Consider the following 57,671-nt stretch of genomic DNA (forward strand, 5'->3'; position numbering starts at 1 on the left):
CTTTCTGAATGCCTTATAAAAAATGAAAAGTATCTCTCAAAAATTATGGTTCCAACAACATACATCCAGGGAAAAAAAGACATCCTTGTTCCATATCAAACATTAAATTATTACAAAAGACATCACAAAGACATTAATACCATATTACTTGATGACCTCAATCATTTCGTACCATGGTCGAAACCAGAATTAATAATTGATGTGATAAATAAAATAGGTAAGTATCAACAATAGAAAACAAACAAAAACAACATGAAAAGAATATTAATATTAACAGGTTTATTTATATTTACTTATCTCCATTTAAATGCACAAAAAGCCATGACAAAAGATAAGTACAATAAGCTAACTGAAGCTGAAAAAAGAGTAATTATACACAAAGGAACAGAATATCCGGGCACTGGAAAGCATCTGCATAACAAAGCTAAAGGCATTTATACATGTAAGCAGTGTAATGCTGCCCTTTATAAATCATCCGATAAGTTTGATTCGCATTGTGGTTGGCCTAGTTTCGATGATGAAATAGAAGGCGCTGTAAAAAGAATTCCAGATGCCGATGGAAGAAGAACAGAAATTGTTTGTGCAAACTGTGATGGTCATTTGGGACACGTATTTTTAGGAGAAGGCTTTACCAAAAAGAACACCAGACATTGCGTTAATAGTATTTCCTTGAATTTTATTCCGGAAGAAGAGTTAAATGATAAATAAGAATATCGTTTAGATAGAAGAGTTTTCGTTTGAAAACTCTTTCTTTATATCCGAGAATTGTAAAAAAAATATATCTTCGCCTAACAATTATTATTTCACAACACAATCGAATTTGTATAATTTTTAACAAGCATACGTAAATTACAGGTAATTCACTTAGGCAACTTATCAATTAAAATAATCGAAGCTTACTGTTAACGTTTTGTTATAAATCCAATAAAACTCTATTGCAATGAATCTAAATTTCCTTGAGATTGTTTCCGCTTCTATGGTACTTTTCGCTGTTATTGATATTATCGGATCTATCCCAATTATATTAGATTTAAAGAAAAAGGGCGGACAAATTGAAGCTTTAAAAGCAAGTCTGGTAGCTTTATCTGTATTAATAATCTTTACATTTCTGGGTGAAAAACTATTAGGCATCTTTGGCGTAGATATATCTAGTTTTGCCATAGCTGGTTCTATCATTCTATTTATTATGGGTGCAGAAATGGTTATGGGAATCGAAATTATAAAATACGATGGACCAAGCGGAGTTTCCATAGTCCCCATTGCTTTTCCCTTAATTGCAGGTGCAGGCTCCTTTACCACAGTATTGGCTTTACGAGCTGAATATGCCGTAGAAAATATTGTTGTTGCGATCTTTTTAAACCTTGCATTTGTTTACTTGGTTTTAAAATCGACCAATTGGGTTGAGAAAATTTTAGGCGATGGCGGTATACACATACTTCGAAAAGTATTTGGCATTATTCTATTGGCTATTTCTGTTAAATTATTTATGAGCAACGTAGCCATACAGATTCATTCTTTATTCCCCTTTTTAAAAGAAGCCTTACAGCATTCGTAGTAACAATTAAAAGTTGGATGGATTTTTTTGTATTCAGATCACTTATTCAAGAATTTTAATCGAGCTCTGGTTAATCGCATTGGCATAAAAGAAATGCTGCATAGCTTATAAAAATTATAAACCAGAATCTGGTCTTGCACAAAATCTTATATCAAAACCAGATTAAGTTGCAGCATTAAGTCAAATTAGAACATACAGTTATAGCAATTACATTTGGCTACATTTCAAACTCCTCAACATCAACACCATTTTGTGAACTACGACCACGCTTTTGCTTGTAGTTGTTGATCTTATAACTTAGGTTGATTCTGAAAACAGGCGAATTCATTTCAAACTTGTTAAAGTTGTAGAATCCTTCACCCATGTACTTTGTTTCGTGCTTAAATGTTCCCAATACATCTCTCAATTGGAAAGTTGCGGATAGTTTTCTTTTAAAGAATTCTCTCTTTAATGCTAATGAGGTTGTTAAATATCCGGCACGTTCTCCTTGCGCCCAATCAGTTGGCGATTGATAGTTGATATTCATTTGCAAGCGTGTTCTCTTGTCGAAAATAATAGTAGAGTTATTCCGAAGACTCCAATTAAAGCTTTCAGTTGAATAGTCCTGAGTTACGTTTTCACCAAATGCATTTTCTGTTTCAAAATTTCCTTCCGATTTGTAATGATACACATTACCAATCAAATCATTTTTAAACCATTTAGCAAAAGTTAAATTCAAAGTGGCTTCAATACCCAAAGAATAATCTTTACCAACATTGGCTACACTACTCAACATTACATTTTCATCATAAACCGTTCTAATTCTCTCTACTTTATTGCGGGTAAGCTTATAGTATGACTCTACAGATATGGCCTGATCGCCAAACCTTTTCATATAGCCCAACTCATAGGAGTCGATATATTCAGGATCTAAATCAGGATTACCTTGGCGCACATTATAAGCATCAGTCCAAGTAATAAAAGGTTCTAAATAATAACCCCGCGGTCTGTCGATTCTTCTTGTATAACTTGCCATCAACTGATTTCTAGAACCTAAATCCAATTGAGTATGAATGGTTGGAAAGAAATCCCATCGGTTGATTTTAAACTTTTCAGTCTCACCACTATAATCAACTTCTCTATTGGTATTTTCTGTTCTAAATCCTACTTGATAAACTATAATTCCAAGCTTATCAGCAAAGGTTGCATATAAACCATGAACCTGACGATCGTAGTTCACATTATTACTGTATAAATCCTGATATTCATAATCAGCTGTTGATGTATTGTATTCAAATCTTTTGGTATCTACTTCACTTGAACGAATTTGGCCTTGATACCCAAATTCCAATTTTCTTTCCTCGCCCAAAGGAAGAGTATAGTCAGAACGAATTTCAATTCTTTGTCCAGGCCCTTCCTCCGTGGATCTTTGCCCTGCTGTTTGCACGCCCTTGTCATCAATTAAGGCATTTATCGATTCCTCATCACCACTGGTTCTTCTTGAAAGGCTAAACTGCGTAAACCACTGATGGTCTTTACCGCTAAACTTTTTAGTATAAGACAAACTCGAATTGATAAAATTCATTTCTCTTTTCCAGCGATCTCTGCTATCATAGAATACCGAGGGCTCGCTTTCGGTATATTCTTCGTAATCAAGAAAAGACTTCCGTTCCATATCCCGTGTTCCATATCTAAAAGCAAAAGAAATTTGATTTTTATCATTAATATCGTAGTCAAATCCCGTTTTAAAACCATATCCATCACGGTATCGCTCTGTATCTCCACCCGACAACAAGAAGTTTGTTAGACCCTGCACTTCTGTTCTGTTTTCAGACTCTGAGCTTCCTTTAAACCCTCTTTTACTGTAATCTAATCCGAAATTAAAATTCCACTTCTTCTTCCTGAGGTTTAAAAGAAAATCGGCACTATTGTTTTCATGACTACCTGTATTAAGATTGATAACTCCCGTTAATCCTGATTGTTTATTTTTCTTGGTTACCACGTTAATAATACCGGCTGTTCCCTCAGGATCGTACTTGGCAGAAGGGTTGGTAATGATTTCGATATTCTCAATCATACTGGCAGGCATTTGCTCCAGGATATCAGCAGCGTCGAGTATAGAAGGTTTTCCGTCTACCAGCACAGTAAAATTAGAACTTCCCCTTAGGCTAACATTTCCTTCAATATCAACATTAACAGAAGGTACATTTTCCAATACATCAACAGCATTACCACTAGCCGCAGTAATTTGTCTGCTTACTGGTATAATTTTCTTATCAATTTGATATTTCACAGGCAAACGCTCGCTCGTTACTGTAACCTCGTTAAGCGATTCACTTGCCTGACGCAGACTTATCGTTTTAAGGTCGATGTGCTTTCGTTTTTTACTAATCGGAATATTTGTAACTACTGCTCTATTATAACCTATAAACGAAACTTCGACAAAATAGCTTCCCGTTTTCAGCTTTTTTATTTCAAATGCTCCCTTACTGTCAGTTATGGTGCCGTCAATTAATGTAGAATCGGACATGGTATAGATGGATACCGTTGCATACTCTACCGGCAATTCCAAGGCCTGATCTTTTACCACACCTTTGATCACTCCTCCATGAATTTCTGGTTTTATGATAGGTTCTACTGCTTTTGAAAATAAGGCAAGGCATATGAAGCCAAGTAATAGTGCTAATTTGTTCATTTGTAAGTTGGTTAGTTTTCTTTTGCTCCAATAAACTTACTATTCCTTATTAGACAAAGACCTAAAGATCTATGTTTTTAGACATTTATTAACATTTACCCGATGAAAAGAAACTTATTCGACTTGTTACAGAAGAATTGACAAGTAAAGTAAGAAAAGGTTTAAGCCAAAATCTAAATATTAACAAATATTTAAGAACTGATTTTAATTTGTTTTGAGATTTTTAAGTTTTGTCAGGTCAAAAAAATTGATGCATAGCCATATGCTACGGCTATAATTTTTTTGGAAAAATAAAATCAAACGGACAAAAGAATGAGACTTGTATTGTGGTAATACTGTTATAATATCCCTTCGCATGTTAATAAGCGACAACCAAAATCTACCACTTTTTAATGGCTTCCAATCCTTGCACTTTTCCCAAAAGATAATCTTTATTTAAGACATCTATATTGGTAGTAAATCGCTTGGTTGCAAAAGAATCTGCCGGGCAAATATCAATAATTTCGACCCCTTTGGGAGGATTTTTTATCAATTCTATACTTTGATTGTAGATATCTGGACGCATTTGGATTGCCTTTGCTAAGCCAGGATGTTTTCTGAATAAAAATCGAGACAACATATTTTCACCACCATTTTTCATTCTGAAATCTGCTTTTCGCGAACGGATTACCATTATTTTTGTAGCCCCTCTCTTAATGGCTCGATCAACAGGAATTGGTGCAGACACACCACCATCTGCTACGGTTTCGCCATCAACTTTAAGAAAATTTCTGTAGAACAATGGAACAGAACAACTGGCCTTCATCACATCACTCAAATTCCCTGGAATAGCTTTAATGAACTTAGAGCTACCATCTTTATTCAGGGTAATTCCAATCTCAAAATCGATGTTTTTTGAAAAAAGAAGATCAAGATCAATAGGCAATTCTCGTCCAGTAATCTCCCAAGACCAATCCAAATCCATTAAATGGCCACCTTTCAGGAATTTCTTCCAACTGATATACTCTGGTCTTAAGGAGTAATCGGTAAAAACCTTATAGTTTCTCCCTTTCTGATTTGCCAGATATGCAGCAGCATTTATCGACCCGGCAGATACACCAATAAGCATATCGAACGGAAGAAAAGCTTTCTGCATGAAAGAATCGAGGACACCGGCAGCAAAAATACCTCGCATGGCACCTCCTTCAACCACCAAAGCTGTTTTGCCAGATTGATTTCGCATATCACAATTGGTTTAGCTTCTCACGAATTTGCTTTTCTGCCAAATCAGTAATTTCAATGGCTGATTTTCCATCTGGCTCAATAGGATCAAGAATGCTATATTTCACCCTCTGACCAATACACAAAGGAAACATTCCTTTACGTTCAATTTTGTAGTTTCCATCAACGGCAAAAGGAACAATTAAAGCATTAGGTGCAGCATCAAGCAAAGTTTCAATTCCACCTGATTTAAACTTTCTCATCTTACCAGTTCTGCTTCTGGTGCCTTCAGGAAATATGCAAGCAGCGTAATTATTTTTAGCAATCAGTTTTCCTAGTTTATGGATTTCGGGAATAGCTTGCGACCTGTTTTTTCTATCGATTAAAGCAGCTCCACTATGTCGTAAATTATAGGAAACACTTGGAATGTTTTTAGCCAATTCCATTTTTGAGATAAACTTTGGGTGATACTTTCTAAAAATCCAGACAATAGGCGGAATATCATAAGTCCCCTGATGATTCGACACAATAACAAGTGGACGATCGGAAGGTAAATCCACATCTTTTTCGTAGGTAATTCTGATACCAAGAATGCCAACCAAGCGCATCAGGAAAAAATTAAGAACATCAACAGAATTCTTGTGTGCTTTGTATCCAAAAATCTTAAAGCAGATTACCTGAATTGGATGAAATAGTACTAGTAGTAAAAAGAATAAAAGATAGAAAAGAATGGTTAAGAAATATGATACAATCTTTGTCATTATTATATTGATGATTAATATTCTTCACAAAAGAACAAAAAAATCGCTTAGTGAAGAAATATTAAAACAAACAAAAAACCATGGAAGACAAGGCGCGCAGAGTCCTCCACTCCCTGCTTGCTTTAAGCCTAATCCATGGTTTACTATTTTAGTACAAGTCCATTTACAATATTTTAAAACGCAAATGCACCGAATATTCCAATTTAATTTTTTGGAAATCTAATTTTGGCACATACATTTTTGCCAATGAAGATGAACCTCTAATTTTAAAAGCTGTGTTGGCGTAATCATTTCTAACATGGGATGAATTTTCATTAATGTAAATTGCCTTACCAATTTTCTCACCAATGGCTTCGGTCAATGCTTCCGCCTTTTCTTTTCCAGCCTTTATTGCATTTATTTTAACCTGTTTGCGATACTTCTCAATCTCGGAATGATCAACTCTTAAAATGTTAACATTAGAGATTCTAATCTTCTCTAATTCGATATATACCTTAGCCAGGGTATGAGAATCATTTACTAAAAGTTCAAACTTCTTGGATTTTAGAACATTGGAGCCTTTAAAAAAATGATATTTTAAATTACTACTGAAATCGGAAACTGAAAGTTGTTTTTCTATATCAATTCCTGCTCTTTCCAAAGCCGCAAACATTTTTTGTTCCAGTTGCTCTATGCTCTCTTTGTTCTTGGTATCCTTTTCATCCAAAACGATATTTACGTATATCTCATTGGGTACAACTTCCAATTCGGCTACACCTTTTACTTCAATGTAGTTTTGGTCGATAAAGTTTTTTTGGTTTTGCGCACTAAGATTCAGGCCTATAAACATGACCAACAGAATTACGATACTTCTTTTCATGGTTTTATATTTATGTAGTTTTTGATTTTTCAATAAAACATACATAACATAAATTGTGCCAGAAGTATTTAATTTCTGGGCATAAAAAAAGAGACTCTCCAAAAAGGAATTTATCCGCATACTCAACGACTTTTACCCCTCCGCTGCCGCACGAATTCATTCTTTCCAGAATTCCTATTTCTTCTATGTATTTCCTCATAATTCTTTACTGTTGGTGTTCAGGTTAAGTAATTAATCTATAAAGCCACACGAAAGGATCCTAAATTCCGCAGGTCATGTATCAAGTGTAGTTTCTGAATTTGTTATTGATAATTTGTAACGTTTTGCAAGCTATTTTGACTCAAAAATGGCAATAAATTTGCTTTACCTGCTTGATTTGGTTTTAAGCCTAAAGGGTGTATCATTTCTATTAAGGCGTCACCTGTTATTTTTTGTTATTTAAAATTTGCTCTGTTCATGTAAAAATAATTTAAGTTTTAAATGCCACTGAACCATACAGTCGTAACTTTCTTATTCTACCAAAATATACCCATTTGGCAGGTATACATATGAAACGAAAGATGAATTCTTTGATTCTAAAATGAGGCAATAAGTTTTTAATAAAACCCGAAAATTTCTCGATCATATGCATACAAGTTTTTGCACATAGCTAAAACCTTTATAAATACTGACCCCGATAAAGATTTGACTCGCCATTGGGGAATTTTTCAGCCCCCCTTAAGTCGGGAAGTATCTCAATTTCATTTTTTACCTATCCCCTCGCTCAAATTTCGAGCTCAATTTGAAAAAAGCACCCAATAATTGGCCTTGGAATGCATCCCCTGAGTTCATTTTCTATCTCAATCGAAAAAAGTACAATCTCAATTTATTGTTTTACCATCCCCATTGAAAAAAGTACGATCTCAATTCGATTTTTTATGCCAATAACTGATCAAATAGATATTCCACTTGGTATTTTCTCTATCTCAATTGATTATTTTATGGTCTCAATTACTGCCCCACATTACAATATGCAAAAAAGGAGCAAGCCCCCTTACCTGCTTGCTCCTAACTAATCAAATGAAATACCCTCCTAAGCCCAAATATTAAGAAAAATCCCACCTAAGCTAAATCTTTTAAAATCATTGTTGCCCGGTAAACCGGAATATTATTAATTATTCATATTCAAAACGCTTATGTTCAATGTCAGCATTTTTGTTTTTCAAAAGTAAGCCCCCTAAATATCGGGAAATAGCGAGTTTTGGTATTTGTGCTTGTCTTCTTTTATTACTAAGAGCCAACTCTTCTCTGGATTTTCGAGAAATAAGTATAGGTTGATATAATTCATCAGCTGTTGCCTTATGATGGACACCAGGTTTGAAAATGCCCAGCTACGTTTAACTTTACTCTTTACTAGGGTAAAGAATGCTAATTCCCCGAACTAATTTTTTGACCTATTTTCCTTTCTACTGCGTTAAGCTTTTTCGTCGTAGCTACGGCTATGCCTGTAAACCTTGCCTTGTAAAAAGAAAAATATTTTCAAAAACTTTAATTCGTTTTATTAACACTCTTCACACTAGTGATCCTGATTAAATTCTCTAAGACTAATTGATACAGGTAAAACTAATATGCACTTAGACTACTAATCTTTGCAAAATCCCTACAAATAGTGATTGTATGTAAGTTGCAAGTGCATTAGTTTTAACTGCGTTTAAATCATAGATTTTTACTTTGGCAAAAATAGATACCCAAAGGCATTTAAAACTTGCATAATCGGAAGAGAAACTTATAAAATCAGGATAATCAGAAAGGAATTAGTTAAGCGAAATTAAATCATACGATGAAACTAACAGGATCAAAACAATTATCCCATTAGTTTATTTGGGCACACAGGAAATTGTTTGCTTAAATTTTACCACTTCCTTACACGAATTATCTTGAAGACAAATGTAATAAATTAGTAACAGATGAAATATTCCTACAGCATACATAATGATAACATCAATGATGTAGGAGCTGAAGCCGAAGTACTCTTAAAGTCTGATAAGAACCTCAACAACCAAATATCGAACCATATGAAAAACAAATTGGCATGTATGACTAGCAGGTATCGCTATTTAGGTAATTTTTTATTGGCTGAATGGGACGGAATATACACTGACAACCTTTTTATTAAAGGAACTCCTATTTCTGAAACCGTTTTTGGTTTGAATTTTATTTTGGAGGGATCATGGGGAATGAATATAGGCAAGGCCAGTAATGTCTGCAAAGCAGGAACTAACTTTTTTTTATGGAGCTGAGCAGGAATCAAACAATTGTATTTGCGTTAAAAAAGCAGTAATTTCTCCTCAATAAATGTTGTTTTTCAGAATCACTATTTAGAAACTTTATCAGACAGATACCCAAAATGTTTTAGTGATGTCTGTAAAAGATTTGCCAATGGCGAAACAACAGACTTTATTGAAAAAAACAGGCAAACAACACCTGAAATGATTCAAATATTATCACAAATTAAAAATGCCTACCTTCTGGGTAATGCAAGCGATGTATATACCGAGGCTAAAATAATGGAAATATTAGCTTTACAATTACAGCAAAATACTTATTATCAGGAAATCTTTAAATGTTCCCAATTAAAAAACATTAACGAAGTTGAAAAAAAACGTGAAGCAAAAAGTGTGTTAATTGCCGACTTAAAACAATCGCCAACCATACCCGAACTTTCAAAACATGTTGGAATAAATGAGAGCAAGTTAAAGTACGGTTTTAAGGAAGTTTATAACACAACTATACATCAATACTTGTTTGAGTATAAAATGGATTTAGCCCGAAAACTTTTAATTGATACTAATTTTGCCATTTTTGAAATTGCTCATCAATGTGGTTACGATGAACCAGCATATTTTTCCAATGCTTTTAAGCGCAAGTTTGGCATGTATCCAAGAGAGTTCAGGAGTCGAAATTAATACCTTGTTCTTTGCCCCAAATAAGCTTATGGTGTAAATTCAACAATAAAATACCTGATTTTATTAATACTTATAATATTCTTGATGTAACTTCTTATTTTTAATTAACATTGTACATCTCTATTTTCACTACATGCAAACAATAAAGTATCCTGCCATAGAGCACCCTGATGATTGGCTGAAATGTATTGCAAAAGAATTTTCTAAAAGCATACATAATAATTGTTTAGAAATACCTAAGCACCTGGGAAAAGGAGAATTTAGACAATATTATCCTTGCGAATGGTTAACCGTTTCCTATCTGAAAATTTCGTTAAATGAAGCAATTGAATTCCAACGCATAGGTATGCCCAACAGACCTTACATACCCGTTGTGTTCTATTTGGCGGATGCAAAGCAGGTTGTTGATAATAAACAATACCAAGTTGGAATGCACAAGCCCAATGGTATTTTTATGCCATCTCCTGATATTGAATCCAAATGGGTTATCCCCGCAAACGAATCAATTACAAATTTAACCTTGGCTTTTAAGAAGGAGTGGCTTTTAAGTCAAATACAAGACTCTGGCGCTTATATATCTCAACTCATCAACAACAAAGATTCCTTCTATGTATTTGAAAGTATTACACCAACTCTTTTAAGAACAATTGAAAAAATTGAAAATGAAATAGAATCTAATCAACTTTGTAAGCTTAGCATTTACAGTAGCACCATTCAACTTTTTACTCAGTTTACTAAACAGCTAAACAACAGGGAAAAACTAAATGCAAAAAGTAATATTACATCCTATGATGTAAAGAAATTATTTGAAATTAGGCAATTAATTCTTGATAATATTACAGATGTACCCCTAATAGAAACTCTAGCCTCCAAAGTCGCAATGAGTTCCTCAAAACTGCAAAAATCATTTAAACTGGTATTTGGAAAAAGTATTACTCAATACGCATTAAGAGAAAAAATGAGAATGGCAAAAGATATGTTATCCACTCAAAGCTATTCGGTTAGCGATGTTGCTTATAAATTGGGTTATTCGAATGTAAGCCATTTCGCAAAAGCTTTTAACAAGTGTTATCAAATCAATCCCGGAGCCTATCTCGAATCATTAGCTTGTTTATAGAACTTTTCCATCTTACCACAAATACTTTTCTTGAGTATTCAAATCCCTTTTAGGGGTATCACTCCTTTTACACTTGGATATATTTTTGTTGCAAAATATAAATGGTGTAAAAATGATATTTCCAATAGTAAACAGATTCGTTATATTCAATAAATATATTTCACGTATCTTTTGCTGTGCTTTTTTAATGTTGATTCAAATTTCAATAACCACAGCTAATATAATAACAGTAAGAGTTACAGAATCAGAAACCGGCAAAATTCTAGAGTTTGCAACTGTTAGTTGGACCGAATGCTCAATGCCAAATAAAATTATAGGTGGCGATATAACAAATTCTTTGGGAATAGCAAAACTTGATATTGGTAGTCGAAAAAAAGTTATTGTAACTGCTGGTTTTATGGGCTTCCAAAACGTAAGTCAAACAGTTGATGTTTCATCTTCAACATTCATAGATATAAAACTCCCCCCTCAAGCTAAATCAATTGATGAAATAACTGTCATTGCCAAATCCAAGGAACAGCTTATACGAGAATCACCAGAGGCAGTTTCGGTAATAGGAGCAAAAGAACTTCAAGGCAGAGCCGTTACCATAGAATCGTTCTTGAACCGGAATACTGGTATAAAAATAAGACAAACAGGAGGGCTTGGTAGTAGTTCACGTATCATGATACACGGTTTGGAAGGAAACCGCGTGAAAGTATTGGTTAATGGTACACCCATTGATATGTTCGACGGAATGTTCAGCATTGATGATATACCTATAAATACTATTGATCGTATTGAGGTGTACAAAAGTATTATTCCTGCACGATTTGGAGTTGATGGCCTTGGAGGTGCTATAAATATCGTAACCAAAGAGTTTGATACAGATTATTTTGACCTCTCTTATGAAATAGGATCGTTCAATACTCATAAAGTAAGCAACATGTTTCGTAAAAACTTACCTGAAAAGGGAATGCTTATAGGTGGTGGTGGGTTTTATAATTACTCGCTCAACAACTACGATTTTCATGTACCAAAACGAGAGCATCTAAAAGTTGAACAAGATCATGCCAAATTTGAATCATATATGTTAAAGGGGGTGGTTAAATTCACAAAACTTTGGTTCGATCAAATTTCTCTTGAGCTTGGATATTATAATCGGTTCAGCCAAATGCAGGGTGTAACTGATAATATTCAACATGCACACACCAAACAACAAATGTACTCGATAGAAAACAAGTTTGAAAAAGAGGGTTTTATTAGCAGAAAGCTCAACTTCACAATGCATAATAATTTTGGTCATACGTGTAATAATTTTATTGATACATCTGCATATCGCTACGATTTTGAAGGCAATAGATGGTTAAGTCAAAGCATTTATGGTGAAACTGGTGATGTACCCCACAATTCAAATGATAAAGGAGTAAGCCTTAATAGCCGTATAAATCTTGACTTTTTGGCATCTAGAAATCATTCTATCAACCTAAACAGTGCTTTTTCCTATTCCAAACGCAATCCACAAGACGAATTGGCAAATCAATATGCCAATTACGCCATCAGTGGATATCCTAACAAATTAACTAGTCTCATTTCAAGCTTAACCTGGGAAGCAAAATTTGCTTCGAAAAAAATCATTAATATGCTTTCGGCCAAACATTTTTACATCAATACTAAAGTTGAAGAGTTGGGCTCTCATGTACAGCAAAACACCTCTACAGTAAAGCAAAACACGTCCAACAATATTGGATTTGTAGAGGCTATAAAGTGGCAATTTATACCTGATTTTCACTTAAAAGCATCGTACCAGCGGGCAATTCGTCTGCCTGCAACCAACGAATTGTTTGGAGATGGAGTATTAATAATTCCAGCAGCTAATCTAAAACCCGAACAAAGCCATAATGTGAATTTTGGACTTTTAACTGATAAAAGTGGTGTACTCTGCACAAAACGTTTACAATTTGAAACTGGCTTGTTTTATATGAACATCAAAGATATGATTGCCTTTGTAGAACAATATAGGGTAGCTGGCTATGCCAATATCGAGCAGGTTGAAATTAAAGGAGTTGAGGCCGAATTAAAACTTGATATTAATAAACACTTTTACACCTACGCAAATATTACATATCAGGATGCAAGGAATATTCTTAAGTATGACCCAATAAGTAATTCACCCAATCCTAAATATGGTCTTCGAATGCCAAACATGCCTTACCTTTTTTCCAATTTCGGGCTTGAATACCATAACGGTGAATTGTTTAATGAAAACTGGTTTATAAAACTATTTTGGGATGGACGTTTTACTGAGAAGTATTATTATTCATGGAAATTAAGCTCAAACCAATCACGAACCATACCCTCCTGTTTTATTAACGATATCGGTGTATCAGCCGAGTTAAAAAAACGATTTACAATATCAGCCGAATGCCACAATATACACAATTCAGAAGAGTGGAATCTATACCAAACCCCCTTGCCAGGCAGATCATTTCATGTGAAGCTACGATACACTTTTTTAAAATCACGTGATTATCAATAATTAAAATTAACAAATATGAAAATCAAATTTTTTACCATTTCTGCATGCTTAGTATTACTGTTTGTTGCATGTGACAAGGATGATAATAACAGTGTTCCACAAGAGGATACACGGAACTTCTTTTTTATCAATTCTGTTGATTTAAGTGCATATGCTGGCACATTCAGCGACATGTCGAAACCTTCAATAGATAACAGTGATGCTTATGAATATCCATTTGGCATTTATCCATTTGTTCATGGAAATACCATCTTACTTCCCGAAGGAACAAAAGGTGATATTATTCACAAGCTTATTCGCAATAACGAGGGTAAAATTACCCAGTCTGGTTCTTTAAGCTTTGAACAAGGTGCGCGTCCAGGCGAAATAACTTTTCTGGACAAAAATACTGCTTATGCTTCTTTAAACGGACGAGGCAAAATGGCTATTTTCGATCCTGAAACCTTGCAAAAAAAGGGGGAAATAGATCTAAAAGAAACCGCTGCTGTAGACAATAACCCCGATCCCGGCTGTAATGTTATTCGCAAGGGTAAAATGTTCGTAGCTTTAAATCAGCTGCAAACGGTTCATACCTCTGTTCCGGGAACTGGAGCTGAAGTGGCGGTAATCGATCTAACCTCAAATACTCTCGAAAAAGTAATTAAAGATGATCGAACCTGTGTTGTAGGTTTATTTCGCCATTCTGATGCAATTGTTGATGAAAAAAATGACATTTACTTTTACAGCCAAGGAATAGATGGAATGAATCCACTAAAAGATGGATTTCTACGAATAAAAAATAATGAAACCCAATGGGATACCGATTACTATTTTAAACCTTCGGAGACTAAAGTAAGTGGACTTAACGAATCGGCAACATATGGTTTATCGTTTTACTATGCAGGTAATGGAATTGCTTATTCAACATTAATGTTGCCTTCAAAATCCAGTTATCCTCCAGATTATTTAAGCGACAAAAATTTTCAGGCTGTTAAAATTAATTTATGGGATAAGACCATTGAAAAAATAGACTTACCACTTTCTACCAGCATGGGTGCATTTGGAATAACCGAATATAACGGAAAAATAGTTTTTGGATTGGTAGCAGAACCAGGCTCAGGATATTACACTTACGACCCACAAACAGGTGATTGTTCTAAAACTCCCATAACAACTGTGGCCGGTATTCCATCGGATATTATTGCTTTCGAATAAAACAGTGGAATACTAGATTACTGGCAAGACAGGTCAGAAACCCGGATATCTTTTTCTTCCGGTTTCTGACCTTTCCTTATTTTTTTCGGAGAGTATAATGCGAAAAGATATACATCATTTAATTGTTTCACAGATCTTTTGCCGGAAATATTATGAATAAACCCGCTGATTCTTACTCAAATCATACTCCTGCTAACGTTTTACCTTAGTTAGTAAGATTTTTACCCTATTGAGTAACTGAGACTATTGATTGACTTACATTTCCCCTAATATGAGTTAACTAAAACGCCAGTATTTATAAGTATGATGGGGAATGTAGTTAGTCGATTTAAGCACTTAATAATTTAAAGCACAAACAAAACACACAGAAAAAACAAAGCCTTAAAAGCTTCTGAATTCAATTACCTTTAAGGCCTTAATCTTGTTTCTTACAAATATTACTTAATTGTGCAACGGTTACTTTTGTTAGGCAACGTTTTTCCTTTCCTAAATAATTATCCCAGATTTTATCAATTCTCCAAGAATTATCAAAAGTATACTTGATACAATTCCTTTTATTAAGGTCAGTTTATGAAGGATTAATCTTATTCCTATAAATATTCCCAAAAGTCCAAGAACTGAATTTAGAATCAGTGTCCATTCTCGATACATAAACATCCAAAGTAATCCTGAATAATTATACTGGTACAGTAAATATAAATTGTCCCAAATCCAGTAAGCATTGATTAGAATTATTATCAGCCCAGTAATTAAATGCTTGTCTATTATTTTTCTATTCACTGATTTTGTAGTTATTAAATTGTCTTACTTTCTTTCTTTGTTCACTTTCAACTACGGAATAAACCATAAATGGGACAATAATTATTCCTACCAATCCTGCAATCATATAGATGTAAGTGAATTGAAAAAGATAGTCCCAAATCCATATTAACACCAAAGGAGTTCCAGCAAGGAATATTGTCAGTCCGATGATTTGTGTAATCTTACTTTCAGTTGCATTTATTCTATTTAAGTGATAAAAGTCTTTATGTCCACATATTCTACAAGTAAGTTCGATTTTATTACCTATTGATTTTGATAATTCACCTCTATCAGACTCCCAACGTGAAAATCTAATCTCCTTATTACAATTATGACAATTTGTGTAAAGTCTCATATCAAATGTTGCCTAACGTTCCGGGTATGGTTTCGTTGGCGTTTTCAAAGCTCAAATTTATCAGTTTGCAAGATAAGAAGTATTGAAAAACCAATGCTCGCACCACTATCCCGCCAATGAACTATACCCATTGTGTGTGCCCTGCATGAGCAAGAGTACACTTATCTGTAAGCTCTTGAAAAAGTTTAAATATGCAAATATTTGATCAAACGAGCTAACAATAAGTATGTTAATTTTCCAGAGGGTGCAAGTCCCTTATGTGCCGAGGTGACTCTCGGAAGCATTAGTAAGTCGCAAGGTGGTTTACCGTGAGGTATGCACTGAAGGAAGCGAGACTACAAAATCTGGTACTGACGAACAGGAACCTGATATGAGGCTATGAGCTTGGATAAGGCAGCACATCATGTCGACGTCCTAACTCTTTTTTAGAGAAACACCAAAGTAGTAGATCAGGCAGGAATTGGAGGAAGGAAAATGCTCTTACCAGGGGAGATCTTGTCAACCACGAGTTGGTTATGGCAAGAAGTCAGCAGAAGCCATAGTAGTTAGGGGAAATGAGCCACAAATAGAAACTGTGGAGGTCTCACAAAGTAGCGAAGGGCTGAACCTTAGGTTGTCTTAAATTCAATAAGGAAGCTCTCATTTATTTGAGTCTAGCCTTATTCTAAAATCGGGCAAAGGTTGTTGTTGGTGTAAAGAGCGATGACACTGATACCTAACGAACCGCCGTATACGAGACCCGTACGTACGGTGGTGTGAGAGGTGTACCAGTGGGCTGTTAGCTCTCTGGCCATCTACTCGATTGTGTGCAGTTTTTATTGTCCTTATTTTTCAATTAAAGGTATTATATGTTTTCTTATAAATTCAATCCTGTCTTTGGCTCTTGGTAAAAATCGTGAAGTAATAGAAACTACAATTTTTCTTGTTGAATCCACATAGATTATATTTCCTCCATCACCTATTGCCGCAAAACAATTGCTATCCAAATCATTCATTATCCACCATAAATAGCCATAGGTCAAATCACCCCATTTGCTGTGAACCATGGTACTTTTCTCAATCCACTCTTGAGATATTATCTGTATGTTATCCCATTTACCTTTATTCAGGTATAATTGTCCAACTTTTGCCAAGTCTTTGGTCGTTAATGTCAGTCCCCAACCTGCCGTATTTGTTCCTTTGGGGTCGATTACCCAACCACTTACAAATTTATCTTTTAGAAATGAAGTGTGCTCATCCCTACTATCTATCTTTATATTTTTTGGGGGATTAATATCAAGTGGCTCAAACAGATATTCAGTTGCAAAATCAATTACAGTTTTCCCTGATGCTTTCTCAATTACACCTGATAACACCTGTAATCCAATCGTTGTGTATTTAAAATCACCGCTTAAAGTTTTACCTCCCAATAAATCCAAAACCGACTTAGTCCAGTTATCACTCGAATATACTTTTGTGTATGGTTCATATTTGTATTTATATGGAGCAGTCATTGTCAATAAATGCCAAATAGTAATCTTCTGAATTGTCTTTTCACCTCTCTTTGTTTTATAATCTGGGTAAAAATCTAATACAAACTGCTCTACTCCTAAAATCAGTCCTTTATCTATGGCTATACCGATTAGTATAGATATGATGCTTTTTGTGACTGAAGCTATATGAATCTTGTCCTTAACATCATATCCTTGAAAATAACTCTCATATATTGTTTCTTTATCATCTTGAACAACAATACCTGCAATATTATGATATTCATTTTCAACTAGGCTAATCAAGTCATTAGGAAGTGTTTTTGTCATCTTATTGGTTAGTTTTATTGGTCATACTATCATTCGTTCCTGTAACGCCAAATTGCACCCAACGGCTACGTATATGAAACGTTTGGCATTTCGGAGAGCAAACCTGTCAAACCGCTACAATTTTTAATAAATGTAACAGCCTTAAAATTAGCACTATCTGCCAAATGTTTTATATACTTTGTGTGTGCCCTGCATGAGCAAGAGCACACTTATCTGTAAGCTCTTGAAAAAGTTTAAATATGCAAATATTTGATCAAACGAGCTAACAATAAGTATGTTAATTTTCCAGAGGATGCAAGTCCCTTATGTGCCGAGGTGACTCTCGGAAGCATTAGTAAGTCGCAAGGTGGTTTACCGTGAGGTATGCACTGAAGGAAGCGAGACTACAAAATCCGGTACTGACGAACAGGAACCTGATATGAGGCTATGAGCTTGGATAAGGCAGCACATCATGTCGACGTCCTAACTCTTTTTTAGAGAAACACCAAAGTAGTAGATCAGGCAGGAATTGGAGGAAGGAAAATGCTCTTACCGGGGGAGATCTTGTCAACCACGAGTTGGTTATGGCAAGAAGTCAGCAGAAGCCATAGTAGTTACGGGAAATGAGCCACAAATAGAAACTGTGGAGGTCTCACAATGTAGCGAAGGGCTGAACGTTAGGTTGTCTTAAATTCAATAAGGAAGCTCTCATTTATTTGAGTCTAGCCTTATTCTAAAATCGGGCAAAGGTGTTGTTGGTGTAAAGAGCGATGACACTGATACCTAACGAACCGCCGTATAAGAGACCCGTACGTACGGTGGTGTGAGAGGTGTACCAGTGGGCTGTTAGCTCACTGGCCATCTACTCGATTGGGGTTAGTTATTCTACCTTCAATCCAGTCGATATATTGCAAATCAACTATTTTAATTTTTAGGTTCTTAGTAACTTTCTCATTTGAAATCAAGTAGAGATTCAAGTTTAAATCTTTATCAAGTCCGAAATGTTTACTTTTTGAGTCAGAAATGACACAATAATCAAATGAGTCATTCTCCTTATCCGTCAGCTGAGAATTGAGTTTAATTAAAAAAGATTTTTTTTCATTCTCCAAAGTGAATTGTTCAATAATTTTTCCAGCAAATGCGATTGATTCAAATTCATTATTTTCTCGAAATCGAATCGCTTCAAATTGTTTTCCTCTATAAGAACTCAGTCTAAGAGTTTGATAAAAAACTAAATATAAAAATGGCACTAAATTTAACTCCAATTTATGACCTGCATTATTAATGTCAAAAGATTGTCCAATTTGAAGTTCAAAAAATTGCTTTGCTTTATAAATGGATTTCCAATATTTAACGCCTTCGGCATTTATTAAATATTCGGAAAATTCAACGAATTGAACTAAAATCCAAGTTAGAATAAGATACCTAAAAAAATCTATTTTCTTAAAATAAAGTGCAACACCTATCAATCCGATAAATGAAGTAAGAATACTTAAATATTTACTGAACTCATTAATGCTGTATTCAAAAATTAATACGTCAAACAATCCAAGTGTTGACATTCCCAGAATTATCCATATAAAGATTCTGCTCGTTACTTTTTTCATATGTTCGTTCGTCTTTTTTTTAATTAACCCCAACGTTGGCTAGATGAAGCGTATGGCGATTTAACGAACCAAACCTTCCAAACTCCACTGAGCCAAATCTTTTATTTGTTCTTATCTTTCATTTCTAAAGCCAAATCAAAGATTTGGCGGTGTTTAATTTCCAAACCACACTTCCAGAATGCCACGAACGCCATATGCTTTATACTAGCGTGTTATAGGCTGGCGTTTTTATATTTTAATTCTTTCAAGTGAATAACATGTTTTACTTGTCTTCATTTTAAATAAATCAATTGACATATTCTCACAGTATTCCTTTATCTTTTCTTCATTTTCTGGACTTGTCCTACAACCTAAAACAATACTGTCAATTGCTTCCATATTAATCTTAAACAGATGTAAATCTTCCTTTGGAGTAAGAGGTTTTACCGTATCCGATTTCTCAAGTTTATTGACTTGTCTCCATTCATTTTCATAAGCCCAATCTTTACTTTTAGTATATAAAAAAGATTCAGACCATTTATGTGTACGTTCTTTGCGACTTTCTTCAAGTTCGAATAAATTGATTTGCGGCCTGTTATTAGTATACCTTACTTTCTTCGGTTTATTTAATATTTGGTCACTTTGGGTTATAAAAGAGTTAGAGTCAAAACCTATTAAAAATCCCTTATGGTCATTGGCATAATGAGACCACATTGTCAGATTATCATTTTCTTCAGACAAACTCAAAATTCCTAATTGCTTATTCCAGTGAGATTTCATGAATTTAGAAAAGTCATTTACTTTTGTTCCACGAAATGCTTCATACATTTCTTTTATTGACTTGTCTCCATTACTAAAAATCTTCTTAAGTCTTTCAATTGACGCTTTAGAGTCTTCCGAAACATTTTCAGTTAACCATTTATAGGTCGAATCATTTAACACACTCATAAATAAAGTATCTACAAGTTCCTTAGAAAAAGCTCCCATAACATTCGGCAATGATTCGAAAGGGTCATTAAAAAACTCTGGTGGAGTGAACCTAAGTAAACCATCTTCGAATACATTAATGATTCTTTCATCTGATAGATACTTGTATAATATCATATTTTCCAATTCTAGTGCGTATTCGCTTGCCTATAACGGTTGGCGGTATGAAACGTTGCGCATTTCGAAGCTCGTACCTATCAAACCGCTAAGCCGTTTATTAAATGTTATGTTGTTCAAATTTTGCACTATCTGCGCAATGTTTTATGACCGCGTGTGTGTGCCCTGCATGAGCAAGAGCACACTTATTTGTAAGCTCTTGAAAAAGTTTAAATATGCAAATATTTGATCAAACGAGCTAACAATAAGTATGTTAATTTTCCAGAGGGTGCAAGTCCCTTATGTGCCGAGGTGACTCTCGGAAGCATTAGTAAGTCGCAAGGTGGTTTACCGTGAGGTATGCACTGAAGGAAGCGAGACTACAAAATCCGGTACTGACGAACAGGAACCTGATATGAGGCTATGAGGTTGGATAAGGCAGCACATCATGTCGACGTCCTAACTCTTTTTTAGAGAAACACCAAAGTAGTAGATCAGGCAGGAATTGGAGGAAGGAAAGTGCTCTTACCAGGGGATATCTCAGGAACTACGGGTTAGTTGTACTGAGAAGTCAGCAGATACCATATTAGCTATTGGTAACGAGCCATGAATAGAAACCATGGAGGTCTCACAAAATAGTGAAGGGTTGAACGTTAAGTTGTTCCAAATGTTGCAAGGAAGCTTTCTTATGATTCTAGCCTTGCATTAAGCGGAACAGGGAAAAAGTAATTAAAATGATTGAGCAAATACTAACAGGCAAGAACTTATTACGAGCCATGTACGGGGTTCAAAAGAACCACGGTTCTGCAGGTGTTGATCATATGCCTGTAACCAAACTTACAGACCTCATGTCGATTAATCGGGATGAGCTGACTGAAAAGGTTCGTACAGGAAAGTATTTGCCCCATGCAATTTTAGGTGTGGAGATTCCAAAAGGGAACGGAAAGATGCGCTTATTGGGTATTCCGACCGTAACCGATCGTTTGCTTCAGCAAGCGGTATTGCAGATAATCACGGCAAAATTCGAGTTTGAATTCTCAGACAATAGTTTTGGATTTCGACCAAAGCGAAGTCTGCATCAGGCAGTCATGAAAGCACAGGGATATATTAACGATGGCTTTCAGCATATTGTAGATATCGACCTGCAAACTTTCTTTGATGAAGTGGATCACTGCTACCTATTGCAGTTACTTTATCGAAAGATAAAATGCAGAGAAACAATGCGCCTGATTCGTAAATGGCTGCGAGCCCCGATTTTAATTGAAGGCAAACTGGTCAAACGAAGAAAAGGAGTACCACAAGGTAGTCCACTAAGTCCTCTTTTGTCCAATATCATGTTGCATGAACTGGACAGAGAACTGGAACGCCAGAACTTACGCTTTGTACGCTATGCGGATGATTTTAGCATTTATTTTAAAACAAAATCGCAAGCCCGACAAGTTGGGAATTCGATTTACAAGTTTTTAAGAGACAAGCTAAAATTAAAAATCAACAGGGAAAAGAGTGGAATTCGCCGACCAGTTCACTTCACCCTTTTAGGGTTTGGCTTTGTACCAACCTACAAGAAAGGGGAACGAGGCAAATATCAATTGGTAGTTTCCAAAAAGAGTTGGAAAAACTTAAAGCAAAAGTAACCGTTGCACAACCAAGTAATATTTCTAAAAAATAAGATAAAAGCCATAAAAGTATGCGGATTTGCAAGCTTTTAAGGCTTTGTTTTTTCTGTGTTTTTTGCTTGTGCTTTAAATTATTAAGTGCTTAAATTAACTCTAATTAAGCCAATACACTTCTTCAGGGAATGAAACAGAACAATGGCCTGATTTGTCATTGTTTCAGCTGTTTTATTCATAAATTTCATTAGTTTTTTAAGGTTATAGGCTGTTGCAGACATGTGCATTACCTTATTGGCCTGGGCAATTCCTATAGTGTTGATTTTTCGAAGTCCCATAAATTGTGTTAAGGTTCCGAATACAGGCTCGACTGTAGATTGCCGTTTGCCTTTCATGTATCTGCCGAACTTGCTCTTCACCCTTTTGTTGTTGCGTTTATACTGTTCTACATACACAGTTATTGCGATGCGTTTTTCGTGACTTTTGCCCAGGCATTTCTTCTTGATAGGACAGTTTTTGCAATCGCTTCGTTTGGTCAGATAATGATTCTGAAGAGAGTTGGTTACCATTTTTGTTTTTCGAAAAGTAACTTTCTTTCCCATGGGACAAATCCAGTAGTTTTCCTCTTTACAGAAAGTAAATCCTTCGGGACCGCCCTTGTAAGTTCCGTGTGGAGGTATGTAGCTGATAATGTTTTCCTTTTCCAGAAAAGCATAGTTTTCTCCGCTACTGTAACCGGCATCGGCAAGAAGGGTTGTCCACAACAAACCTTGATTTTTAAGTCTTCGCTTTAAACGCTTTGTGGCATCCTGCAAGTATTGATTGTCTTTTTTATCAGCATGGTAGGCTTTTACATCGGTGATCACATGATTGGCAGTATCAACACTGATATTATTTAGATAATTCAGCTTTCTGGCTTTGCCAGGTTTTACGCTGATTCTTGCATCGGGATCGGTTGGGCTGTAATGGGTTTTGTTACTGGTATACTTGGCTCCTTTGTTGGCAGCTCCCGGACGTTGATCCTGATTCTTTTGCCAATTACGATTGCGGGATTTTATTTCCTGCAATTCTCTTTTATCGGCTGTAATGATTTGCTGATTGCGAGAAGCCTTATTCTTTTTAGGCTTCCTGTCTTCTCTACTCTGGTAGCGAGCTTTTTGAAGATAAGCCTCCAGCTGTTCTTCAGGAACTTTCAGTTCCAAACTATCCATGCTGGCATTGGCTTTTATTGGTGCTGAATCCATGGCCTGAGTATGACCTGCAACCATTCCCTTGTCTACACACATGCTTAAAATATGAGTAAAAACCTCTTCAAATATCTTTTCGGGAAACAGTTGTCTTGTTCTGCTTAAAGTACTGTGCCATGGCAATTGCTCATCGATATCAAATCCTAAGAAAAATAGGATATCCAATCGCATGGAGCAGTGTTCAATTAACTGTCTGTCACTTATGATATTTTCTAAATACCCAACTAAACAGAGTTTATAAAAAACAACAGGATCAATGCTCTTCTGTCCACATTTCCCGTAGTAAGCTTGAGTCTTTTTGTATAAAAAGGATAAATCTAAAACGGATCTTAATCTTCGATAGAAATTATTTTCAGGAACTCTTCCGGAGAGTTGAAAGCTGGAAAATAACTTCTCTTGGTAAAGTTTCTTTCCTTGCATTTTTATTTACAAGTTAAGCTATTATCATTGCTAAGTAAAGTTATTATTGTTAGTTTTATTAACAAGTTATCAAGAGTTGTGCAACAGGCACAAAAGCTAAAAACCATCACCCGAAAAACGACTCCTATGAGTTTTGAAGAACGTATTCAAAAACTTGCTGAGGTTCAAAGAGGTTGGGTAAACAACTTCCGAATGGCTAGTATGCTGGTTAAACTTCAAGATGTTGATGGATGGATTCGTAACAGGCTCAGATATTGTATCTGGCATCATTGGAAAAAGCTTGAACGAAAAAGGAAAAACCTGATTCGTTTAGGAGTAGAACAGGGTCAAGCCTATGCATGGTCTCGTTCTCGAATGGGAGGTTGGGCAATTGCTCAAAGTCCAATACTTGGAACTACAATAACTCTTGACCGATTGAAGAAGCGAGGCTACGAATCAATGCTTGACATTTACAAGAAAATTTCCCCACAACTTAACGAACCGCTGTATACGAGACCCGTACGTACAGTGGTGTGAGAGGTTCTCCGCTAGGCTAATGGCCTAGCGGCTGCCTACTCGATTATGGGCATGGGTTTTCTTCTTGGAGTTTTCCATAAATAGTTCCGTCAATATCGAATTGGCTTTTTCCGTATTCAAGTCGTATGATTTTTCCGCAGTTCACTTGAATTACGAAAGCAAAGTTCTCCATTGAGGCGGACATATTACCTGAACCATTCTCAATGTGGTCTAAATATCCTGGCAAAGCTCTTTTCAATGGCTCAATTTCGTCTCCAACCTTGTATTTCGGAATTGTCTTAGCCACAATTTCCTGCCTGATTTCATCAGTCATAAAACGATAAACCAAGCTTGGGGCAAGAAGAGGTAAAAGCCAAAGGAAAAAACCTAGAATTATTGCTGGTGATAGAATGAATATTGTTTTTGTTAATGGTCTTCGATTAAGCAATTCGATTAGATTTTGGTTCCTTATCAAAAGTGAATAGGCTAGTCCGAAGAAAAATCCGACTAGAATTGCTTGTAGCAAAAACATTGTCACTAATTCAAAGCTTCTAAAAATTCCACCTACAATTATTGAATATGTCAATGCTCCATAAACTGTAGATACTGGTATAAATATTTGTGGTTTAAATAGTTTTTTTGAATGGTCAAGTCGACTTATTGGCCAAATAATGAAAACAGCCCAAGCAATTGTTATGAAAAGTCCTGACCAAAAAATAATTACTCCACTGTCGTCTGCTTTTCCATCTTCCGAGACAAGGTAAATTGAATTGAGAATGTTCATCAATGTCCAAGCTATGGTCATTGAGAAAAATCCAATTGTTTGTTTAACGTTATTTACTTTCTGTGTCGTCATTTTTCACCTTGCCCATAACGTCTCGTATATGAAACGTTTGGCGTTTATTGCACTATCTTTCAAAATACCTAAAAATATTTTTACTTGTAATAGCTTCAAATATAGCACTTTCTGCCAAATGTTTTATATACATTGTTGGCGGTTCGTTCTTTTTCCTTTCTTTGTTAATCATTTCGTTATATATTTGTAACCATTGTATAAGGTTTAATAAGGTGGTTATGAGCGAATATTTATCTCTTTCAGAAACAGCAGAATTAGTCGGAAAATGTAAAGAAACCCTTAGAAGGTGGGATAACGAAGGTATTCTTAATGCTGTTCGTGAACCTGTTTCGAATTATCGTGTTTACAAAAAAACTGATGTCCATGCGTTATTAGGAAATCTATTTGATGATATAAAAGAGGAAGAGGTTTCTAACTATGTGAAGCCTAATCATAACTATTCAGTCCTTGAACTTTTTGCAGGTGCTGGTGGACTTGCTGTTGGACTTGAAAAATCAGGTCTAAAATGTATTGCTTTAAATGAAATAGATAAATGGGCTTGTAATACTTTAAGAAAAAACCGACCTCATTGGAATGTTCTCGAAGGAGATATTAAGGATTTTGACTTCTCGAAATATAAAAACCAAGTTGATGTTGTTACTGGCGGTTTTCCTTGTCAAGCTTTTAGTTATGCAGGAAAAAAGCTAGGTCTCAAAGATGCACGAGGTACTTTATTTTATGAATTTGCTCGTGTTGTTCAAGAAGTATCTCCTGCAATCTGTATCGGTGAAAATGTCCGTGGTCTACTGAGCCACGAAAAAGGCAAAACATTACAAGGCATGATTTCAATTCTTGACGAAATCGGCTATAATGTTGTTCCTGTTCAAGTTTTAAAAGCTATTAACTATAAAGTTCCACAAAAAAGAGAACGTTTAATCCTAGTAGGTATTCGAAAAGATATTGATATAAAATATGAATATCCAAAGCCTCATAAAAGAATATACAATCTGTCAGATGCCCTTAAAAAAGGGGAATTATTCGATAAAAATGTTCCAAAATCAGATGGAGCAAAATATCCTCAATCAAAGAAAGATGTCCTTGATTTAGTTCCTCCTAAAGGTTATTGGCGCGACTTACCGTTAGATATTCAAAAAGAATATATGGGCGGTAGTTTTTATCTAGGTGGCGGAAAAACTGGAATGGCTCGCCGAATCGGTTGGGATGAGCCAAGTCTAACTTTAACTTGTAGTCCAGCACAAAAGCAAACTGAACGTTGTCATCCCGATGAAACTCGTCCGTTTACAGTCCGTGAATATGCTAGAATTCAAACATTTCCTGACGAATGGAAATTTGATGGTTCAATTGCTCAGCAGTACAAACAAATTGGAAATGCTGTTCCTGTAAATTTAGGTAGAGAATTAGGATATTCAATTGTTGGTTTTCTTAATAAATATTACACAATTAAAAATCAAAAAGGGGAGAATTCTTAATTTCCTCCTCTAAATCAACACATCCCTGATTTATTAAATCTTTTGTGTCAATGGTAAGAATACTCTTGTGCAATTCATCTACTAATCCATCGTAGAAATTTGGAAACCCAGTTAGTCTATGCCAAAATTCTTTACCAATTATCACAGGAAATTGCTGGTCTATTCTTTTATAATGCTGACTTAATTGGTTTTCTTCTCCATACAGAACACCTAAAATCAAATCTGAGTTATTCAGATTCATTGAATTAGTTCGTGCCAAATTAGTAACTGTTGTAAATTTCTTTATCAATGGATTTACGTCTTCAGAGTTTATTGTATTTGGACCAGATTTCAATTGACACCATTTTTGTCGATTATCAATTTTATCAGTAAACTCAATATCCATTCCCTTAATCAAAGAACCTTGTGCCAATCCAAGTTCAACAAACATATTCTGTATGCGTGTTCCAAATGAAGTATTTATTGAGGTTCCTAATACTCTTGGGTAATATAAAGCTTTAGCAACTCCTTTAGCTGTGTAATCTCCTTCAAGTACTTTCGATAAATACTTTACAACAATCGGGTTGATGTTGTATGATTTTAATTTAGCATTATTCTTTAATGAAGCTTCAATATGATTTTTGAATATTTTCGTTTCAAAATACTCTACAATTTTTGCAATTAACTCTTTCTCTGTCATAATAATCCTTGATAAAAAATCAAAGATAACAAATTCATGTTATTATTCGCATTTCGCTCCTTGAATGAACGCCAACGTTTGCGGCTATAAAGCGTGGCAAGCTGCGTGTCACTTCCTTGTCAATTACTGCTAAGTTTGAGCGGCAAAATGCAGATCGATTACCTAGTTACCTTGCCATGATTCATAGCCGCTGTTAGCGGTAGATTTTTTATATCTAAGTTTTACATTTTTATCTAATCTCCGATATTTTTCTATTATCAAAGACTCCTCATTAAGTTCAATAATCTTAATATAATCATCACTGTTTGTTGGCCATTTTTCTGGATTATAAATAATTTGCCCTGACCTATCAATTTTCCATAATTCAATATTTTGGCTTTTTCCTACTGATTTAATTAATGTGTCTTGTTTAAATTCCAGTTTTTCTTTTAATCTTTTTTTCCCAGGCGGGGAAGGAGGAAGTATATAATTACAAGAATCAACTAGCTCAATTAAATCCCAGTTGCCAATTAATAAATCACTATTGTTTAAATATGTTGTATGAGATTTGGTAAGCTTTATGTAATAATCATTCTTCCCATATGCTTTCAATTTAAGTTCTTGTTCATTAAAACCAATTACCTGAAAAGGTGGCCAAAACAACGTGATATCAAATATAAAAAACAGTTCACCTAGGACATTTTGTAATTCCCAATTATGATTTGCTGTTAATAAACCTAATGTATCTGTATTTTTTACTTCTATATATCTATGATTTGAAAAAAATTGGAATTCTATTGTGTTTTTAATTATTGAATCCTCATAAGTAAAATTATTGCTAATTAGGAAATTGCTTAATTCATTTTTTGATTTTCCTAAATTAAAGCGTTCAATTTGTTTAAAGTAGGATTTAAAATTATTATCAGTGAGTTCATAAGTATTTTTAAATTTCTTTGATTTTATTAATCCCTCATTCTCAAGTTCATATTTTTTGATTGGTTCTGTAGGTTCTCTTAACTGATTGTCAAAATCGTAAATTTTTAAATCATTTAAATCGATTAACTTAGAACAATTACTCAGATTTAAAACACTATCGCCTTGTATTTTAAATGATTCAATTAAAATTTGATTCTTTTCATCAGCTTGGCAGCTTGTAAAAAGAGAAAGAACCAATATTTTATATATGAAATTGTTCATCGCTAATTTACCGCTAACTATTAATTTGTGCACTGGTGCACTTATTTTTCTTATCTCAGAGTAAAAAGGTGCACAATACACGCCAATACAGCATGTATTGTGCACCTTTTAAAAATCATCTTACGAATCTACAAAACAATAAAATACACACAAAGAAATCCTATAATAAATTTATAGGTCATAATGATTTTAAATCTCTTTACCTATCATCGAGAGATCATTCTAGTGTGAAGAGTGTTAATAAAACGAATTAAAGTTTTTGAAAATATTTTTCTTTTTACAAGGCAAGGTTTACAGGCATAGCCGTAGCTACGGCGAAAAAGCTTAACGCAGTAGAAAGGAAAATAGGTCAAAAAATTAGTTCGGGGAATTAGCATTCTTTACACTAGACTCAAATTTAAGTTCATACAACTGCGAGAGATCATTTTTACCCCGAAAAATCCATTGCAAATGGCCAGAGCAATTCTTTAAGTAAAACACTTATTCAGCCATAAAAGAATGCCAACAATAAAAGACTTATTTATCTTTTATTTAAAATTTTGTAACTTATCAAGTATGCTAAAGCAAATATCCACCAATTGTATTCGACATGAAAAAGGCAATCATTGTTTTCTTGTGTTTTGTAGCAAGCAATTTCGCTTATGGACAAAACAAAAAAATATTTCTTGAGATGGTAAATGGGATTAGTATGCCCAATGGCAATTTTAAGGATTTTGTTGAAGATGGATTCAACAACGAATTAACATTAAGCATGAATTTTTGCGATCATCTCTCGCTGGGAATAGGCCTTAAGCACTCCTCCTTTAATGTAAGAGAAGAATTTGGGCAGGTACAAGGCAGTCGCCAGCAATTTAGAAGTATAGGCTTCGATGTAGGGCCACAGTTTAGTATTGGGTCTGATAAAATATCAGTAAAAATATACGGACGAACTGGTTTAGCAGTAAATAGCACTCCTGAATTGATGATGCTACATCCTATTACTGATATCACGACAAGTAGTTTAAAACAGCAAAGCATAATGGCTTTAAGTGCACGTGTTGGAGCTAAAATTAACACTGAGCTCTGCCAAGGAATACATTTATTCCTGAGTAGTGAATATGCTGCATCAATTCATGGGGATGCCAGCTTTTACTCTAAGAACATATCGAAAGCCGTTGGTGCCGATGGCAGAATTGATCCTGATTTGGCTGGCGAAATTCCAACAACGAGCAGCAGTTTTAATTTTAATAGCTTAAATGTAAATTTTGGTGTTAGCATTCTTATGGGAAGAATGGGAAATCATCCAAACCGTAGAAATTCCAATCCGCTGTATCAAGCTAATCAGAATACAGGTGAAAACCCACTCTACCAGCAAGGCATAAGTGGTGATGCCGGACAAACACCGGGTAGTAAAGCACAAGATTACAATTCGAGCCGTAGTAACAATGCAAATAGTATTTCTAAGCCTAAGGATTCGGAAAATCATACAGGTGTAAAAGCGCAAGATTACAATTCGAGCCGTAGCAATACAACTGCTGCCATTGAGTTGGAGGAAGACAAAGACATAGTTGACAAGAGCAACTTAAAAGCTCAGGATTACAACTCAAGCAGAAGCAACAACTCTAGTGGTATCGAAAAAGACACCGATAATGGCAACATCCAAGGAGCCACAAAAGCGCAAGATTACAATTCGAGCCGAAGCAATACAACTGCTGCCATTGAGTTGGAGGAAGACAAAGACATAATTGACAAGAGCAACTTAAAAGCTCAGGATTACAACTCAAGCAGAAGCAACAACTCCAGTGGTATCGAAAAAGATACCGATAATGGCAACATCCAAGGAGCCACTAAAGCGCAAGATTACAATTCGAGCCGTAGCAATACAACTGCTGCCATTGAGTTGGAGGAAGACAAAGACATAATTGACAAGAGCAACTTAAAAGCTCAGGATTACAACTCAAGCAGAAGCAACAACTCCAGTGGTATCGAAAAAGATACCGATAATGGCAACACCCAAGGAGCCACTAAAGCGCAAGATTACAATTCGAGCCGTAGCAATACAACTGCTGCCATTGAGTTGGAGGAAGACAAAGACATAGTTGACAAGAGCAACTTAAAAGCTCAGGATTACAACTCAAGCAGAAGCAACAACTCCAGTGGTATCGAAAAAGATACCGATAATGGCAACACCCAAGGAGCCACTAAAGCGCAAGATTACAATTCGAGCCGTAGCAATACAACTGCTGCCATTGATACTGGTGATGATATTCGAGAATCGATGACTGCCAGGGAGAAAAGAAAAATCAAGCGAAAGCTAAAAAAAGAGGAACGAAAAAGATTAAAGGAAGAAAAAAAACGCAGAAAACTTCGAGCTACGAAAGTGTATTAAGCTTCGTTCAATTAAAACTATTCGCCACAGGAAATCCCATTTATTCAAGATTTGCTGTAGTAATCCAAAAGAATATCGGAATATTCTGAAAAGTTTTTAAAGTAAAGATTGGGTGAAGATGACTCTTTTATGAATGTAATTGCTTTGGGCATAAATATTCTCAAATTACCGAAGCAATATTGTGATGTTTCGAGGGGATTTTAGGAAATCTTCACTCAAAACCAGTGCAAGCTGTGACATTATTTTTAGTCGAACTCAAGCTTATTGGTGTAAGAAAGCAAGTTATGCCTATACTGAACCCAGCATGCTTAAAGACAAATGCTAATGATTATTTTGACCTTACAACTTCCACCTCCCAAGTCGACGAAAATTCGAAACCGATGAATCAAAGATATGATTTACCGATAAATCTGCTTCCAAAATTTTTTTTTGATCGGATTTACCGGTAAATCTGCTTCCCAGATTTTCTTTTGATTGGATTTACCGATAAATCTGCTTCCCAGATTTTTTTTTGATTGGATTTACCGGTAAATCTGCTTCCCAGATTTTTTTTTGATCGGATTTACCGGTAAATCTGCTTCCCAAATTTTTTTTTGATCGCATTTACCGATAAATCTGCTTCCTAATTTTTTTTTTGATCGGATTTACCGGTAAATCTGCTTCCCAAATTTTTTTTTGATTGGATTTACCGGTAAATCTGCTTCCCAAATTTTTTTTTGATCGGATTTACCGGTAAATCTGCTTCCCAGATTTTTTTTTGATCGGATTTACCGGTAAATCTGCTTCCCAGATTTTTTTTTGATTGGATTTACCGATAAATCTGCTTCCTAAATTTTCTTTTGATTGGATTTATATCAAAACAATTGTAAACCTATTCCTGAAAATATCAAATTGATAAATAACGTGAGCTCAACGTAAAATATACCCGCATATGCATCGCAGCTTAATCCCTGCGAAAGAATTTGGGGCTATTTTAAAGCATTTTTAAAAACATTTTTTTTGATGATATGGAAGATGTAACAGATTGGATTAAAGAATTTATTAACAATTCTACTCAAAATCAGTGCAAACTGTAACAATATTTTTAGTCGAACTCGGTCTGTTCGCTTAAAGCTTAGCTTGATTAATATTTATTTCTTCGTTTTTTCCAGTATTGGATGTAGTGCTCTTGCGATATCAAACCAATAGAACCTGTGTAAATCCCACCTCCTTTCATGGCATCGTAAACACGAACTACAATTGTATTTTTGGTATTGGCTTTAAGCAGATTTACGGGCAAATAATAAGCTCTTACCTGTTGCCACGAATCCGATCTTTCTCTAACTGTTTTAGGGACAAATGCACCCGATTGTCCAACCAGTACTCCATTCACAAACACCTGATCTATGTCGTCAATCTTGCCTAATGCCAATACCATTCTATCTTTAAGAAACTTTTGTTCTAAATTAAATTCGAGAACATAACAAGCATATCCGTCGTAATCTTTATATCCCTGATTTTCCCAATTTCCGGGAACTACAATACTATCCCAATCGTTAATTTTGCTAATATCCTCGTGAGCATAAGCACCCAATTTAAATTTCCAGGTTCCACTTAGGTCAACTTCAACCGGAATAGCATCTCGATCCATAAATAAAGAAATATCGCCATGAGTAATTCCACCCTCGCCTACATCGTCGTATACACGAACTGCAATGGTATTGGTTTCCTGAATTAAACTGGCCGGAACATGGTAAGCCCGATGTGCATTATAGGCAGTGGCATACTTGGGTGGAAAGTTTCCGGTTTTCCCGATTCTTTTGCCATTAAAAAACACCTCGTCAACATCGTCGATATTGCCTAATTGCAAGTACAAAGACTGATTATTGGGAAGCTGCCTTTTATGGAAAGTTTTTCGATACCATGCATAGCCATCGTAGCCATGAAATCCTTGATTCTCCCATGCCGAAGGAACATCAATCCATTCCCAATCCGAATCGTCGAAGTCCGGATTGGCCCATTCTTGGCTATCACCTATTGTAAACTTCCATCTTTCGTTTAGATCCATTACCTTATTCAGGTTTTGAGCCAAACCATAGTGATTAATTACAATAAGCAGAGAAAGAACCAAACTTAATTTGTTTAATAGATGTGATATTTTTGAAATATGAATCATTCTGTTGGTGTTTTATTAATCGAACCAGTAATCCAAAAACTTTTGGAAAGGACTCCTGGAATCTTTAATTGATTTATTTCGAATTTTTTGTGCGCTTTCTTTGCCGATAATTCCAATAGGCCCATTGTAAATTCCTCCTGGCCCTCCATGATCTCTCACAATAATTTCAATATAGTTTTCGTGACCCTTAATCAATAGTTTATCCGGAATTTCGTATGCCCTAAGAATATAATTTGCCGAAATGTGGGAATAACTTCTTCTTTTTCTTTTCAAATCGAGAATTCCACCAATTTTTTCACCATTCAGATAAACTTCATCAATATCATCGATATAACCTGCAAACAAAACTTGATTTTGAGTACTTAAATGAATGGGATACACGAATCGTTTCGAATAAATGGCTTTTCCATCAAGAAAACTATAACCCCTTGCCTCCCAAAAGCCTGGAACAAATATCTTACCTTCTTTCTGTGTAATTACCTTTTTATGATTTTCGCTTATTTCCTTGCTTGTTTCAAAATCCCAGTAACCACTTAGGTCAACATTCATTTTGTGCTGATCGGCATCGAATGTAATATTGATATTGCCACCAACAATACCACCATCGCGATAATCGTCGTACACCCGAACGGCAATTAAATTCTCACCTTCCTGATTCAAAATCTCCTTAGGAACAGGATACATTCTTGGAATGTTATAAGCTGTTTGCGAGACCGGTCCCATAACACCCGAGGCACCAAGCAACTTTCCATTCACATACACCTCATCGGCATCATCGATGTAACCAATATTTAAGTATACATATGATACCGATTTTGGAATGGTAATACTAAAATTCTTTCTATACCATGCATATCCATTGTAATTGCTAAACCCGTTTCCCTCCCATGATTTGGGAACAAACACCTTTTCCCATTCAGAGTCGTTGTATTGCGGAGAAGCCCAGTTTGGGTCATCCCCTATGGTAAACTTCCAATATCCTTTAAGGTTCACCAAGGATTTAAGTTCTTTCGCAAATGCATTACCAACTGATGTAACAATCAATAATGTGATTAGAGATATCCTAAACAATGCCAGTATATTTTTTCTATTATTCACCTTAAGTCTTATTTAACGTCGAACTCACGTTATTTAATATTACCTTTAGTAGATTTCAAATTTTAAACGCAAAGCCAACTCTTCTCCTCTAAGTGCAGCCGTTGTTTTAATCTTTTTTCGTTCCATGCTTCTGCGTATAGCTTTCTTAAGCTCTTCGTCAAAGCCAATTAACTTGCTTACCACCACCTCATTATTTTCATTTACTGTGCAACGCAATACGATTGATTCCGATTCGCCTTCTTCCATGAAATCGCAAAAACAAGTCTGACTAGCGAGTCTTTGAATTTTCTTTAATACCGCAATCTTTTCTTTATCAATTTTAGTTTTTTCGGGCGTAATTGCCATTGATATATTTACAGTTAGCAAACAAGCTACAACTATCATCAATCCTTTTATCCTTTTCATGACCCTATTTTTATAGTTTACAATTCAGTTGGAAATTTTAGAAGATCGGAATCGCGCGCCTTCCGTTCTTTTCTAATCTTAAATTTCTATTGTAAAATTAGGGCGAGTTTGCATCATATGTGTCATCACAAAATCAGCAATTGTCATAAGTTGTCATCAACAACAAAACATACACAGTAAACCAATTTACTACAGCTCAAGATTGCAGTGCAAACTGATAAGTGATCATTGCTAACTGCAAATTAATTTGTATCCTACTCCATGCACCGTTAATATAATTTTAGCATGATTTGGATCATCTTCAATTTTCTGCCTCAGTTTCAGAATAAAATTATCAATCGTTCTTGATGTTGGTTGATATTCCATTCCCCAAACATTGTCAAGCAAATCATCCCGGCTTACAGTTTTATTCTTGTTGTCCCATAAATAATTTAGAACTTCAACTTCTTTATGCGACATCTTTACCTCTTTGCCATCAACAAATCCTTCGAAAGAATTAAAGTCAATCTTCAACCTTCCTACTTGTATCTTCTTGTTCTGGTTTGTTTCCATTACAGATTGAGTTCTTCGCAGCACAGCTCGAATTCTTGCCAAAAGTTCTCGTAAACCAAAAGGCTTTGTAATGTAATCATCCGCTCCAAGTTCCAGACCTAAAACTTTATCAATTTCCTCCCCTTTTGCAGTAAGCAAAATAATGGGTGTTTGAATGCCTTGTGCCCTTGCTTTTTTACAGATATCAAAACCAGATATTTTGGGTAGCATCACATCTAGTAAAACCAAACTGTACTTGTTGGTCAGAATTTTATTTAAACCTAATTCACCATCATCGGCCGTATCAACCAGGTAGGATTCAAATTCAAGATTATCTTTCAGGCCCATTAACATGCTGGGCTCATCTTCTACAATTAAAATGGGATACATCTTATTATTTGTTTGTGTAAATTCATTTATTTAAGAGGAAAAAATAGAGTAAAACATGATCCTTTACCCATAATACTATCCAATTCAACTTTTCCATTATGTGCTTCCATAATGTGCTTAACAATGCTTAAACCTATTCCCGATCCTTTAGCTTTGTGGGCTAAATTTCCCGAGGTAACTCTATAAAACTTATCGAACACAAAGGGCTGATCTTTCTTTTCTATGCCTATACCAAAGTCTTTCACTTGTATTCGCACATAAGCAGATTCTATGCTCGAACCAATAGCCAGTTTCTTTACATCAGCACTATATTTCATACCATTATCAATTAAATTGATAATGGCTTCGGCTACAGCCTCCTTATCCAAATTTAGCTCGGGCATTTTATCTGCAAGCTTCAGTTCTATTTCAAAGCCATTCTGATCGAAATGTTGCTTGTAATTTTCAAGAATTGTTTCAATCTCGTTATTTAAATTGCAAATGGAAAAATGATATTCTCTCTTCCCTCTCTCAATTCTACTAAAATTAAGAATCTTGTTCACCATTTTCGATAAGCGATTGGCTTCTATGTTGATCACTTTATAGTATTCCTTTTTCTTTTCTTCGGAAGGAATCCGTCCCATTTCAAGAGTTTCGGAATACATGTTAATCAATGCCAAAGGTGTTCTTATTTCGTGCGATACATTGGAAATAAATTCTGTTTTAAGCTGATTTAGTTTGATCTGTTTCCGGATGTTTTTGAAAACAAACCATGCTCCTAACAATAAAATGATATCCATTACAATCAAAAGAATAATATTGGTACGTGTTCGCTCCCGCACCAAATCTTCTATGGTATTTCCACGCATCTGAATGCCAAGTTCATAGCCCGGCAGTAGCCAAATCGCTTTCTTTTGCTTTATATTCTTATCCTCAACACCTTGATTTATATTCGCAAAAACTTCTAAGGAGCCATTTTCTTTGTATACAGAAATATAAAAACGATCCTGAGCAACCATCTGAATTTTTGGACCAAGATTTTCACGAATAAACTTATCGGTATCAAGCAAGAGCAGAACCGTGCTCACCTGCACAGAATCCTGCTTTGCAGCAAAGGCAAATAAGCTTTTATGGGGAAAAGAATTGCTTAATGCTTCAATTTTTCGATAGCCATTATTCACATACCTCCGAAGCAATTCGATTTTTTTTAGATTCGAAGCAAAATCAATTTCTAGTTGATTGATTAAACTATTGATACTATCATCAGGAATTTTCTTTTTGGCGAACAATTCCAAACCCGAAACCCCTTTAATTCCAATGGCATCAATCGAATAGTTTTTTGTTATGATTGTTTCAATGTCATCAGTTTCTCGCTCCAATTGATTGGCCCAACCACTTAATACATCATCAGAATACTGATTTAATGAAAATAACACAGATTCTAGTTGCCCTGTATAAATGGAGTCGATAACCGCCTCGTTTTTACTTAAATTACTGATTTCGTATGCAGAAAAGAATAAGGAAGGCAGAACCAATATTAGGGTTAAAACAATACCGATTTTTAATCCGGATTTTATCATTGAATTTGCTTTTGTTTACCCAAATATACGTAAAAAGCCATGACTCAAACTGAATCATGGCTCGGAATTTAAGAACTTAAAATTACCTGTGCCTGAAAGCAAACACAGTTAACTTTTAGAGTCGGCAGCGCACTTTACATCAAGTTTGCCACCAAAATATTTTTCTTTAAATCGTAAGGCAACATTTACCAAAGCAATTAATACAGGCACCTCGACCAATGGACCAATAACTGCTGCAAAAGCCACTCCCGAATTGATACCAAATACTGCAATGGCTACTGCAATGGCCAATTCAAAATTGTTACTTGCTGCTGTAAACGAAAGGCTTGTAGTCTTTGAATAGCCTGCCTTAACTTTTAATCCCATAAAAAATGAGATCAGGAACATGATTACAAAATAAATTACCAAAGGAATTGCAATACGAACCACATCGAATGGCAACTGTACGATGTGTTCTCCTTTTAATGAGAACATCACAAATATTGTAAATAGCAATGCAATTAGTGTAAGCGGACTAATTTTCGGAATAAATTTCTTCTGATACCAATCTTTGCCTTTGGCTTTAATTCCAAAGTAACGAGTAAGCATGCCTGCGAAAAATGGAATTCCAAGATAAATTAATACACTCTCGGCAATATCTCCCATGCTTACATCTACTACCGAGCCCTGAAGACCAAAATACTCTGGCAATAAGGTAATAAACACATAGGCATAAACCGAAAAGAACAGTACTTGGAAAATACTATTGAATGCAACCAAACCTGCAGCATATTCCGGATCGCCTTTTGCCAAATCGTTCCATACAATTACCATGGCAATACATCGTGCCAAGCCAATTAAAATCAATCCTGTCATGTATTCAGGATAATCTTGCAAGAAAACAATGGCCAAAGCAAACATTAAGCTTGGCCCCAATAGCCAGTTTTGCACCAATGACAAGATTAAGATCTTACGATTCTTAAATACATCCTTCAGCTCCTCATATTTTACTTTCGCCAAAGGAGGGTACATCATAATTACCAAACCAATTGCAATTGGAACATTTGTGGTTCCTACCGATAATTTGTTCCAGAATCCAGCCATTGCCGGGAAAAAATAACCTGCTCCAACTCCTATTGCCATAGCTGCAAAAATCCACAGAGTAAGGTATCTGTCTAAAAAGGATAATTTTTTATTTAACGCTCCCATAATATTACAATTTGCTACCCTAATAATTAATTTACACTTTCTTTAAAATGTAATCGTCGTTGAATTTTACGAAATCTCTACTGATTTCATCTCGCACTCTTCGGAATACCTCAAAAATTTCTTCTTCGGTTCCCTCAGCATATGCAGGATCATCGAAACCAATGTGAAGGCGAGTACCTACAGGTCCAAGGAATGCAGGACAAGCATCTTTTGCACCACCACAAACCGAGATTAGAAAGTCAACACCTTCCTCCAAAAACTCATCCACCATTTTAGGACGCTGCTCGCTGATATCTATTCCGATTTCAGCCATAGCTTTTACTGCAAGAGGGTGCACTTGATCAGCAATTTTAGTTCCTGCAGAAACTACCTCCAATTCCGGATTGATATCTCTCAAAATGGCTTCACCCATTTGACTTCTGCATGAATTTCCTGTACACAACACTAATACTTTCATCTGTCTTTTCTTTTGTTTCAATTGTTTCAGCCTAGGAGCTGAGTGATTATTAACAAGTTTTACTATCACAAGGAGTAATTTCTTCAAGTAGATCTCCAAAAACACTTTTTAGTTTTTCGATACCTTCTTTATTCAAACAGTATTTAATCTTTAAGCCTTCAACATCGCCTTGAATGAAACCAATTGACTTTAACTCTTTTAAATGCTGCGAAACTGTTGTTCTGCTAAGAGGAAGATAATCAGAAATATCCCCTGAGATACAAGTAGGTGTTGAAGCTAAAAACTGTAAAATCGCGATTCGTGCAGGGTGAGATAATGCTTTTGCCAATGCCGCTATCTCCTGCTGCTTTTTTTCAAATAATTCTAACTTTTTCATGATTTCAGCTTAATTAATCTCTAATGACGCAAACATACGTCATTGATTTTAATTTTCAAATGCATTTGCTAAATTTTGACGATTTCTTAACACAAAAAAAGTCCCTTCCAAACGAAAGGGACTCTGCTAACTATTTCATAAACAATCTACAAACGCGACTCTAAAATTCCAGCAACATCGCTTGTGGCAACATCTGGCAGCATTCCCACATACCCACGTTCTATAAATCTTTTAGAAATGGTATCAATACTATCCTGTCCAACATTGTGATCTCCTAAACGAGTTTTGATGCCTACACTCTGAAAAAACTCTTCTGTTTTCTGAATGGCAAGGGTTTTTCTTTCATCATCCGTTCCTTCGGTGATGTTCCAAACTCTTTCGGCATACTGTAGTAGTTTTTCACCCCGTTGCTCTTTCAACTTTGTTAATAAACCTGGAAGAACAATTGCTAAAGTTACCGCATGATCGATTCCGTGGAAGGCAGTCAATTCGTGACCAATCATATGAGTGGACCAATCGCTCTTCACTCCCATAGCAATCAAGCCATTTAATGCCATGGTTGCAGCCCACATTAAGTTGGCTCTGTTTTCGTAATCGGGAGTTTCTGCTGCAATTGCTTTTGGACCTTCCTCAAGTAATGTCAACAAGATTCCCTCTGCAAACCGATCTTGTACCGGAGAGTTTACATTGTAAGTTAAATATTGCTCCATTACGTGTACAAATGCATCAACAATACCATTTGTAATTTGTCGCATAGGCAATGAATAAGTTGTTTCAGGGTCAAGCACTGAAAATTTTGGGAATAATAATGGACTTCCAAATGACAACTTTTCTTGGGTTGCTGCCTTTGTTACAACACCTGCACTATTCATTTCAGAACCTGTAGCAGCCAAAGTTATAACTGCTCCTAGATCTACTGCTTTAGCAATTGGTGCGCGTTTGGCCAAGATATCCCACTCATCCCCTTCAAAATAAGCTGCTGCAGAAATAAATTTTGTTCCATCAATAACAGATCCTCCACCTACGGCCAATATGAAATCAATATTTTCATTTCTTACAATTTCAACAGCTTTCATCAAAGTCTCGAAGTGAGGGTTTGGTTCAATTCCTCCAAACTCCACAATTTTATGACCCTTTAATGCAGCCATAACCTGATCGTAAACACCATTTTTCTTGATACTACCACCACCATAAGTCACTAAAATCTTTGCATCTTTTTGAATGTGTTTACCCAATTCTGCAATTTTACCTTTCCCAAAAAGGATTTTAACTGGATTATAAAAATCAAAATTTTCCATTTTCTCGAATTTAATTACTTAGTATTCTATATTTTCGTTTTTAATATTTTTACCAATTCCTTCGACATTAACATATCAGAAGCCGGATTTTGACCCGTAATCAGCCTACCATCAGCTATTACATATTCTTGCCAGTTGGCTTTGCACGAATATTTTGCACCTCTCTTAACCAACTCTGTTTCCAAAAGAAATGGCACCTTAACATCTGTACCTATAGATCTTTCTTCATTATTGCTAAAGGAGGTTAAATTTTTGCCTTCCACCAAATATTTCCCATCGGATAGGATGACATTTAAAAGTCCTGCTCCTCCATGACAAACCGCACAAACCACTCCTTGCTTTTCATAAATATCCGCTGCAATTTTTGCTATTTCTTTGTTGATTGGCAAATCAAACATGACTCCATGTCCTCCTGGAAAATAAATTGCATCATAGTTCTCGGCCTTAATGTCATTTGGATGATAAGAATTGTAGAATTTTTCCATTGCATCTTTGTTCTTAAAAAAACATTTCACTTTAGGATGATCAAGATCTAACTGTTTAGCAGGTATTTTTCCCCCTTTTGGTGACACAAAATCAATATCAACTCCATTTTTTATAAGATAAAAATAGGGACCTGCAATCTCAAGTAAATTACATCCCGACTCCCATCCTTTCTCATCTTTAAAATAACTTGTTAGTGCAAATAAAATTCTGGCCATGTTTGTCAATTTATTTGTGCTAAATTAAGCGCTCTTTTTGTATTAATAAACTTATTCTTTTTATACTTTTATATAAATTTATTTATACAAACATGGTAAACCTTGAGTGGTACAGGACTTTTAAAGCCATATACGAACGCGGCACCTTAACAGGAGCAGCCGACACTTTATTAATCACACAACCAGGTGTTAGTCAACAACTGACTGCACTCGAAACCTATATGGGCGTTAAGCTATTTGAGCGTAAGCCTCGAAAAATGCTACCTACTCCACATGGCATGCAGCTCTACATTCAAGTGGAAGAGGCCATTCTGCAATTAGAAAAAACGGAAGAGAATTTCAAACGAAAAACATTAATCAATCGTCCTACGGCTAAAGTGGGTATGTCAATAGAAATGTTTAATTATGCCTTTGCCAATATATTGGATAAATTGGATATGAATGTTGAGTTTACTTTTGGGGAATATGAAAATCTTCAATCAAAACTCTTTGCGAAAGAGCTGGATTTAACCATTACTAACCTTCAGCATAACTATCAAAACATTGTATACAAACATTTTTGCAGAGAAGCTTTGTTGTTGGTATGTAGTAAAGATTTAGATACCATTCCATTTAATAGGTTTATATATGAACGAAAAATTGAACAAGCCGAAAAATGGTTAAGCAAGCAAAATTGGTATTCCTATACTCACAAAATGGAGACTATAAAAGCATTTTGGAATCAAAACTTTAAAAAGAAGCCTTATTTTAAACCACGCTATGTAATACCAAGTTTAAGTGCTATGTTGCATGCCATTCAATTAAATAAAGGAATTTGCCTTTTGCCTTCCGGCTTATGTCAAGATTTATTAAGCGCAAAGGAAATTATTGAAGTTTGGCAAGGTGTTCAAACAACCTACTACAATAAGTATTTTGCCATTCAAACACAAAGTAAAAATCTAAAACAGGTAGAGGAAATAGTTGATACCATTGAAAGATATACGACTTGTAAATAATACTGGTATAATATTAAGCAAACATGAAAAAAATTTATCATTTAGGTAACTGTTCAGCTTGTCAGCGAATAATAAAAGAATTACAAATTGACTCGAGTTTTGAATTACAGGATATCAAAAAGCAAAAAATAACAGCAAGCCAGCTGAAACAAATGAAAGAGCTAAGCGGATCGTACGAAAGCTTGTTTAGTAGAAGAGCCATAAAATACAAGGAGCTTGGACTAAAAGACAAAGTTTTGAGTGAAGATGATTATAAAGAATACATCTTAAACGAATACACTTTTTTAAAACGCCCCGTACTTTTGATTGATGGATCAATATTTATCGGCAATACAAAAAAACAATTGAGAATGCCTTAAAAGCAATAGGAAAGTAATAATAAATGAATGAGCTGTATTTTGTAAATTTCTGATTTAGTAATAACTTATGCAACGTATTCAAATATTCTGAATGCCCTTAATGTATCAATTCTCCTTTATTAGAAACCTTAAAACTTTTACCAATGCCGTATTTAAAAGTTCAGACTAATGGAAGTTTCTCCAGTAAGAAACAACAAAGCTTTTTAAAAGAATGTTCCTCTTTAATCTCTTTTGAACTTGGAAAACCAGAAAAATATGTGATGACTGCTTTTGTACCAAAAATAGAAATGACCTTAGGTGGCTCAATAGATTCTGCTGTATTCCTTCAATTAAAAAGCATTGGCCTACCCGACACAAAAACCAAAGATTTATCGAATAAATTTGCCACTATAGTTGAAGAGCAACTAAAAATTCCGAAAGACCGTGTTTATATTGAATTTATGGATGTTCCCCGTGGCTTCTGGGGTTGGAACGGGATTTTGTTTTAATTTTCTCTTCAAAGTTCAAGTGTAAAAAAACATATTGAGTTAATTTTTTAACAATTGGGTAAATTTTTATTGCATTTAAAAAAAATTTACACACCTTTACATCCTAAATAATAATTGTAAACACATATGTCATTTACATTAAAATACAAGAAACAGAATCGACGCAATAAACAAATGTTGTGTAAGTAAATTGTAGAATAATGTAAAGCTTAAAAATATCGAAGCCTGCAGAAATTCTGCAGGCTTTTTTAAAACAGTAATTTTTTTAAAAGTCGCTTAAAAATTTATTCCCAAAAATTCGGGATAATAAACTAAACTATTAACCAATGAAAGTTTTAAAATTCGGTGGTACCTCAGTTGGATCTCCTGAAAGAATTCAAAATTTGGCAAAATTGGTTCAGCACAACGAACCTATTATTATCGTTTTATCAGCTATGGCAGGAACAACAAATGCCTTAGTCGAAATTACTGATCTCCTTTACAGAAAAGAGATGGAAAAAGCTAGTAAACAAATCAATAAACTAGAGGCACAATATCGAAAACGAATTGATGAATTATTTACTACCGAGAATTTCAAAACCAAAGGCAATGAGCTGATTACATCTCATTTTAACTACATCAACAACTTTGTAAACAGAAGTTTTACAGCCTTACAGGAAAAAGCAATTTTGGCACAAGGAGAATTAATTTCAACTGCTATGTTTCATTACTATTTATCCGAAATAGGAGTTGATTCAGCTTTCTTACCAGCTTTGAATTTTATGAGAATTGATAAGGATGGTGAACCTGATTATTTCTACATTGAAGAAAACCTGAAACGCCTTCTTGCTGATGAATCGGAACAAAAACTATTCATTACTCAAGGATTTATTTGTAGAAATGCATACGGTGAAGTTGATAATCTTAAAAGAGGTGGTAGCGATTATACTGCATCGCTTATTGGTTCAGTACTACAAGTAGATGAAGTTCAGATCTGGACGGATATTGATGGGTTCCACAATAATGATCCTCGATATGTAGAAAATACATCTGCACTTGAGCAATTATCATTCGACGAAGCAGCAGAACTAGCTTACTTTGGTGCCAAAATTATGCACCCATCAAGCATTATGCCCTGCAAGCTAAAAAGTGTTCCTGTAAGATTAAAAAACACATTGAGCCCGGTTGATGAAGGTACTTTAATTACCAATAATGAAAGTGGTAAGGGAATTAAAGCCATTGCCGCCAAAGATGGCATTACAGCTGTGAAAATTAAATCGGGACGAATGCTATTGGCTTATGGGTTTTTGCGCAAAGTGTTTGAAATTTTCGAGATTTATAAAACGCCTATCGACATGATTACCACTTCGGAGGTAGCTATTTCTCTTACCATTGATGATGCATCAAATTTAAAAGAAATTGAATCGGAGTTAATAAAATTCTGCAATGTTGAAATCGATGAGAACCAGTCTATCATTTGTATTGTTGGTGATTTCATTTCAGAATCCACGGGAAGTGCCAAAAAAGTACTTGATGCATTGGAAAACATTCCTTTAAGAATGATTTCTTACGGAGGAAGCAAGCACAATATTTCTGTTTTGGTAAATCAAAATGACAAAGTATCCGCATTACAAGCTTTAAGTAAAAATTTATTTTAGATTATTATATTCAAATTTTAATTGAATCATGTTCAGCAGTAAAACAATAGAACAATTCAAAAATATTTCCACTCCTTTCTACTTTTACGATATGGAGTTATTAAAAGACACATTAGAGCTCATTCAATCTGAAGCATCTAAATATGGATATCATATTCATTATGCAGTAAAAGCCAATGCAAATCCTAAGATAATGAGATTAATTCAATCTTATGGTTTTGGTGCTGATTGCGTAAGTGGCAATGAAATCAAAAGATCTTTAGAAACAGGTTATTCCGCTGACAAGATTGTTTATGCTGGTGTGGGAAAATCAGATAAGGAAATTTTAACTGCTCTCGAGACTGGTATTTTCTGCTTTAATTGTGAATCAATTCCGGAAATTGAATTGATTAATGAATTGGCAGAACAATTGAATAAAAAGGCCAGAATTGCAATTAGAATTAACCCCAATGTAAATGCCAATACGCATCATTACATTACAACCGGAATCGAAGAAAATAAGTTCGGAATTAACCGCTGGGAGTTTGATTCTGTGATTGAAACATTGGATAATTCAAATCATATTGAATTGATTGGATTACATTTTCACATTGGTTCACAGATTACGGATTTAAGCGTATTTAAAGGTCTTTGCCTAAGAATTAATGAAATACAGGAGTGGTTTAACGAGCGTAAAATTTTTACCGATCATATAAATGTTGGTGGCGGATTTGGAGTAGACTACAATCACCCTGATAAAAATCCCATTCCAAATTTTGCCAGCTTCTTTAGCATATTTGATGAATTCTTAAATCTAAAGCCCAATCAAGAATTACATTTCGAACTGGGCAGGTCAGTGGTTGCACAATGTGGTAGCTTGATTTCAAGAGTTTTATATGTGAAAAATGGTATAAATACAAAATTTGCCATACTAGATGCAGGAATGACTGAATTGTTGCGTCCTGCTCTTTATCAAGCATATCACAAAATAGAAAACATCAGCTCTAATGAAAAATCAGATACTTATGATGTAGTTGGACCAATCTGTGAATCATCTGATTGCTTTGGAAAAGCAGTAAGTTTACCTGCAACGAAAAGAAATGACTTATTAGCTATCAGATCTACTGGAGCTTATGGAGAAGCAATGGCATCAAAATATAACCTTAGGGATATTGCTGAATCAGTATTTTCTAATGAGATATTGTAATAATAAGCTTTATAGCATTTTCTTGACATACTGGTATTACAGCAACAGTTCGAATCAACCTTAATATTTTGTATCATTTTTTCCTGCACCTTTCAGGAAGGTGCTTACACAAGGTGTATTTTCTTTCCTCTAACCTACAGAAAGAAAAATACACCTGCATACTGTATAATACCATTTAACATTGATTAATAAAAGCTAAATTTTTAATCCGATTCTTTTGAGCAATGATTTCGAAGGAACAATGAACAAAGTAAATTTGTAAAACATTCCTCCTTTTGCATAAGAATCTATAATGATATCCTTGTCCTTTACTTTGCCTCCTGTTAAACTAAGAGTATGATTCTTATTGGTTACATCAAAATTAATATTACTACGATATCCTCCTTCCAGAGATAACCATAACCAATCGGTAATTCCCTTTTCCATTTCCATTGAGAAATTCACATCAGACCTTCTAAACTCAAGGGTTCTAAAATTACTTAAGGGTAGACTATTTAATTCAACAATATTTTCAGCTGGCCGCTCGTCGAAATGAATGCTATAGCTTCCTCCTTTTAAATATGCCTTAGCACTAATAAAACAAAGTGTAGAAGCTTGGTATCTTAATTTTACCTTAGCAGGTAAAAATGCCTCAACTCCCCATTTATCGGTAAAAGTATGGTTGTATACAAAAGTAGGAAAAACCAATGGCTCTCCGAAAGTATACGAAAATGCAAGTCCAAGACCCCAGGATTTGTATTTATTTACTTTCCATCCAACAACAGGAGAAATTTCCATTTTTAAAAAAGTATACTTGCTCACATCTCTAATATGATCTTTCCAGTAATCTCCTTTTAACCTTCCATTAAAACGGAATATAAAATAACGGTTCCTCTTCCATTGTGTCATCAGATAGAAACTTCCTCCCAAACTTTTCATATTCTTATCGTGTAACCTCCTATAAAAAGGATAGGTAATATTCTTACTATCATGAAAATGAATTTCCTCATCACTATACTCGATACTACCTGCAATTTTAAGATTCTTTTTTAACAATAAAGGGAACCGGAGTTTTGTCCTAAAAATCCGATTGTAATCGATTCTTCCCTTGCCATCGTCATAAATATCTGATTTCGAACCAACATCAAAACCTGTCATTCCATGATAAGAAGCTTCGTATCCGCGAACAGGACTACTACCAATAACACTTGGATTCCAATCGTATTTTGTAGAATCGTTACTAAATTGAGCCTGAGCACAATAAGCAATCATAAAAATAAACATAAACAGGATAAGTTTTTTTAAATTCATACAACATGTTATTAAATAAGGGACGTTATAAACCTCTCTATGACATTGACAGGAACGAACTAATTATTGAATTATTACTAGCGAATTCTTTTTAGAACCAATACCCTAAACTAACATAGTTTAGAACTTTTTGTTTTTTATTAGAAAACATTAAAGAAAACTCCATTGGACCTATAAGACTATTGTAAGAGTAAGTTACTCCCAAGCCAGTAAGCCACTCTCCAGTGTTTAATGATTCGTTTACATCCTCGGTAATTTTTCCAACATTTGCCTTAAATATCAAGTAATTATTCCTAAACAATTCGTATTGAAAATCACCCCTAAAAACAAATGAATTCGTAGAAGAAACCTCCATTCTTTCTAATCCAACAAAAGGCATTTGTATATCAAAATAATCAGTTTGATCTATTCCCCCAGTGTAAGTTAAAAAGAAGTCCGGAATTTTTTTCCCCCAAATAACTCTACCATAAAATTTCGGATAAACGGTAAATTTTTCGTTAACACTAATGGCTTTTTGAAACTTCACATAAGCTATAGATGCAGGTCTTTCCATTCCTTCCAAGCTTGCACCATTATTAGTAACTAATTTATACTCGCCAAACAAACTAATGCCTTTTTTGGGATAATAAGCTTTCTCATGAGAATCTAATCGCAAAGTTGCATAGTAAGAGAAAAAATAATCCTCATCATTTCCTACCACTAACTCCGGTAATGTAAAATTTGATTCCACATGATAATACTCAACTCTTGCTCCAACCCCTACAGAATACGATTCTTTTAGAATGGAATGTATATTCATATCCAATTTGAGGTAATCCAAATCATAATTCCCAATCTGCTCCCAATCTTGATATGCATTCACATTCCAATCGTTATATTCGACCTTTAATGTAATGCCTGGCTTTAAACCATTATCAACTGCATAGGTAGCTACAAACCGAGGGGTTTCTGATAGTTTTAAATCCAAAGACAAATGAGAACCACTTCTAAGCTTGTTTCGAAAGGTTGTATTTAAAAGTACACCAGCTTTATTATCGGAATCGTAACGAAGTCCAACATTAAACCTTTTTGTTGTTCGTTCTTTTACTCTTACTTGAAGTGTTTTAGCCCTGTCACCCAATAACCTAAAGTCAATTTGGTCGAAATATCTACTACCATATCCCCAATTGATACCTTGTTTTATTTGATAAAAGCTAACTTCACCCGGAATATCAAGATTAAACTTACCTGCCAATAATGATTTACTAACCTCATTTAATCCACTATATTCAACATTTTTGACGTAGTACGTCGTTGTATCAACTGCTTCCTTATATTCCTTTGTCTTTCTTTTTTCTAGTTGATATTTTTCTTTTAATTCTCTTAAAACCGGAATAAATTTTCTACCGATCTCTTCTCCTTTATGAATTAATGAATCTGCCTCATTAAAGCTACCAACCGAATAATTATTAATTTCAGGCTTAATGTACACATCCACAAAATCGATGTTTTTTTTAAACTCATTAAGCGACATTAATGATACCGATTGATTGATGATATCTAGAAAAGATTTTAACTCCTCCTTTGATTTTGGCCCGGCTTGAACATCAACACCTATCACAATATCGGCACCCATGTCTACAACCTCCTTAACAGGAAAGTTATTCACCATTCCTCCATCAACCAATAATCTACCACCAATTTCAATGGGTGAAAAAACAGTAGGAATAGCCATACTTGCTCTCATGGCTTCGGGCAAGTAGCCTTTGTCCAGTATTACCGCTTCACCAGATTCAATATCAGTTGCAACACAAACAAAAGGAATAGGCAGTTTTTTAAAATCTGTTACATCATGATAGTCTATTGATAGCCTCTCAAATAAATTAATTACATTCTGACCCTTCACAATACCACTTGGCAGCTGTATTCCTTTGGGTTTTATAGGAAATGACAATACATGACGTTCATAATTCTGTTTTTCGTGAAATGGAACATATTTTCTGGAAATTTCGTCGGCTAGTAATTTATCCCAATTCTGACTTAGAATCATTTCTTCAATCTGTTCAGCAGAATATCCTATAGCATAAAAGCCTCCAATAATACTACCCATACTTGTACCAGCTATATAGTCGATTGGTATTTCAAGTTCATCAATAACTTTTAGTACCCCTACGTGAGCAAACCCTTTAGCCCCGCCTCCACTCAATACCAGTCCAATTTTTGGTCTCTTCTTATTGTTTAAAGTATCCTTGTTAACACTTGCCAAAGAAGAAAAACCAAGGACAAAGGATAAAACTATCAATAGAGAATATTTCATTAAAACAGGATTATGATTTAATTTTCAATTTTAAGTTCCTTTGCAAGCTTTAATACATCCTTCTCTTCCTTTCCGTTTTTTACCTTCACACGTATAGCCCTTAAGCCATAAACACCTTGCAAATCTTCAAGGGTATGATATTCAATTTTATCTTCGAAATAACCAGCTGCAATTAAGTACTCTAAATATCGCTGGTATTCTGCCATTTCCTTCTCTTGACTAAAAATAATGGCCAACATCCCTGGCTGTGTTAGCCGCTCATCCGTACCCTTAATTTTTGCCTTATCAATTCTCTTCTTCACAATTTCGTAGCGAATATTGTAAGCTCCATCCACATCAAATTTTTTCTCATCCTGGCGGAAACGAATTGCCAATGGCTGACTGTGCACAAGTATTAATCCTGTTGTATCCATCGGGATCGGCAATGATTTCTTAAGGGCATCAGTTTTACGAGCCATTTCGGCACTTACAATCAACTGCCAAAGCCTTAAGTTTTTCAAATAAATTCTATCGAAATTTAAATTATTCGCAATGCTTTCTCCAATGTATATATTGTGCTCAACTCCATCGGTTCTGTATTTTTCGAAATAATGAGGGAACATTGATTGAGCTTTTTCTTCCTCTTGCTCCAAGTAACTTGTAACACAATCGTTAATCATTCCAAGACTATCTTCAAAATCTTTTCTACGCTTGTATACTAAATTTAACTCCCGATTAATATTTTGTTTGTATTTTTTAATAGTCTGCTTTACCTCTTCCCCATTTTCTTCGAAATGAGGAAACAAAGTTTCAACATCTTGTCTTATAAAATTTAGTACATTCATTTCGTCGCCTGATGACAAACCTTTCATGATACCATTTTTAAAGTAATCGATCTTATATATCAACTGATCGTAAATTGGCATCGCCTTAATTTCATTTACCTTAACAAGAACATTTTGAACCAAGTCGAGCTGTTCTAAAAGATCATCCTGAATGGTTTGATTGCGAATAACTGAGGAATGACGCACATCTACTGCTCCATAGAGAGGAAATACATTTGGAAAAACTATTTCTTCCATCCGGGAACTCTCACCACTCCCTTTTTTGAACAATAAGTTAGATGCCGCTTTTGCAAAACGCCACTCCACACTTGGATGTATAGCCGTACATTCTTCTTTAATAATAGCTTCAATCTTATTTTGGAGTTCTTCACTACTTCGTTGAATTGCAATTGAAAACACAGGAATTATATCCTTTATAATCCGAAGTTTAGAAAATGATATATCATTAGCTTTATTGGATCCCAATTCGATAACACCTACTAATTCTTTGTAACTGTACAGAGGAATCACGGCTAAGTTTCTTATTCCCTCATCCAGCAAAGCTTTTTCGATTTTTTTTAGGTTTTCCTTTTTGGAAAGGTCGTTGATTAAAACAGGGCCTCCTTGCATCACGGCATCTTCATAAATGCTATCTTGATAATCTTCACATTTAAATTTATCCGCATCAAGAAAACCATGCCAAAAGTCAGATGGGTTTACAACATTTCCCTGATGCATTACCAAAGCCATGATCCCCAATTTAAGATTTGGTAATTCTAAAAGAGAGCGAACATTTTGTTCTAACAGATTAAAATTATTTCTGTTTATGATTGATGATTTTTCCAGCAATTGCGATTTCAATGATGAGATGACCTCAATCTGGCTAACATCTATATATCTATAGGGTATAAATCCTGAAAACTTAAACTTATTAAGTGGAAGTGTTTCCAACCAAAAATCCATATTAACAGGATCGTTAATCATTTTATACAATTGCTCTTCACTTACTTGTGGTAACTTTCCTGTATGCGAAATATCAATACATGATTTATCAAATTCTAATTTATAATACTTCACAAGATCATTTAATTTATCTGTAATCTTATAAAGAAACAAATATCCAATGCCCAAATCAAAATTGTAGTATTTTTTTAAAACTATCGAATAAGCATAGAATAACATGCTAAAAGTTTTAAAGCATTTGTCTTGATCCTTTTGCTCAACAAGTTCTATGGTTAAATTTTCATTTTCGTATAGTTCCTGATATTTTGGAGTATAATAAAAGTTTTTATCCTCGAATGGTGAAGCCACAAAGCCAATCTGTTCCTGGTACTGGAATGGGGTAAAGAAATACCCCATTAAGACATGAATCTCTTCTTTATATTTTTCAACTAGATCCACATCAAAATCCTTACTTGCCAATTCCGGTTTATCCTGAACCAACTTAAGAATAGATTCTCCTTGAACATTAATCTTTCCTTGTTGCTCTTTAAGTGCTCTTAATTTATTAATTAATGGCGCAAAACTAAGTGATTTCTTAAATGGAACTTCTTTTATACTAAGCTTTAACTGATCCAATTTCATCTGTTTATAATTTTTTTCCATTTGTCAGATGGAAGCCACAAGATCAAAATAATCATTACCATGAATGTTTGATAATGACTTTAATCATGTTCGTTTCACATTTTTTTAATATTCCCCGATTATCAACTACAAAAGTAGGTGTTTTTAGACTGCTTTAAAAGCTGGTATCGTCAAATAGAAGACATTTAAAGCTTTTTTTAAAAACTTAGAGATAAAAAGTCTAATGAATAAGCAAAGATAAAGTTTGAATCAGATGGTCAAAGCAATAATCGGTAAATAGAGGTGTGAAGCAGGTAAACTGTTAATTAATATCTGTATTAACATGAAATACTTTTATAACTCTAAATAAAAATATTACAATTTAGTAAGCTCAAACCCTATCCCAAAACTTTATTAAAGGGAGAATTACAATGTGTCCGGATTTAATAATTGACTGATTTTAATTCATCAAAAGTTTTTATTGCAAATAGCTTTTTAACTCATTCACAACATTATCGAATCTACTAATTTGCTTTCCAATTAGCTCAATATCGAATGACTGAATTGCCAAATCGAGTTCTTTACAATAATTATCCAGAATTATACATGATTTCTTGAATGCGAAATCAGATAGATTTTTACTAAAATCTTCAATCTCGTATATAATCAGGTCATCTTTAATTTTCTTCCAATTGTCTATAAAATCGTTCTCTAAACAATGTATTATCTCAGGAAGAGCAGCTATACACTCTCCCGAAAGTTTGATATCTTTTTCGATCACCTGTTCATCCTCGGCTTTAAGATATTTAATTTTCATAAACTTCTTTAAAACCGCAAATACATCTTTTCTAAATACTGGTTTTTGCAAATACTCATCGAATAGTTTATGAATACGTTCCAATTCATCATTAATGATTGAAGCTGTAAAAGCAACTACTGGTATATGATCCCATTCAGAATTATTTCGAATTACTTCAGTTGCATCATAACCATTCATTCCAGGCATTCTAATATCCATAAAAACAATATCCGGCTGCTCGGTTTCCATTATTTCGATGGCCTCCTCACCGCTGCTAGCTTCTAGGAAAGTAACATGATCAAATTCAATAATTCTTTTCAAAACCAAAATATTGAATTTCAAATCATCTACGATTAAGATTTTACAAGGCTCAAGTACAAAATCGTTTAGTTCTTTTCCTTTTGGGTCTTCATCAGGCGAAACTTCTGCAATCTTAACATCCTTAAATTTGATTGTGAACTTCGATCCACGTCCTACTTCGCTCTTCAAACTAATTTCACCATCCAATTTCTTTAAAAGACCTCCAACTATTGAAAGACCTAAACCTGTTCCCTCATAGTAACGATTGCTCTGGCCGCTTTGCTGGGTAAAAGCTTTAAATACATTTGCCTGTTGATCTTCTTTGATTCCAATTCCTGTATCCTCAACACTCATAATTAAATTGATAATATTAGGATCAGATGTTTTGACTGCTGATACAGAAATATGAATATATCCTTTGGAGGTAAATTTAATAGCATTCCCAACCAAGTTGAACAATATCTGATAAAACCGCACCTCATCCATGTAAATATATTGAGGAACCGAGTGATCAACAGTAACATTAAATGCCAAATTATTAGCTTCCAGCTTTTGCTTAAAGACCTGCTTCATCTGGTTGATAACAATCTTACATTGCATTGGCTCCAATTCGATATTCATTTTACCCGATTCTATTTTCGATAAATCGAGAATATCATTTATTAAAGCCAGTAAGTTTCTTCCACTGGTAATTATGGTATGCAAATAGTTCTTGTGTTGTGGATTTTCAACATTACTATGAAGCCATTCACTAAATCCTAAAATGGCGTTCATTGGAGTTCTAATCTCGTGCGAAACGTTGGCAAGAAATTCAGATTTGGCCTTTGAAGCTTGCTCAGCTTTATTCTTTGCAATTTTTAATTGCTTTTCTTTTTCTTTTAGTTCACTTACATTACGAACAATTACAAGTACTTCTGTTGTGTTAAGCTTTACGAAACGAGCTTCAAAATATTGCATCTTATCACGATGGAAGCTACTAAAATTAAACTCAAAATTTCCTTTTACAATACATTCTTCAATTGAGGATATAAAAGAATTACTCAGATCCTCAGGCAATACACCAATTATTGAATCAATATTTTGTTTGTTCAATCCGTTAAAAAGGCTACCATCATTTCTCGATTTGAATGAAATTACCTTTCCTTCACGATTCATTCTTAAAATTTCATCAGGAATGGAATCAATAATTCCACGATTTTCTTTCTCACTAATAACCAAATCGGTTTGAATTCTATTGCGCAAGAAAGCAGTAGAAACTATACTACTAATTGTTCGAAGCAATTCAATTTCAGATTTGGTCCATTTATGATTCGCATCACATTCATTAAAACCAATAAAACCAAACATTTTTCCAGCTTGAATCAATGGTAAAACAACAATTGATTTAATGCCTTGTAGCTCCAATAATTCTCTTATATCAGCAGGTAATTCCCGAATTTTTTCAGAGTATATTATTCCTTCTTTTTTTAATATTCTTCTCCACGAAGGGATAGATTGGTAAGAAATCCCCTGCAAATCGCTTATGTTTGGTACAATTCCTTCATTACACCACTCGTAGGTATTATTTGTTGTAGCATTATCAGGATCATCTTCAAAGATATAAACTCTGCTAACATTGGTATGTTCACCAATGATCTTAACTGTCTTATTCGTATTCGATTCAAAATCAGCAATAGAATTGTAATTAACTGATATTTCGGTAAGAATCTCCTGCTGCCTTAAATTGCGCTCAATCTCTAATTCATTTCTTCGTCGTTCGGTAATATTATGAGCTACTACAATAATTTCATTAAAATTACAGTTCCCTTTAGAAAAAACCTCATGGGTGTATCCTGCAAGGAAACACTTTTTCAATTCACAATCATGACAACGCTCTTCGCTAAATTGGACATTTACCCTAACCCACAGTATTTTATTTTGCTCTGCAACAATTGGCACATCGAAATAGCTTATGCACTTATTTTGCAGGAATTGCCTTGCAAAATATTTAAAAACCTTTGATCTATACCCAGGAGGAATAAAGCTTAAAACATTTTGCCCAAGAAGTTCTTCTTTAGCTTGCCCCCTAATGGCGCTAGCAATGCGATTAACAAAAACAACTTCCCCTTGCAAATTTATTTTGCAAATAATATCAGTTATACTTTCAACTAAAGTAAAATATTCGTGCTCGGTATCCAGTAATTTTTGTGTTCTCTCCTTAACCAGATTTTCCAAGTTATTATTCAAACTCTTTAATTTCTGATTTGATTCATAAAGTTCCAGTGACTTTTCTTCAAGCAATTTTTCAGCTTCCTTTCTGGCTAACCTTTCACGCTCTATTTTTCGCTGCAAAAGTTCAGTTTCTTTATTCATGCCTGATTTTGAATGGTAAATAATACTTGACTTTTATCCTCCTTTAAAAATTTAGTAGATATTGAAGACTTATCATTATAATAATTCAAACAAGCTTGAATTAATCCTTCGGCAAAATCAGACATTTTTCGCTGAGATGTATAAAGCAATTCTAAACGATCATTTGTTCTGCTTTTAACTTCTATCTTGGGTAACTCAGCCTCAGGATAAAGTTTTAACACCTGAACATGAATTGTATCTTCCACTCTCGATAAAAAATCAAAAGCATTTTCATGACCCGCAATCAAATCTTGAAATGCTTTTCCAAACACTCCAAATACATACATCCCATAAGCATAAAAAAGTTTCGAAACCGGAATGTTTATCTTTGAACTTAACTGTCCAACCAGTGCAAACATTTCTTCGTGTGAGTAGGTACCAACTGAAGTGTAAATTCCATTACTTGGCAGGTTTGAATTTTCAATGATATGATCAACAACATCATAGCCAAATTCTTTTTCAACCATTTCTAAAAATTCGCAAAAAACAAGTCCTTTCATAAGTCATAAAATAATTTAAGCAGTAAGCAATATTGCCAATAAAATGATTTTTGGCATCAAATCAAATGATACGCAAGAAGTTGTGTTATGGTTTTACAAAAAGTTGCTTTTTTTATAAAAAAGGATGTATTTTTATAAACAAAATATATAATCTATCGTATGCAATTTGTGTGACTCCCTTTTAGGATTGATTTATGATTACTACTTAAAAGTTAAATTTACTTCGATGACTATGGAATTCAATATTCCGGGAAAAATCCCAACCGTTTTGGTTGTTGATGACAATCCAAACAACCTTAAAATTGTAGCTCTTACCTTACGCGAGCTTCACTTTAAAATTGTAATTGCCACCAATGGAAAAAATGCATTAAACTTGGTTGAAAGAACTCAGCCAGATTTAATACTACTGGACGTAATGATGCCGAAAATGGATGGTTTTGAAGTGTGTAAGATTTTAAAATCAGATCCGAAAAACAAAAACCTTCCCATTATATTTTTAACTGCTGTTGGCGAAAAGTCGAAAATTGTAAAAGGTTTTGAGCTGGGAGGGGTTGATTACATAACCAAGCCCTTTAACAAGGAAGAGCTAATCATCAGAATTAAAACTCATTTGGAGTTAAAATTTACCAGAGATGAATTGCAAAAGACTACCGATCATCTAAGCGAATTAAATGAACTTAAAGATAAAATGTTCTCGGTTATTGGTCATGATTTGCGAAGCCCTTTAGGCAATATTAAAATGACATTGGATTTGCTTTCGAAAGGATTATTTGAATACAATAGTACGGATTACAAAGAGACCATGTCCACCCTTGTGCAGTCGAGCGAAGAAGTATCAGAATTGCTTGAAAACTTATTGGGCTGGGCAAAATCTCAAAGTGGGATTTTATTGTATCACCCCGAAGATATTTCTGTCAACAACCTGATTGAAAGCACCTATTTCATGTTTAAGGGTAATTTTACTCATAAAAACATCAGCTTTGAAACCAGCTTCCAAGAAAATTTAAATGTTCACACTGATGCTTACATGCTTAAGATGATTATCAAAAATATCATCTCGAATGCCATAAAATTCACACCCAATGGTGGCAATGTAAAACTTCATGCCAAGGCTATTAATGGTGATGTAAATATTGTAATTAGCGATAACGGAGTTGGAATTCCTCCTAAAGATATCCCTAAACTTTTTGATGAAAAAGAACATGTATCTACCTACGGAACTAATGGGGAATCAGGTAGTGGATTAGGTTTAAAGGTGGCCAATGGTTTTGCAAAAAAAATAAATGGAAGAATTTTGATTGAAAGTAAAGTTGAAAAAGGAAGTAAGTTTACCCTTCAAATTCTTTCAAAAGATGACAAGCCAAATTCGAATTAAACAATATCCGATTTTGAGTATGAAGAAGATGATGATGTTAAAGTTATTGGTAGTAACCTAAATCGAGAAAAAAGAAATATCTGGTACAGATCCTTAGAGTAAACAGGTTGTTTTATCTATAATTAAGAGAGTAAATACACCCCAAAATGCTATCGGTGGCTCCATTTTGGGGTACGGAAGACACAAGTTTATATCAAGCATAAGAATGTCGATCTTGACACCCTCCAACTTTCCCTCGAAAGGCTAGACTTGGAGCAAAAAACCTCGAAGGAGATGTACCAATACATCAACAGATCTCATCGACAGCTCGAGATTTTCTAAATTTTGGTCGACATTTCCCCATTTTAGCCCGAACTTTCCTTTCTGAGGTTCGACATTCCTTTCCAAAAAAAAGAGATCAAAAAAAAGGATGGTAATTTGCTATCGAACACCTCAAATCTGTGCTTCGAAACCTCAATATCGAACTTTCAACTTTCAGATAGAAAAGTGGAGCTTGCAAAAGGCAATCACGAGCTCCTGAATATAAAATTGGCAATTGTGTCCTTAATGCTCGAGCAGATCTAAAACAAAGTGGAGCTGCTATTGGGCAATTGCGAGCCTAATCACGGAAAAATAATGAATGAAAGACTTCTGCCGATGCTATCATGAAAAAGATTCACTCTCTTGCCCTTTTTAATTTATGCTTTGCAATAAAAAACCTATCCCCGTTTTGCTCTTTCCCATTTAACGGATTGATTTCCCTTCATGTATCTTCTAAATCCCAGATATACCGATAAATTCATGAT

46 protein-coding genes (2 of these 46 cut by a window edge) are annotated in these 57,671 nt (G+C 34.7%); 18 read left to right on the forward strand and 28 right to left on the reverse strand.

Annotated features, from left to right (window positions below):
- From ACO05S_RS01410 to ACO05S_RS01420, 3 genes are all read left to right on the forward strand, one after another.
- Positions 1-234, forward strand: the 3' portion of a protein-coding gene (locus ACO05S_RS01410) for an alpha/beta fold hydrolase (protein ID WP_421919762.1). It extends 636 nt beyond the left edge of the window; 234 of the gene's 870 nt are visible here — the last part of the coding sequence; the start codon falls outside the window, past its left edge; the stop codon is at positions 232-234.
- A gap of 18 nt (positions 235-252) precedes the next feature.
- Positions 253-708 carry a methionine-R-sulfoxide reductase gene (locus ACO05S_RS01415; RefSeq protein WP_421919763.1) on the forward strand — a complete coding sequence of 152 codons (456 nt, stop codon included), beginning with the start codon at positions 253-255 and terminating at the stop codon, positions 706-708.
- A 232-nt stretch (positions 709-940) separates the two neighbouring features.
- Complete coding sequence (locus ACO05S_RS01420) at positions 941-1,555, forward strand: MarC family protein (RefSeq protein WP_421919764.1); 615 nt, start codon at positions 941-943, stop codon at positions 1,553-1,555.
- Between the two features lie 217 nt (positions 1,556-1,772).
- Here the strand turns inward: ACO05S_RS01420 and ACO05S_RS01425 are convergent, their stop codons facing one another.
- The 5 genes from ACO05S_RS01425 to ACO05S_RS01445 all read right to left on the reverse strand — a co-directional run bounded on the left by ACO05S_RS01425 (position 1,773) and on the right by ACO05S_RS01445 (position 7,248).
- The gene (locus tag ACO05S_RS01425) at positions 1,773-4,229 is read right to left on the reverse strand and encodes a TonB-dependent receptor domain-containing protein (RefSeq protein WP_421919765.1); all 2,457 of its coding nucleotides are present in this window, start codon (positions 4,227-4,229) and stop codon (positions 1,773-1,775) included.
- A gap of 379 nt (positions 4,230-4,608) precedes the next feature.
- Entirely contained in the window at positions 4,609-5,451 is an 843-nt protein-coding gene (locus tag ACO05S_RS01430; RefSeq protein WP_421919766.1) for a patatin-like phospholipase family protein, read from the reverse strand.
- A 1-nt stretch (position 5,452) separates the two neighbouring features.
- A complete protein-coding gene (locus tag ACO05S_RS01435; RefSeq protein ID WP_421919767.1) occupies positions 5,453-6,190 on the reverse strand; it encodes a lysophospholipid acyltransferase family protein in 738 nt (245 codons plus the stop codon).
- A 163-nt stretch (positions 6,191-6,353) separates the two neighbouring features.
- A complete protein-coding gene (locus ACO05S_RS01440) occupies positions 6,354-7,049 on the reverse strand; it encodes an SIMPL domain-containing protein (protein WP_421919768.1) in 696 nt (231 codons plus the stop codon).
- Positions 7,050-7,059: 10 nt separating this feature from the next.
- Positions 7,060-7,248 carry a hypothetical protein gene (locus tag ACO05S_RS01445; RefSeq protein WP_421919769.1) on the reverse strand — a complete coding sequence of 63 codons (189 nt, stop codon included), beginning with the start codon at positions 7,246-7,248 and terminating at the stop codon, positions 7,060-7,062.
- Positions 7,249-8,995: 1,747 nt separating this feature from the next.
- On the opposite strand from ACO05S_RS01445, the gene ACO05S_RS01450 reads away from it, so the two are divergent.
- The 5 genes from ACO05S_RS01450 (at position 8,996) to ACO05S_RS01470 (ending at position 14,823) form a co-directional block, all read left to right on the forward strand.
- Positions 8,996-9,328 carry a hypothetical protein gene (locus ACO05S_RS01450; protein WP_421919770.1) on the forward strand — a complete coding sequence of 111 codons (333 nt, stop codon included), beginning with the start codon at positions 8,996-8,998 and terminating at the stop codon, positions 9,326-9,328.
- Positions 9,329-9,517: 189 nt separating this feature from the next.
- A complete protein-coding gene (locus ACO05S_RS01455; RefSeq protein ID WP_421919771.1) occupies positions 9,518-9,994 on the forward strand; it encodes a helix-turn-helix transcriptional regulator in 477 nt (158 codons plus the stop codon).
- A gap of 133 nt (positions 9,995-10,127) precedes the next feature.
- Positions 10,128-11,111 (forward strand): helix-turn-helix transcriptional regulator, encoded by a 984-nt coding sequence (locus ACO05S_RS01460; RefSeq protein WP_421919772.1) that lies wholly within the window; start codon positions 10,128-10,130, stop codon positions 11,109-11,111.
- Positions 11,112-11,409: 298 nt separating this feature from the next.
- On the forward strand, positions 11,410-13,629 hold the full coding sequence (locus tag ACO05S_RS01465; protein ID WP_421919773.1) for a TonB-dependent receptor: 2,220 nt from the start codon (positions 11,410-11,412) through the stop codon (positions 13,627-13,629).
- 15 nt (positions 13,630-13,644) lie between these two features.
- A complete protein-coding gene (locus tag ACO05S_RS01470; RefSeq protein WP_421919774.1) occupies positions 13,645-14,823 on the forward strand; it encodes a hypothetical protein in 1,179 nt (392 codons plus the stop codon).
- 1,980 nt (positions 14,824-16,803) lie between these two features.
- Here the strand turns inward: ACO05S_RS01470 and ACO05S_RS01475 are convergent.
- The 3 genes from ACO05S_RS01475 to ACO05S_RS01485 all read right to left on the reverse strand — a co-directional run bounded on the left by ACO05S_RS01475 (position 16,804) and on the right by ACO05S_RS01485 (position 20,447).
- Positions 16,804-17,778, reverse strand: coding sequence for a serine hydrolase domain-containing protein (locus tag ACO05S_RS01475; RefSeq protein WP_421919775.1), 975 nt, complete (start codon positions 17,776-17,778; stop codon positions 16,804-16,806).
- Positions 17,779-18,608: 830 nt separating this feature from the next.
- Entirely contained in the window at positions 18,609-19,364 is a 756-nt protein-coding gene (locus tag ACO05S_RS01480; protein WP_421919776.1) for a hypothetical protein, read from the reverse strand.
- A gap of 228 nt (positions 19,365-19,592) precedes the next feature.
- Entirely contained in the window at positions 19,593-20,447 is an 855-nt protein-coding gene (locus ACO05S_RS01485) for a DUF2971 domain-containing protein (protein ID WP_421919777.1), read from the reverse strand.
- A gap of 713 nt (positions 20,448-21,160) precedes the next feature.
- Here ACO05S_RS01485 and ltrA point away from each other — a divergent pair.
- Entirely contained in the window at positions 21,161-22,060 is a 900-nt protein-coding gene (gene ltrA, locus ACO05S_RS01490) for a group II intron reverse transcriptase/maturase (protein WP_421919778.1), read from the forward strand.
- A 116-nt stretch (positions 22,061-22,176) separates the two neighbouring features.
- Here ltrA and ACO05S_RS01495 read toward each other — a convergent pair whose 3' ends face one another.
- Complete coding sequence (locus tag ACO05S_RS01495; RefSeq protein WP_421918671.1) at positions 22,177-23,703, reverse strand: IS1182 family transposase; 1,527 nt, start codon at positions 23,701-23,703, stop codon at positions 22,177-22,179.
- Positions 23,704-23,781: 78 nt separating this feature from the next.
- On the opposite strand from ACO05S_RS01495, the gene ACO05S_RS01500 reads away from it, so the two are divergent.
- Complete coding sequence (locus tag ACO05S_RS01500; protein ID WP_421921268.1) at positions 23,782-24,219, forward strand: group II intron maturase-specific domain-containing protein; 438 nt, start codon at positions 23,782-23,784, stop codon at positions 24,217-24,219.
- Positions 24,220-24,262: 43 nt separating this feature from the next.
- Here the strand turns inward: ACO05S_RS01500 and ACO05S_RS01505 are convergent, their stop codons facing one another.
- Positions 24,263-25,054 carry a hypothetical protein gene (locus ACO05S_RS01505; RefSeq protein ID WP_421919779.1) on the reverse strand — a complete coding sequence of 264 codons (792 nt, stop codon included), beginning with the start codon at positions 25,052-25,054 and terminating at the stop codon, positions 24,263-24,265.
- Between the two features lie 218 nt (positions 25,055-25,272).
- Between ACO05S_RS01505 and dcm the strand changes: the two genes are divergently transcribed.
- The gene (gene dcm, locus ACO05S_RS01510) at positions 25,273-26,523 is read left to right on the forward strand and encodes a DNA (cytosine-5-)-methyltransferase (protein WP_421919780.1); all 1,251 of its coding nucleotides are present in this window, start codon (positions 25,273-25,275) and stop codon (positions 26,521-26,523) included.
- Here the strand turns inward: dcm and ACO05S_RS01515 are convergent.
- Both ACO05S_RS01515 and ACO05S_RS01520 read right to left on the reverse strand, forming a co-directional pair.
- Entirely contained in the window at positions 26,495-27,202 is a 708-nt protein-coding gene (locus ACO05S_RS01515) for a PmeII family type II restriction endonuclease (RefSeq protein ID WP_421919781.1), read from the reverse strand. The genes dcm and ACO05S_RS01515 overlap by 29 nt on opposite strands.
- A 162-nt stretch (positions 27,203-27,364) precedes the next feature.
- Positions 27,365-28,411 (reverse strand): hypothetical protein, encoded by a 1,047-nt coding sequence (locus tag ACO05S_RS01520; RefSeq protein ID WP_421919782.1) that lies wholly within the window; start codon positions 28,409-28,411, stop codon positions 27,365-27,367.
- A gap of 556 nt (positions 28,412-28,967) precedes the next feature.
- On the opposite strand from ACO05S_RS01520, the gene ACO05S_RS01525 reads away from it, so the two are divergent.
- A complete protein-coding gene (locus ACO05S_RS01525) occupies positions 28,968-30,746 on the forward strand; it encodes a hypothetical protein (protein WP_421919783.1) in 1,779 nt (592 codons plus the stop codon).
- 1,123 nt (positions 30,747-31,869) lie between these two features.
- Here ACO05S_RS01525 and ACO05S_RS01530 read toward each other — a convergent pair.
- From ACO05S_RS01530 to ACO05S_RS01575, 10 genes are all read right to left on the reverse strand, one after another.
- Positions 31,870-32,901 (reverse strand): beta galactosidase jelly roll domain-containing protein, encoded by a 1,032-nt coding sequence (locus ACO05S_RS01530; protein ID WP_421919784.1) that lies wholly within the window; start codon positions 32,899-32,901, stop codon positions 31,870-31,872.
- A gap of 15 nt (positions 32,902-32,916) precedes the next feature.
- Positions 32,917-33,999: a beta galactosidase jelly roll domain-containing protein gene (locus tag ACO05S_RS01535; RefSeq protein WP_421919785.1), complete on the reverse strand. Its 1,083-nt coding sequence runs from the start codon at positions 33,997-33,999 to the stop codon at positions 32,917-32,919.
- 45 nt (positions 34,000-34,044) lie between these two features.
- Positions 34,045-34,404 carry a hypothetical protein gene (locus ACO05S_RS01540; RefSeq protein ID WP_421919786.1) on the reverse strand — a complete coding sequence of 120 codons (360 nt, stop codon included), beginning with the start codon at positions 34,402-34,404 and terminating at the stop codon, positions 34,045-34,047.
- Between the two features lie 231 nt (positions 34,405-34,635).
- A complete protein-coding gene (locus ACO05S_RS01545; protein WP_421919787.1) occupies positions 34,636-35,325 on the reverse strand; it encodes a response regulator transcription factor in 690 nt (229 codons plus the stop codon).
- Between the two features lie 26 nt (positions 35,326-35,351).
- Positions 35,352-36,884 (reverse strand): sensor histidine kinase, encoded by a 1,533-nt coding sequence (locus tag ACO05S_RS01550; RefSeq protein ID WP_421919788.1) that lies wholly within the window; start codon positions 36,882-36,884, stop codon positions 35,352-35,354.
- A 108-nt stretch (positions 36,885-36,992) separates the two neighbouring features.
- The gene (arsB, locus tag ACO05S_RS01555; RefSeq protein ID WP_421919789.1) at positions 36,993-38,072 is read right to left on the reverse strand and encodes an ACR3 family arsenite efflux transporter; all 1,080 of its coding nucleotides are present in this window, start codon (positions 38,070-38,072) and stop codon (positions 36,993-36,995) included.
- Between the two features lie 31 nt (positions 38,073-38,103).
- A complete protein-coding gene (locus tag ACO05S_RS01560; protein ID WP_421919790.1) occupies positions 38,104-38,529 on the reverse strand; it encodes an arsenate reductase ArsC in 426 nt (141 codons plus the stop codon).
- A 49-nt stretch (positions 38,530-38,578) separates the two neighbouring features.
- Positions 38,579-38,905, reverse strand: a complete 327-nt coding sequence (locus ACO05S_RS01565; RefSeq protein ID WP_421919791.1) for an ArsR/SmtB family transcription factor — start codon at positions 38,903-38,905, stop codon at positions 38,579-38,581.
- A 146-nt stretch (positions 38,906-39,051) separates the two neighbouring features.
- Positions 39,052-40,203: an iron-containing alcohol dehydrogenase gene (locus tag ACO05S_RS01570; RefSeq protein WP_421919792.1), complete on the reverse strand. Its 1,152-nt coding sequence runs from the start codon at positions 40,201-40,203 to the stop codon at positions 39,052-39,054.
- 26 nt (positions 40,204-40,229) lie between these two features.
- Positions 40,230-40,904 carry a type 1 glutamine amidotransferase domain-containing protein gene (locus ACO05S_RS01575; RefSeq protein ID WP_421919793.1) on the reverse strand — a complete coding sequence of 225 codons (675 nt, stop codon included), beginning with the start codon at positions 40,902-40,904 and terminating at the stop codon, positions 40,230-40,232.
- A gap of 92 nt (positions 40,905-40,996) precedes the next feature.
- Between ACO05S_RS01575 and ACO05S_RS01580 the strand changes: the two genes are divergently transcribed.
- The 5 genes from ACO05S_RS01580 to lysA all read left to right on the forward strand — a co-directional run bounded on the left by ACO05S_RS01580 (position 40,997) and on the right by lysA (position 45,569).
- On the forward strand, positions 40,997-41,899 hold the full coding sequence (locus ACO05S_RS01580) for a LysR family transcriptional regulator (protein ID WP_421919794.1): 903 nt from the start codon (positions 40,997-40,999) through the stop codon (positions 41,897-41,899).
- Positions 41,900-41,922: 23 nt separating this feature from the next.
- Entirely contained in the window at positions 41,923-42,258 is a 336-nt protein-coding gene (locus tag ACO05S_RS01585) for an arsenate reductase family protein (RefSeq protein ID WP_421919795.1), read from the forward strand.
- Between the two features lie 143 nt (positions 42,259-42,401).
- Positions 42,402-42,746, forward strand: a complete 345-nt coding sequence (locus tag ACO05S_RS01590) for a phenylpyruvate tautomerase MIF-related protein (protein ID WP_421919796.1) — start codon at positions 42,402-42,404, stop codon at positions 42,744-42,746.
- Between the two features lie 326 nt (positions 42,747-43,072).
- Positions 43,073-44,383 (forward strand): aspartate kinase, encoded by a 1,311-nt coding sequence (locus ACO05S_RS01595; RefSeq protein ID WP_421919797.1) that lies wholly within the window; start codon positions 43,073-43,075, stop codon positions 44,381-44,383.
- A gap of 28 nt (positions 44,384-44,411) precedes the next feature.
- Complete coding sequence (gene lysA / locus ACO05S_RS01600) at positions 44,412-45,569, forward strand: diaminopimelate decarboxylase (protein ID WP_421919798.1); 1,158 nt, start codon at positions 44,412-44,414, stop codon at positions 45,567-45,569.
- Between the two features lie 195 nt (positions 45,570-45,764).
- Here the strand turns inward: lysA and ACO05S_RS01605 are convergent, their stop codons facing one another.
- The 5 genes from ACO05S_RS01605 to ACO05S_RS01625 form a co-directional block, all read right to left on the reverse strand.
- Positions 45,765-46,859 carry a DUF6268 family outer membrane beta-barrel protein gene (locus ACO05S_RS01605; protein ID WP_421919799.1) on the reverse strand — a complete coding sequence of 365 codons (1,095 nt, stop codon included), beginning with the start codon at positions 46,857-46,859 and terminating at the stop codon, positions 45,765-45,767.
- Positions 46,860-46,950: 91 nt separating this feature from the next.
- On the reverse strand, positions 46,951-49,155 hold the full coding sequence (locus tag ACO05S_RS01610) for a patatin-like phospholipase family protein (RefSeq protein WP_421919800.1): 2,205 nt from the start codon (positions 49,153-49,155) through the stop codon (positions 46,951-46,953).
- Between the two features lie 17 nt (positions 49,156-49,172).
- Positions 49,173-51,542 (reverse strand): GAF domain-containing protein, encoded by a 2,370-nt coding sequence (locus ACO05S_RS01615; RefSeq protein WP_421919801.1) that lies wholly within the window; start codon positions 51,540-51,542, stop codon positions 49,173-49,175.
- Between the two features lie 457 nt (positions 51,543-51,999).
- The gene (locus tag ACO05S_RS01620) at positions 52,000-54,972 is read right to left on the reverse strand and encodes an ATP-binding protein (RefSeq protein ID WP_421919802.1); all 2,973 of its coding nucleotides are present in this window, start codon (positions 54,970-54,972) and stop codon (positions 52,000-52,002) included.
- Positions 54,969-55,511, reverse strand: a complete 543-nt coding sequence (locus tag ACO05S_RS01625; RefSeq protein ID WP_421919803.1) for a heme NO-binding domain-containing protein — start codon at positions 55,509-55,511, stop codon at positions 54,969-54,971. Before ACO05S_RS01625 ends, ACO05S_RS01620 begins: the two co-directional genes overlap by 4 nt.
- A 226-nt stretch (positions 55,512-55,737) precedes the next feature.
- On the opposite strand from ACO05S_RS01625, the gene ACO05S_RS01630 reads away from it, so the two are divergent.
- Positions 55,738-56,886, forward strand: a complete 1,149-nt coding sequence (locus ACO05S_RS01630; RefSeq protein ID WP_421919804.1) for a hybrid sensor histidine kinase/response regulator — start codon at positions 55,738-55,740, stop codon at positions 56,884-56,886.
- Between the two features lie 698 nt (positions 56,887-57,584).
- Here ACO05S_RS01630 and ACO05S_RS01635 read toward each other — a convergent pair.
- Positions 57,585-57,671, reverse strand: the 3' portion of a protein-coding gene (locus ACO05S_RS01635; protein ID WP_421919805.1) for a glycosyltransferase family 2 protein. Its footprint extends 1,101 nt past the window's final position; 87 of the gene's 1,188 nt are visible here — the last part of the coding sequence; its start codon lies off the right edge, out of view; the stop codon is at positions 57,585-57,587.

Source organism: Marinifilum sp. (assembly GCF_965230805.1).
GTDB lineage: Bacteria > Bacteroidota > Bacteroidia > Bacteroidales > Marinifilaceae > Marinifilum.

Excerpts from the sequence above, each read along its gene's own strand:
- ACO05S_RS01415 (WP_421919763.1), top strand. The coding sequence starts at position 253 with ATGAAAAGAATATTAATATTAACAGGTTTATTTATATTTACTTATCTC.
- ACO05S_RS01420 (WP_421919764.1), top strand. The coding sequence starts at position 941 with ATGAATCTAAATTTCCTTGAGATTGTTTCCGCTTCTATGGTACTTTTC.
- ACO05S_RS01425 (WP_421919765.1), bottom strand. The coding sequence starts at position 4,229 with ATGAACAAATTAGCACTATTACTTGGCTTCATATGCCTTGCCTTATTT.
- ACO05S_RS01430 (WP_421919766.1), bottom strand. The coding sequence starts at position 5,451 with ATGCGAAATCAATCTGGCAAAACAGCTTTGGTGGTTGAAGGAGGTGCC.
- ACO05S_RS01435 (WP_421919767.1), bottom strand. The coding sequence starts at position 6,190 with ATGACAAAGATTGTATCATATTTCTTAACCATTCTTTTCTATCTTTTA.
- ACO05S_RS01440 (WP_421919768.1), bottom strand. The coding sequence starts at position 7,049 with ATGAAAAGAAGTATCGTAATTCTGTTGGTCATGTTTATAGGCCTGAAT.
- ACO05S_RS01445 (WP_421919769.1), bottom strand. The coding sequence starts at position 7,248 with ATGAGGAAATACATAGAAGAAATAGGAATTCTGGAAAGAATGAATTCG.
- ACO05S_RS01450 (WP_421919770.1), top strand. The coding sequence starts at position 8,996 with ATGAAATATTCCTACAGCATACATAATGATAACATCAATGATGTAGGA.
- ACO05S_RS01455 (WP_421919771.1), top strand. The coding sequence starts at position 9,518 with ATGATTCAAATATTATCACAAATTAAAAATGCCTACCTTCTGGGTAAT.
- ACO05S_RS01460 (WP_421919772.1), top strand. The coding sequence starts at position 10,128 with ATGCAAACAATAAAGTATCCTGCCATAGAGCACCCTGATGATTGGCTG.
- ACO05S_RS01465 (WP_421919773.1), top strand. The coding sequence starts at position 11,410 with ATGCCAAATAAAATTATAGGTGGCGATATAACAAATTCTTTGGGAATA.
- ACO05S_RS01470 (WP_421919774.1), top strand. The coding sequence starts at position 13,645 with ATGAAAATCAAATTTTTTACCATTTCTGCATGCTTAGTATTACTGTTT.
- ACO05S_RS01475 (WP_421919775.1), bottom strand. The coding sequence starts at position 17,778 with ATGACAAAAACACTTCCTAATGACTTGATTAGCCTAGTTGAAAATGAA.
- ACO05S_RS01480 (WP_421919776.1), bottom strand. The coding sequence starts at position 19,364 with ATGAAAAAAGTAACGAGCAGAATCTTTATATGGATAATTCTGGGAATG.
- ACO05S_RS01485 (WP_421919777.1), bottom strand. The coding sequence starts at position 20,447 with ATGATATTATACAAGTATCTATCAGATGAAAGAATCATTAATGTATTC.
- ltrA (WP_421919778.1), top strand. The coding sequence starts at position 21,161 with ATGATTGAGCAAATACTAACAGGCAAGAACTTATTACGAGCCATGTAC.
- ACO05S_RS01495 (WP_421918671.1), bottom strand. The coding sequence starts at position 23,703 with ATGCAAGGAAAGAAACTTTACCAAGAGAAGTTATTTTCCAGCTTTCAA.
- ACO05S_RS01505 (WP_421919779.1), bottom strand. The coding sequence starts at position 25,054 with ATGACGACACAGAAAGTAAATAACGTTAAACAAACAATTGGATTTTTC.
- dcm (WP_421919780.1), top strand. The coding sequence starts at position 25,273 with ATGAGCGAATATTTATCTCTTTCAGAAACAGCAGAATTAGTCGGAAAA.
- ACO05S_RS01515 (WP_421919781.1), bottom strand. The coding sequence starts at position 27,202 with ATGACAGAGAAAGAGTTAATTGCAAAAATTGTAGAGTATTTTGAAACG.
- ACO05S_RS01525 (WP_421919783.1), top strand. The coding sequence starts at position 28,968 with ATGAAAAAGGCAATCATTGTTTTCTTGTGTTTTGTAGCAAGCAATTTC.
- ACO05S_RS01530 (WP_421919784.1), bottom strand. The coding sequence starts at position 32,901 with ATGATTCATATTTCAAAAATATCACATCTATTAAACAAATTAAGTTTG.
- ACO05S_RS01540 (WP_421919786.1), bottom strand. The coding sequence starts at position 34,404 with ATGAAAAGGATAAAAGGATTGATGATAGTTGTAGCTTGTTTGCTAACT.
- ACO05S_RS01545 (WP_421919787.1), bottom strand. The coding sequence starts at position 35,325 with ATGTATCCCATTTTAATTGTAGAAGATGAGCCCAGCATGTTAATGGGC.
- ACO05S_RS01550 (WP_421919788.1), bottom strand. The coding sequence starts at position 36,884 with ATGATAAAATCCGGATTAAAAATCGGTATTGTTTTAACCCTAATATTG.
- arsB (WP_421919789.1), bottom strand. The coding sequence starts at position 38,072 with ATGGGAGCGTTAAATAAAAAATTATCCTTTTTAGACAGATACCTTACT.
- ACO05S_RS01560 (WP_421919790.1), bottom strand. The coding sequence starts at position 38,529 with ATGAAAGTATTAGTGTTGTGTACAGGAAATTCATGCAGAAGTCAAATG.
- ACO05S_RS01565 (WP_421919791.1), bottom strand. The coding sequence starts at position 38,905 with ATGAAAAAGTTAGAATTATTTGAAAAAAAGCAGCAGGAGATAGCGGCA.
- ACO05S_RS01570 (WP_421919792.1), bottom strand. The coding sequence starts at position 40,203 with ATGGAAAATTTTGATTTTTATAATCCAGTTAAAATCCTTTTTGGGAAA.
- ACO05S_RS01575 (WP_421919793.1), bottom strand. The coding sequence starts at position 40,904 with ATGGCCAGAATTTTATTTGCACTAACAAGTTATTTTAAAGATGAGAAA.
- ACO05S_RS01580 (WP_421919794.1), top strand. The coding sequence starts at position 40,997 with ATGGTAAACCTTGAGTGGTACAGGACTTTTAAAGCCATATACGAACGC.
- ACO05S_RS01585 (WP_421919795.1), top strand. The coding sequence starts at position 41,923 with ATGAAAAAAATTTATCATTTAGGTAACTGTTCAGCTTGTCAGCGAATA.
- ACO05S_RS01590 (WP_421919796.1), top strand. The coding sequence starts at position 42,402 with ATGCCGTATTTAAAAGTTCAGACTAATGGAAGTTTCTCCAGTAAGAAA.
- ACO05S_RS01595 (WP_421919797.1), top strand. The coding sequence starts at position 43,073 with ATGAAAGTTTTAAAATTCGGTGGTACCTCAGTTGGATCTCCTGAAAGA.
- lysA (WP_421919798.1), top strand. The coding sequence starts at position 44,412 with ATGTTCAGCAGTAAAACAATAGAACAATTCAAAAATATTTCCACTCCT.
- ACO05S_RS01605 (WP_421919799.1), bottom strand. The coding sequence starts at position 46,859 with ATGAATTTAAAAAAACTTATCCTGTTTATGTTTATTTTTATGATTGCT.
- ACO05S_RS01610 (WP_421919800.1), bottom strand. The coding sequence starts at position 49,155 with ATGAAATATTCTCTATTGATAGTTTTATCCTTTGTCCTTGGTTTTTCT.
- ACO05S_RS01615 (WP_421919801.1), bottom strand. The coding sequence starts at position 51,542 with ATGAAATTGGATCAGTTAAAGCTTAGTATAAAAGAAGTTCCATTTAAG.
- ACO05S_RS01620 (WP_421919802.1), bottom strand. The coding sequence starts at position 54,972 with ATGAATAAAGAAACTGAACTTTTGCAGCGAAAAATAGAGCGTGAAAGG.
- ACO05S_RS01625 (WP_421919803.1), bottom strand. The coding sequence starts at position 55,511 with ATGAAAGGACTTGTTTTTTGCGAATTTTTAGAAATGGTTGAAAAAGAA.
- ACO05S_RS01630 (WP_421919804.1), top strand. The coding sequence starts at position 55,738 with ATGACTATGGAATTCAATATTCCGGGAAAAATCCCAACCGTTTTGGTT.